This window comes from Pseudoalteromonas sp. APC 3355, from assembly GCF_030407615.1.
GTDB lineage: Bacteria > Pseudomonadota > Gammaproteobacteria > Enterobacterales > Alteromonadaceae > Pseudoalteromonas > Pseudoalteromonas distincta.
Genome location: NZ_JASDDB010000009.1, coordinates 182,062 through 239,732, shown reverse-complemented (window position 1 = coordinate 239,732; position 57,671 = coordinate 182,062). Strand labels below are relative to the sequence as shown.

Annotated in this window: 46 protein-coding genes (2 of these 46 only partly in view); 23 read left to right on the top strand and 23 right to left on the bottom strand. The window is 39.7% G+C overall.

Annotated elements, in window-relative coordinates:
• Nucleotides 1-391: the 3' portion of a carbonate dehydratase gene (gene can / locus QMA08_RS13615; RefSeq protein WP_039485938.1), read on the top strand. 272 nt of this gene lie to the left of the window's left edge; only the last 391 of its 663 coding nucleotides appear in the window; its start codon lies off the left edge, out of view; its stop codon occupies nt 389-391.
• Nucleotides 392-395: 4 nt separating this feature from the next.
• Complete coding sequence (locus QMA08_RS13610) at nt 396-1,040, top strand: NAD(P)H-binding protein (RefSeq protein ID WP_290174727.1); 645 nt, start codon at nt 396-398, stop codon at nt 1,038-1,040.
• Nucleotides 1,041-1,257: 217 nt separating this feature from the next.
• Here the strand turns inward: QMA08_RS13610 and QMA08_RS13605 are convergent, their stop codons facing one another.
• On the bottom strand, nt 1,258-1,521 hold the full coding sequence (locus tag QMA08_RS13605; protein WP_002959905.1) for an accessory factor UbiK family protein: 264 nt from the start codon (nt 1,519-1,521) through the stop codon (nt 1,258-1,260).
• Nucleotides 1,522-1,682: 161 nt separating this feature from the next.
• Between QMA08_RS13605 and rep the strand changes: the two genes are divergently transcribed.
• Nucleotides 1,683-3,701 (top strand): DNA helicase Rep, encoded by a 2,019-nt coding sequence (rep, locus tag QMA08_RS13600; protein ID WP_165742838.1) that lies wholly within the window; start codon nt 1,683-1,685, stop codon nt 3,699-3,701.
• 15 nt (nt 3,702-3,716) lie between these two features.
• Here the strand turns inward: rep and QMA08_RS13595 are convergent, their stop codons facing one another.
• The 3 genes from QMA08_RS13595 to elbB form a co-directional block, all read right to left on the bottom strand.
• Nucleotides 3,717-6,281, bottom strand: a complete 2,565-nt coding sequence (locus QMA08_RS13595; RefSeq protein ID WP_290174726.1) for a diguanylate cyclase — start codon at nt 6,279-6,281, stop codon at nt 3,717-3,719.
• Nucleotides 6,282-6,445: 164 nt separating this feature from the next.
• Entirely contained in the window at nt 6,446-6,841 is a 396-nt protein-coding gene (locus tag QMA08_RS13590; protein ID WP_002959908.1) for a cytochrome c5 family protein, read from the bottom strand.
• Between the two features lie 233 nt (nt 6,842-7,074).
• Entirely contained in the window at nt 7,075-7,722 is a 648-nt protein-coding gene (gene elbB / locus QMA08_RS13585) for an isoprenoid biosynthesis glyoxalase ElbB (protein WP_182696384.1), read from the bottom strand.
• Between the two features lie 524 nt (nt 7,723-8,246).
• On the opposite strand from elbB, the gene polA reads away from it, so the two are divergent.
• The 3 genes from polA (at nt 8,247) to QMA08_RS13570 (ending at nt 12,576) form a co-directional block, all read left to right on the top strand.
• Nucleotides 8,247-10,982 carry a DNA polymerase I gene (gene polA / locus QMA08_RS13580; protein ID WP_138488411.1) on the top strand — a complete coding sequence of 912 codons (2,736 nt, stop codon included), beginning with the start codon at nt 8,247-8,249 and terminating at the stop codon, nt 10,980-10,982.
• Between the two features lie 491 nt (nt 10,983-11,473).
• Nucleotides 11,474-12,061: a YceI family protein gene (locus QMA08_RS13575; protein ID WP_024605301.1), complete on the top strand. Its 588-nt coding sequence runs from the start codon at nt 11,474-11,476 to the stop codon at nt 12,059-12,061.
• A complete protein-coding gene (locus QMA08_RS13570; protein WP_290174725.1) occupies nt 12,058-12,576 on the top strand; it encodes a DUF1285 domain-containing protein in 519 nt (172 codons plus the stop codon). The genes QMA08_RS13575 and QMA08_RS13570 overlap by 4 nt, the downstream gene beginning before the upstream one ends.
• A 9-nt stretch (nt 12,577-12,585) precedes the next feature.
• Here QMA08_RS13570 and yihA read toward each other — a convergent pair whose 3' ends face one another.
• Nucleotides 12,586-13,254 carry a ribosome biogenesis GTP-binding protein YihA/YsxC gene (yihA, locus tag QMA08_RS13565; protein ID WP_002959920.1) on the bottom strand — a complete coding sequence of 223 codons (669 nt, stop codon included), beginning with the start codon at nt 13,252-13,254 and terminating at the stop codon, nt 12,586-12,588.
• 281 nt (nt 13,255-13,535) lie between these two features.
• Here yihA and QMA08_RS13560 point away from each other — a divergent pair, with 281 nt between their 5' ends.
• The 3 genes from QMA08_RS13560 (at nt 13,536) to QMA08_RS13550 (ending at nt 16,034) form a co-directional block, all read left to right on the top strand.
• Nucleotides 13,536-14,168: a c-type cytochrome gene (locus QMA08_RS13560; protein ID WP_024596955.1), complete on the top strand. Its 633-nt coding sequence runs from the start codon at nt 13,536-13,538 to the stop codon at nt 14,166-14,168.
• A gap of 753 nt (nt 14,169-14,921) precedes the next feature.
• Nucleotides 14,922-15,506: a Der GTPase-activating protein YihI gene (yihI, locus tag QMA08_RS13555; RefSeq protein ID WP_002959924.1), complete on the top strand. Its 585-nt coding sequence runs from the start codon at nt 14,922-14,924 to the stop codon at nt 15,504-15,506.
• 12 nt (nt 15,507-15,518) lie between these two features.
• Nucleotides 15,519-16,034, top strand: a complete 516-nt coding sequence (locus QMA08_RS13550) for a DUF2489 domain-containing protein (protein ID WP_290174724.1) — start codon at nt 15,519-15,521, stop codon at nt 16,032-16,034.
• A gap of 76 nt (nt 16,035-16,110) precedes the next feature.
• Here QMA08_RS13550 and hemN read toward each other — a convergent pair whose 3' ends face one another.
• Both hemN and yjgA read right to left on the bottom strand, forming a co-directional pair.
• Nucleotides 16,111-17,484: an oxygen-independent coproporphyrinogen III oxidase gene (gene hemN / locus QMA08_RS13545; RefSeq protein WP_290174723.1), complete on the bottom strand. Its 1,374-nt coding sequence runs from the start codon at nt 17,482-17,484 to the stop codon at nt 16,111-16,113.
• Between the two features lie 124 nt (nt 17,485-17,608).
• On the bottom strand, nt 17,609-18,142 hold the full coding sequence (yjgA, locus tag QMA08_RS13540) for a ribosome biogenesis factor YjgA (protein ID WP_002959930.1): 534 nt from the start codon (nt 18,140-18,142) through the stop codon (nt 17,609-17,611).
• A gap of 144 nt (nt 18,143-18,286) precedes the next feature.
• On the opposite strand from yjgA, the gene pmbA reads away from it, so the two are divergent.
• From pmbA to QMA08_RS13525, 3 genes are all read left to right on the top strand, one after another.
• Nucleotides 18,287-19,636 carry a metalloprotease PmbA gene (pmbA, locus tag QMA08_RS13535; RefSeq protein WP_165742846.1) on the top strand — a complete coding sequence of 450 codons (1,350 nt, stop codon included), beginning with the start codon at nt 18,287-18,289 and terminating at the stop codon, nt 19,634-19,636.
• Nucleotides 19,637-19,708: 72 nt separating this feature from the next.
• Complete coding sequence (locus tag QMA08_RS13530; protein WP_290174722.1) at nt 19,709-20,188, top strand: DUF721 domain-containing protein; 480 nt, start codon at nt 19,709-19,711, stop codon at nt 20,186-20,188.
• A gap of 422 nt (nt 20,189-20,610) precedes the next feature.
• Nucleotides 20,611-22,686: a M13 family metallopeptidase gene (locus QMA08_RS13525; protein WP_290174721.1), complete on the top strand. Its 2,076-nt coding sequence runs from the start codon at nt 20,611-20,613 to the stop codon at nt 22,684-22,686.
• Nucleotides 22,687-22,722: 36 nt separating this feature from the next.
• Here the strand turns inward: QMA08_RS13525 and QMA08_RS13520 are convergent, their stop codons facing one another.
• The 4 genes from QMA08_RS13520 to QMA08_RS13505 all read right to left on the bottom strand — a co-directional run bounded on the left by QMA08_RS13520 (nt 22,723) and on the right by QMA08_RS13505 (nt 29,419).
• On the bottom strand, nt 22,723-23,823 hold the full coding sequence (locus QMA08_RS13520) for an aminoglycoside phosphotransferase family protein (RefSeq protein ID WP_290174720.1): 1,101 nt from the start codon (nt 23,821-23,823) through the stop codon (nt 22,723-22,725).
• Nucleotides 23,824-23,844: 21 nt separating this feature from the next.
• Nucleotides 23,845-24,243 carry an 8-oxo-dGTP diphosphatase MutT gene (gene mutT / locus QMA08_RS13515; protein ID WP_007377262.1) on the bottom strand — a complete coding sequence of 133 codons (399 nt, stop codon included), beginning with the start codon at nt 24,241-24,243 and terminating at the stop codon, nt 23,845-23,847.
• A 68-nt stretch (nt 24,244-24,311) separates the two neighbouring features.
• Nucleotides 24,312-27,020 carry a preprotein translocase subunit SecA gene (secA, locus tag QMA08_RS13510; protein ID WP_039485905.1) on the bottom strand — a complete coding sequence of 903 codons (2,709 nt, stop codon included), beginning with the start codon at nt 27,018-27,020 and terminating at the stop codon, nt 24,312-24,314.
• Nucleotides 27,021-27,391: 371 nt separating this feature from the next.
• Nucleotides 27,392-29,419: a methyl-accepting chemotaxis protein gene (locus QMA08_RS13505; RefSeq protein ID WP_024596300.1), complete on the bottom strand. Its 2,028-nt coding sequence runs from the start codon at nt 29,417-29,419 to the stop codon at nt 27,392-27,394.
• 106 nt (nt 29,420-29,525) lie between these two features.
• Here QMA08_RS13505 and QMA08_RS13500 point away from each other — a divergent pair, with 106 nt between their 5' ends.
• The gene (locus QMA08_RS13500) at nt 29,526-30,296 is read left to right on the top strand and encodes an NADP-binding protein (protein WP_039485902.1); all 771 of its coding nucleotides are present in this window, start codon (nt 29,526-29,528) and stop codon (nt 30,294-30,296) included.
• Here the strand turns inward: QMA08_RS13500 and hutH are convergent.
• From hutH to hutC, 3 genes are all read right to left on the bottom strand, one after another.
• The gene (gene hutH, locus QMA08_RS13495; protein ID WP_278382633.1) at nt 30,293-31,828 is read right to left on the bottom strand and encodes a histidine ammonia-lyase; all 1,536 of its coding nucleotides are present in this window, start codon (nt 31,826-31,828) and stop codon (nt 30,293-30,295) included. The two genes, QMA08_RS13500 and hutH, sit on opposite strands and share 4 nt — an antisense overlap.
• A 2-nt stretch (nt 31,829-31,830) precedes the next feature.
• The gene (gene hutU, locus QMA08_RS13490) at nt 31,831-33,504 is read right to left on the bottom strand and encodes a urocanate hydratase (protein WP_290174719.1); all 1,674 of its coding nucleotides are present in this window, start codon (nt 33,502-33,504) and stop codon (nt 31,831-31,833) included.
• Nucleotides 33,505-33,570: 66 nt separating this feature from the next.
• Nucleotides 33,571-34,278 (bottom strand): histidine utilization repressor, encoded by a 708-nt coding sequence (gene hutC, locus QMA08_RS13485; RefSeq protein ID WP_024596303.1) that lies wholly within the window; start codon nt 34,276-34,278, stop codon nt 33,571-33,573.
• A 119-nt stretch (nt 34,279-34,397) separates the two neighbouring features.
• On the opposite strand from hutC, the gene hutI reads away from it, so the two are divergent.
• Entirely contained in the window at nt 34,398-35,645 is a 1,248-nt protein-coding gene (gene hutI / locus QMA08_RS13480; protein ID WP_290174718.1) for an imidazolonepropionase, read from the top strand.
• Between the two features lie 120 nt (nt 35,646-35,765).
• Complete coding sequence (locus tag QMA08_RS13475; protein WP_039485886.1) at nt 35,766-37,430, top strand: GGDEF domain-containing phosphodiesterase; 1,665 nt, start codon at nt 35,766-35,768, stop codon at nt 37,428-37,430.
• On the opposite strand, the gene QMA08_RS13470 is transcribed toward QMA08_RS13475, so the two are convergent.
• Nucleotides 37,427-38,476, bottom strand: a complete 1,050-nt coding sequence (locus QMA08_RS13470) for a formimidoylglutamase (RefSeq protein WP_149602029.1) — start codon at nt 38,474-38,476, stop codon at nt 37,427-37,429. The genes QMA08_RS13475 and QMA08_RS13470 overlap by 4 nt on opposite strands.
• A gap of 1 nt (nt 38,477) precedes the next feature.
• Nucleotides 38,478-38,975, bottom strand: a complete 498-nt coding sequence (gene rraA, locus QMA08_RS13465) for a ribonuclease E activity regulator RraA (protein WP_002959955.1) — start codon at nt 38,973-38,975, stop codon at nt 38,478-38,480.
• 201 nt (nt 38,976-39,176) lie between these two features.
• On the opposite strand from rraA, the gene QMA08_RS13460 reads away from it, so the two are divergent.
• The 3 genes from QMA08_RS13460 to QMA08_RS13450 all read left to right on the top strand — a co-directional run bounded on the left by QMA08_RS13460 (nt 39,177) and on the right by QMA08_RS13450 (nt 42,734).
• Entirely contained in the window at nt 39,177-39,716 is a 540-nt protein-coding gene (locus tag QMA08_RS13460) for a phosphatase PAP2 family protein (RefSeq protein WP_138489989.1), read from the top strand.
• Nucleotides 39,713-40,744, top strand: a complete 1,032-nt coding sequence (locus tag QMA08_RS13455; protein WP_138488422.1) for an MJ1255/VC2487 family glycosyltransferase — start codon at nt 39,713-39,715, stop codon at nt 40,742-40,744. Before QMA08_RS13460 ends, QMA08_RS13455 begins: the two co-directional genes overlap by 4 nt.
• 109 nt (nt 40,745-40,853) lie before the next feature.
• Nucleotides 40,854-42,734: a methyl-accepting chemotaxis protein gene (locus tag QMA08_RS13450; RefSeq protein WP_138488423.1), complete on the top strand. Its 1,881-nt coding sequence runs from the start codon at nt 40,854-40,856 to the stop codon at nt 42,732-42,734.
• Between the two features lie 29 nt (nt 42,735-42,763).
• Here QMA08_RS13450 and QMA08_RS13445 read toward each other — a convergent pair whose 3' ends face one another.
• From QMA08_RS13445 to priA, 5 genes are all read right to left on the bottom strand, one after another.
• Nucleotides 42,764-43,138: a gamma-butyrobetaine hydroxylase-like domain-containing protein gene (locus QMA08_RS13445; RefSeq protein WP_002958364.1), complete on the bottom strand. Its 375-nt coding sequence runs from the start codon at nt 43,136-43,138 to the stop codon at nt 42,764-42,766.
• 62 nt (nt 43,139-43,200) lie between these two features.
• Nucleotides 43,201-44,529, bottom strand: a complete 1,329-nt coding sequence (hslU, locus tag QMA08_RS13440; RefSeq protein ID WP_002958365.1) for an HslU--HslV peptidase ATPase subunit — start codon at nt 44,527-44,529, stop codon at nt 43,201-43,203.
• A gap of 11 nt (nt 44,530-44,540) precedes the next feature.
• Nucleotides 44,541-45,059, bottom strand: a complete 519-nt coding sequence (gene hslV, locus QMA08_RS13435) for an ATP-dependent protease subunit HslV (protein ID WP_002958366.1) — start codon at nt 45,057-45,059, stop codon at nt 44,541-44,543.
• 79 nt (nt 45,060-45,138) lie between these two features.
• A complete protein-coding gene (locus QMA08_RS13430) occupies nt 45,139-45,666 on the bottom strand; it encodes an SPOR domain-containing protein (protein WP_024596311.1) in 528 nt (175 codons plus the stop codon).
• 20 nt (nt 45,667-45,686) lie between these two features.
• Nucleotides 45,687-47,873 carry a primosomal protein N' gene (gene priA, locus QMA08_RS13425; protein ID WP_182682818.1) on the bottom strand — a complete coding sequence of 729 codons (2,187 nt, stop codon included), beginning with the start codon at nt 47,871-47,873 and terminating at the stop codon, nt 45,687-45,689.
• 230 nt (nt 47,874-48,103) lie between these two features.
• On the opposite strand from priA, the gene rpmE reads away from it, so the two are divergent.
• The gene (gene rpmE, locus QMA08_RS13420; protein WP_002958369.1) at nt 48,104-48,319 is read left to right on the top strand and encodes a 50S ribosomal protein L31; all 216 of its coding nucleotides are present in this window, start codon (nt 48,104-48,106) and stop codon (nt 48,317-48,319) included.
• 526 nt (nt 48,320-48,845) lie between these two features.
• A complete protein-coding gene (locus QMA08_RS13415) occupies nt 48,846-50,087 on the top strand; it encodes a malic enzyme-like NAD(P)-binding protein (protein WP_002958370.1) in 1,242 nt (413 codons plus the stop codon).
• A gap of 66 nt (nt 50,088-50,153) precedes the next feature.
• Here QMA08_RS13415 and metJ read toward each other — a convergent pair whose 3' ends face one another.
• A complete protein-coding gene (metJ, locus tag QMA08_RS13410) occupies nt 50,154-50,474 on the bottom strand; it encodes a met regulon transcriptional regulator MetJ (protein WP_002958371.1) in 321 nt (106 codons plus the stop codon).
• A 289-nt stretch (nt 50,475-50,763) separates the two neighbouring features.
• Here metJ and metB point away from each other — a divergent pair, with 289 nt between their 5' ends.
• Both metB and metL read left to right on the top strand, forming a co-directional pair.
• Nucleotides 50,764-52,011, top strand: a complete 1,248-nt coding sequence (metB, locus tag QMA08_RS13405; RefSeq protein WP_290174717.1) for a cystathionine gamma-synthase — start codon at nt 50,764-50,766, stop codon at nt 52,009-52,011.
• Nucleotides 52,012-52,446: 435 nt separating this feature from the next.
• Nucleotides 52,447-54,792, top strand: coding sequence for a bifunctional aspartate kinase/homoserine dehydrogenase II (gene metL / locus QMA08_RS13400; protein WP_290174715.1), 2,346 nt, complete (start codon nt 52,447-52,449; stop codon nt 54,790-54,792).
• 63 nt (nt 54,793-54,855) lie between these two features.
• Here the strand turns inward: metL and QMA08_RS13395 are convergent, their stop codons facing one another.
• On the bottom strand, nt 54,856-57,348 hold the full coding sequence (locus QMA08_RS13395) for a PBP1A family penicillin-binding protein (protein ID WP_182696191.1): 2,493 nt from the start codon (nt 57,346-57,348) through the stop codon (nt 54,856-54,858).
• A gap of 130 nt (nt 57,349-57,478) precedes the next feature.
• Between QMA08_RS13395 and QMA08_RS13390 the strand changes: the two genes are divergently transcribed.
• On the top strand, nt 57,479-57,671 hold the 5' portion of the coding sequence (locus QMA08_RS13390) for a pilus assembly protein PilM (RefSeq protein ID WP_024596029.1). It continues 887 nt past the right edge of the window; the window shows 193 of its 1,080 coding nt (coding positions 1-193); its start codon is at nt 57,479-57,481; its stop codon lies off the right edge, out of view.

The window sequence follows — 57,671 nt, the reverse complement described above, 5'->3', positions numbered from 1 at the left end:
ACATATAATGGTAGTAGGTCACTATGGTTGTGGTGGCGTACAAGCCGTTTTAAACAATGCTAAATTTGGCTTTATTGATAATTGGCTACGCCATGTAGGAGATGTAAAAGAAAAGCATCTTGAACAACTTGACGCAATGCCAGAAAGCGAACGTTTAAGCCGCCTTATTGAGCTAAATGTAATTGAGCAAGTACGTAATGTGTGTCGTACTAACATTGTGCAAGATGCCTGGGAGCGAGGCCAAGAACTAAGCGTTCATGGTTGGGTTTATGGTTTAGAAAACGGCCATCTTCATGATTTAGAATCTGTAGTAACGTGCGCGAGTGAAGAAACACAAAGCTACAAAAAAGCAGTACAGTACGTACTTAAAAAAGTGGGTGAAAATAAATAAATCCATGACTAAAACGGCGGTGTTAATAGGTGCTACAGGCTTGGTCGGTAATGAGTTGCTCCATAAGTTACTTAATAGCGATCGTTATACAAAAGTAGTTACGTTAAGCCGTCGAGCTCTGCCTGTCACACATGCAAAGCTAGTTAATCACGTTATTGATTTTGAAAAATTAACTCAATATGTTGAGCTTTTTAAAGGTGATGTATTGTTTTCGTGTTTGGGCACAACCCGTAAACGAGCGGGCTCGATACACGCTCAGCGTAAAGTAGATTTTGATTATCAGTTTATAGCGGCGCAGTTAGCGGCATGTAATGGCGTTACGCATTATTGCTTAGTGTCATCAAGCGGGGCAAATACACACAGTAATAGTGCTTATTTGAAAATGAAGGGAGAGCTTGAGCAACATATTAAAGCACTCCCTTTTGATAAAATAAGTATTTTACAACCATCTTTATTATTAGGTGATCGTGAGCAATTTAGAGTGGCAGAAAAGATAGGCAGTATTATTTTTCCTGTTATTACACGATTTGCGTTTTTAAAGCGTTACAAACCAATAACTGGCGAGCAAGTTGCGCAAAAAATGCTGAGTGTGAGTTTAGCTCAGCGGGCTAAGTTGTCTTATTATGTACTTGATGAGCTATTTGAATAAACTGAGTAAAACGCAAAAGGCAGCCTAAGCTGCCTTTTTTGTACATTAAATTAATACCAATTTTATTAAAAAAATGATCATTTTAGCGTATTAAATAACTCACTAACTACGTTAAAAATTATTTATATAGAACAACTATGTACCATAATTTTAGCCTTGTTATTGAGCTATTTTCTTATCGCTATAATAGAACACTAATTTAATGCAATTGGTATAATTATTCAGCGTCAGTTTTAGCGCTAAGTTGTTGCTCAAGCAATGAAACTTTAGCTTCAAGTTCGGTTAACTTTTCGCGAGTACGAATAAGTACTTGGCTTTGCACATCAAATTCTTCACGGCTCACAAAGTCCATCTCAGCAAGCTTGTTTTGTAGAACTTGCTTTGTTTTACCTTCGAGTGTGTCTGCTAGGTTTTTTACACCTTGCGGCATATTGCTAGTAATTTGCTTAGCAATTTCTTCAAGTTTTGCTGGGTTGATCATATTTGTCCCTTCGGCATTGCCTAAATGATAATAACTAATATTACCTTATACCCACGGTATTTAACACATGATCATCTTTACCTTAATTAATTAAGGCAATTGCTATGCTCGCTGTAATGGTTACGTTAAAATTGCGCGTCTTTTAAATTTCTTTGGTCGTTATGAAACTCAATCCTAAACAAGATGAAGCCGTAAAATATATTAGTGGTCCCTGCTTAGTACTCGCGGGCGCAGGCTCTGGTAAAACCCGTGTTATTACGAATAAAATCGCTTATTTAGTGAAAAAATGTGAGTACAAAGCGCGAAATATAGCCGCTGTTACTTTTACCAATAAAGCAGCCAAAGAAATGCGTGAGCGAGTACTGCAAACGCTCGGTAAGCAAGACGCTAAAGGTTTATGGGTATCAACGTTTCATACACTCGGTTTAGAAATAATAAAAAAAGAGTTGAGTACATTAGGGTTTAAACCCGGCTTTTCGTTATTTGATGATCAAGATACCAATCAGCTTCTTAGTGAGCTTACCGAAGATGAGCTCAAAAAAGACAAGGACTTACTCAAACTACTTAAAATGGAAATTGGTAGTTGGAAAAACGAATTAGTACTGCCAGAGCAAGCAATACGCGAAGCGCGTGATCCGCAAAAAGCATTGTTCGCGCAGTTATATGGGCGCTATCAAAACCAGCTGCGTGCTTATAATGCACTGGATTTTGATGATTTAATTATGATCCCTACTTTGTTACTTACTAATAACGCCACATCTCGTGAGCGCTGGCAGCAACGCTTTAAATACTTGCTGGTGGATGAGTATCAAGATACCAACACAAGCCAATATCAACTTGTTAAATTGCTAGTAGGCGAGCGTGCCCGTTTTACTGTGGTAGGTGATGACGATCAATCAATTTACTCATGGCGTGGTGCTCGCCCGCAAAACTTAGTGTTATTAGGTAAAGACTACCCAGGGCTTAGACTTATAAAGCTTGAACAAAACTATCGAAGTGCAGGGCGAATACTAAAAGCGGCTAACATTTTAATTGCGAATAACCCACATGACATAGAGAAAAAGTTATTTAGTGAGCTAGGTTATGGTGAGCCGATTAAAGTAATAGGGTGCCGCGATGAAGAGCATGAATCTGAGCGTGTGGTTGCTGAAATAATTTCACATAAGTTTATGAAGCGAACCAGCTATAAAGATTACGCGATTTTATATCGTGGTAATCATCAAGCACGTGGCTTTGAAAAATCACTAATGAGTAACCGTATCCCTTATAAAATTAGTGGCGGTATGTCGTTTTTCGCTCGCTCAGAAATTAAAGATATTATGGCATATTTACGTTTGCTAGTTAATCAAGATGATGACAATGCTTTTTTACGTATCGTAAATACACCGCGACGCGAAATAGGTACGGTTACCCTTGAAAAGCTTGGTACGCTTGCTAATGAAAAGCACGCGAGCTTATTTGCTACCTGTTTTGATAACGATTTAGGCTACAGACTAAAAGGGCGTGGCTTTAATGCGCTTGCTGGATTTGCACGCTGGGTTGTTGAGCTATCTGATAACGCAGTACGCGGTGATACGCTCGAAGCTGTTAAAGACTTAGTGCGTAATATTAATTACGAGGCATATTTGTACGAGTCGTCACCGAGTGCAAAAGCGGCTGAAATGCGTATGAAAAACGTATCAGAGCTGTATCGTTGGATAACAGATATGTTGACCGGTGATGCCGACAACGAACCAATGACATTAGCCGAGGTTGTTAGCAAGCTAACCCTTCGCGATATGCTTGAGCGTAACGAAGAAGAAGATGAAACCGATGCAGTGCACTTATCAACACTACATGCATCAAAGGGCTTAGAGTACCCGTACGTATTTATGGTGGGTATGGAAGAGGGTTTACTTCCGCATCAGGTAAGTATTGATGAGGACAACGTAGATGAAGAACGTCGCTTAGCTTATGTTGGTATTACTCGCGCACAGCAGGAGTTAACACTTACTTATGCAAAGGTACGTCGTCAATTTGGTGAAACCTCGCAAACTGAATTAAGCCGATTTGTACAAGAGTTACCGCAGGACGATCTCGCGTTCGAAAACAAAAAGGCGCCAAATACCCAAGCAGAGCGCATGGAAAAAGGCCAAGCAAGAGTCGCTAACTTACGAGCGATGTTTAAAAAGCCTGAGTAATACCTCAGGCTAACTTTATAGAGACTGAGTTGCTTGCACTTCAGGTAACTCAGAGCATACTAAAGCGTGTTGTTTACCTACAAAAAATGCCAAACCGTGTTTATCTAATAAAGCTCTAAAATTAAGGATTGAAGGGCCTTTAGCAATGACCTTCATTGCTTTGAGCTTTGTAATTGCAAGCACGCCCTGTAGCTGAAAATCGTAACTTTCTTGTTGTAAAACACGTTTACTAAAGGTCGAGCTAAGTAGTAAATAATCAAAATTAATATCGGTTAGTAAATTAAGTTCGCACCTGTCTTTAGCAAAATTGTTTAAACCAATTGAATAACCAAGTTGTGATAGCATTTTGAGGTTTTTTATTTGCGTTGCACATGCGTGGCGAATTTCTTGTTCATCAAATAATAAACAGAGTTGGCTTTGTCCTTGTTGTTTATTTAGCGTATCTGTAAATAAAACAAATTCGTGTTCCTCAAGTAGCAAACCAGAGCAAGGAACCAATGCCATAGCTACATTTGCAGTAATTGCTTGTGCATAGGCGCGTTGTAATAGTTGTAACTCTACTTGCAGATGCTGCTCTTTATCTGATGCAAACTTTTTCAAAATATCAAAGCTAGTAAAGCCAAGTATTGGGTGTTCACCAAATGCTTCAAATAAAGATTCAGACTGTTGTTGCTCATCAAGCGTAATTATTTCTGAGCTTCTAAAACTCATAGGTAATATATCAAGGTGATGTTGTGCTTTTAGAGTCTGCGCAGGTATTGATTGCGTTAATAGCGGATGAAATAACTCGTAGCGATTTTTTCCTGAGTTTTTGGCGTGATACATGGCGGCATCGGCATCACGAATAATTTCATCTGTATGCGTATAGCTTTTCTTTGAGTAGGTTATCCCTATACTTGCGCCACTTTGTAAAGACTCACCTTTAAGATAAAAAGGTTTTTTCATTAAATCTATAATACGATTTGCAACATCTTCTGCTTGTTGAGGCTCAGTTAAATGGGTTAATAAAATAACAAATTCATCCCCGCCTAAGCGTGCTAGTAAATCATGCTCGCGTATACATTGGGCAAATAACTCACTTACGTTAATTAAAAACTGATCGCCTGCATGGTGGCCAAGCTGATCGTTAATATCTTTAAATTTATCTAAATCGATAAACAAAACAGCAAAGTGGTGCTCAGGAAAACGTTGATAATGTTGTAGCGTTTTTTCGAGCTGAGTTAAAAATAGACTACGATTAGGCAAGCTCGTAAGTGAATCGTGATGTGCATCATGATAAAGCTGCTGCTCTATTTTTTTTCGCTCATCTATTTGCATTTGTAAGTGCAGATTAGTTTGACGCAATTCTTTGGTTTTTTCGTTTACTCTAAATTCGAGTTCTTGATGGCTTTTTGCAATTGCTTGATTGACGAGCTTTGTTTGTAAAACAGCTGCAATTTGATGCGATACAAAGGTAATTAACTCGCAATCATCTCGGCTGAATATATGTTTGTTATCGTAGGCTTGGCAAACAATAAGGCCGATAACACCTTGAGCTGTTTTAAGTGGAGCGCCTAACCAGCTAGTGGCCATTTGCTCTTTTGGTACAGGTGCTGAACGTTGTACCACACCGCTTTCTATTAATTCTTTTGCTCTACATGGGTGTATTAGTTGTGTTTCTTCGGTGCTTATTACCAGTTCGCTATAACCTTTAGCAAAGCGCCTTGGCTGTGTATTTTCTTTAAATTCATCTACGCAATAAGGAAAACTAATCCACCCTGTTTCTTTATCATAAAGTGCAATATATAAGTTTTCTGCGTAGGTAATTGTTTTTATTATTTCGTGTATTTTAAAATAAGCGTCATCAAGGTTTTTAGCTTGTGTTGCTATCTCAGATATTTTAAATAGAATTTGTTGGCGTTGAAGTGCGCGTTTACGCTGCTCTATTTCAAGGTTTAGTGCATCGTTACTTTGAGTGAGTGCGCGGGTGCGAATTTTAACTTCTGACTCAAGAAGCTCTCGTTTTTTTACACGCTCTATTGCTGTTGCCAAATAAAGCGACATAAACTCAAGTAATTGTATTTGCTGTGAGCTATAGCCTTGTTTTGTATCGTAACTTTGAGCTGCTAATACGCCGATAATATTGTGTTCTTGGTAAACCGGTACGCCTACCCAGTGTTCGGCAGGAGTGCCTAATGCTTTAAATAAACCTTCTGCTGCAGCATCTTGCATTTGCTGCTTGGTAAAACATGTAGTTTTACCCTGTTTAAATACATAACCCGTGGCGCCTTCATCAAAGCTATTTGATTGATTAAGAGCAACAGCAATACCATCTTTTTCATCTGAAAAGTAAGAAAGTTCCAGTGATTGACTGTACTGATTTAGCAGCACCACATAAAAACTTTTACTAGGTACGTACTTTTGTAAAATATCATGGATGGCGGGGTATAGCAGGGTTAGCTCGGCCACAGTACTTGCCTGCTCTGATAATTGGATCAGGGCATTTTGTAAGTGATGTGATTGTTTGTATTTCTCGAGAAGCGCTCTAAGGCGTTTATTTTGATACGCCAATTTACTCGATACTGATAGTTTATCTTCCAATGATCTAACCGGCTATTTTTATTGTATAGTTATTAGCCTTATACTTTCACTTTTAGTGCTTATCGTCAAGTTGATATTCCTACTAAAGCAGTAGCTAGATACACTATTTTAGGCATTAAAAAAGGCTTACAGAAGTAAACCTTTTTTGTATATTTCAATCGAGCTTATTTAGATGTCATAAAGTCGATAGCAGCACTAATCTCATCATCAGAACAATCCATACACGTGCCTTTTGGAGGCATAGCATTAAAGCCATTTAGCGCATGCTCAAGTAAAGTATCTTTACCTTTAGCAATACGTGGAGCCCAATCGTCAGCCGATTTAGGCGCGCCTAGTGCACCAGTGCCGTGACATGCAAAACATGCACCTTGATATACTTGCTCACCAGAACGAGGACCTGTAGGCGCCGCTGCAACTGCAGCTTTATCGCCTTCAAGGTATACAGCACCAACCGGCGCGAGACGTGCTTTAATTGCATCTTCAGTCATAGAGTTATCATATGGCTGTGCGTATGCAGTGGTTGCTAGCAATAATAATGCTGCAGCTGTTAATTTTTTCATTTTGCCTTGCTCACTTCGATTTGAACGTGATCAATCACGATTAAAGATGACGGAAATTAAACCGATTATAACTCTCTGAGCCAATTTATAAAATGCTAAGAGGCGTTTTTATTAATAAAACTGACTACTTTTTGCGTTAACGCAATAAAATTTAATTATTTACTGTTTTTTGTTAAGCAATTTAATAAGCGCAATCAGTCATACAATTAACTTTTTAGATCCTAAGATCAAAATCAATTTATTGATAATACGCTACTAACTAGTTTTGCGATCCCTGCGTCGGCTTCAAGAATCGATTCTGCCAACATGTAAGCAGGGGTGGTAACTAGCTTATTTGGTTCATCGATAACTACACCGTCAACCGCACAATCTATATGTTTAGCGCCTAATGTGCTTAGCGCTTGTGCTGTCTCTACATCGTTACCAATAGTAAGTGCGGCGTTATCGTAAATAAATGGGATCAATGCGGGTGCAATACACATATAACCTGCAGGCTTATTCGCTTTTGCAAATGATTTACAAGCATTAAGGACGTCCTGATTGATATTTGCTTTTGCGCCTTTAATTGCAAAATCGCATAAGTTTTTTGCAGCACCGAAACCGCCAGGTACAATTAATGCGTCAAACTGAGTCACGTCTAGTTCAATCAGCGATTTAATGTCACCTCGTGCAATGCGAGCAGCTTCTGTTAATACATTGCGTTTATCAGGCATTACTTCACCTGTTAAATGGTTAATGGTATGAAGTTGTTCAATATCTGGTGCAAAACACTGATACGTTGCGCCATTTTTGGCTATATGTAATAAAGTTAAAATTGCTTCATTAATTTCACTACCATCGTACACACCAGACCCTGCTAATATTACTGCTACGTTTTTCATGCTTTTGTGCCCCTAAAGTCTTTTTTATAAGTCGATCGGATGAAGTTTAACATGCTCAAAATTTCTCGCGAAAATAAATTTTTAGTACAAAAATCATTCGCAGTGCAAGTCGTTTTGCGGTTTATGCCATTTGCGATCACTTTGCCTTTAAAAAAATTATAAAGGATCGCTATGATCTTCGATCCATTGTGCTAGAATACTCCTCCGGTTATTTAAATGGACGCGAATAATCAAAGTGAATAACAACAGAAGCAGTCGTTAGAAAACCTTTTTCCACATTGGTTTAAAATAATAAAAAAAGAACCTCGTATTATCTTTTTTAAATTAAAACATACAGTTAAAGTATTTTCTAGGCATTTTATAATGCTTTGGAAGAATAGCTCGTGGCTGTTATCTACACACTTATCCACAGCTTGCTCTAGTTTTAATAACACGATAAACAGTAATTCACAGTCGTTTTATTTACTACCTTATGGCATGCTTATAATTACCTTAATTTTTTGCATTTAGGATCCAAATTCACCATGGCTCAGATCCCCGAAAACCCACTTATTTTAGTTGATGGCTCGTCATATTTATTTCGTGCTTATCATTCTCCGCCGCATTTAACTAATTCTAAAGGTGAGGCTACGGGCGCTATTTATGGCGTGATCAACATGCTTAAAAGCTTGATCAGACAATATGATCCCTCACACATGGTGGTTATATTTGATGCTAAAGGCAAAACGTTCCGTAACGATATGTATAGCGAATATAAGGCAAATCGCCCGCCGATGCCGGATGACTTACGTACGCAAATAGCACCAATACATAGCATTATCAAAGCGATGGGTTTTCCGCTAATTAGTATCGAAGGCGTTGAAGCTGATGATGTTATTGGCACATTTGCACGCATTGCAACTGAGCAAAAACGGCATGTCCTTGTCTCCACTGGTGATAAAGACATGGCGCAACTTGTAAATGAACACGTTACATTAATAAACACGATGACCGACAGTATTTCAGATCCTGTTACCGTAGTTGAAAAGTTTGGTGTAGGCCCCGAACTTATTATCGATTACTTGGCACTAATGGGCGATAAGGTCGATAATATCCCAGGTGTTGAAGGCTGTGGTCCAAAAACGGCCGTTAAGTGGTTAGAGAAATATGGCTCGTTGCAAGGTGTAATGGATCACGCAAGTGAGATTAAGGGTAAAATAGGTGAAAAGTTAGCTGCAGCTCTCGATCATCTGCCTTTAAGCTACGAGCTTGCAACAATTAAGTGCGATGTTGAAGTTGAATCTGATCTTGATACGTTCAAATTACAAGAGCCAAATAAAGACGAATTAATTGCACTATATGGTGAGTGCGAATTTCGTCGTTGGTTAGCTGAGTTACTAGATAACCCCAAAGATGCAGAAACACATTTAGCTGTACCTACCGAAGCCACTGAATTACCAAAAGTAGAAGATGCTCATTACGAAACTATTTTAACGCAAGCGCAATTTGATACGTTGATAGAGCAATTAAATAGTGCCGAGTTATTTGCATTTGATACAGAAACTACCAGCCTTGATTATATGAAAGCGCAATTAGTGGGTATGAGTTTTGCCGTAAAAGCGGGTGAAGCTGTGTATTTACCTCTAGCGCATGACTACCCGGGTGCGCCTGAGCAATTAAGTCTGGAATTTGTAATGCAAAAGCTAGGTCCAATTTTGGCCGATGAAAACAAAGCTAAAGTAGGGCAAAACCTTAAATATGACAAAAGTGTATTAGCGAATGCAGGTTTTGCGCTAAACGGTATTAAGTTTGACACCATGCTTGAGTCATACGTATTTAATAGTGTGGGTACACGCCACGATATGGACTCGCTAGCACTTAAATATCTAGGTCATAAAAATATTAGCTTTGAAGATATTGCTGGCAAAGGTAAAAAGCAACTTACCTTCAACCAAATTGAACTTGAAAAAGCTGCGCCTTACGCTGCAGAAGATGCCGATATTACTTTGCGCCTACATGAAGTGCTTTGGCCAAAAATAGCGGCTGATGAAAAGTTAAAATCTGTATTCGAAGATATAGAAATGCCACTTGTTAGTGTGATTTCTGATATTGAACGCACCGGTGTTGCAATAGATAGCAATATGCTTGCAGCACACAGCCAACGATTAGGCGAGCGTTTAATTGAGCTTGAAAAAGAAGCATTTGAAATAGCAGGCGAACCATTTAATTTAAGCTCTCCTAAGCAACTACAAGTATTGTTGTTTGAAAAGCTTGGCCTGCCTATTATCAAAAAAACACCTAAAGGTGCACCTTCTACCGCAGAAGAAGTATTGCAAGAGCTTGCTCATGATTATCCACTACCTAAAGTAATTATAGAGCATCGTGGTTTATCAAAGCTTAAATCGACTTATACCGATAAATTACCATTAATGGTGAATGAGAAAACCCAGCGTGTACATACGTCTTATCATCAGGCAATTACAGCAACGGGGCGCTTGAGTTCAACCGATCCTAATTTACAAAATATTCCTATTCGTTCAGAAGAAGGGCGTCGAATTCGTGAAGCGTTTATAGCTGCCGATGGTTACAAAATTGTCGCTGCCGATTACAGCCAAATTGAGCTGCGTATTATGGCGCACCTTTCACAAGACAAAGGTTTATTAAATGCATTCGCTAACGGCTTAGATGTACACAGTGCAACTGCCGCTGAAGTATTTGGTGTAGAGCTTGATGATGTAACTACCGATATGCGCCGCAAGGCGAAAGCAGTAAACTTTGGTTTAATTTATGGTATGTCGGCATTTGGTTTAGCACGTCAACTAGATGTGCCACGCCATGAAGCGCAGCATTACATAGATAAATACTTTGAGCGTTTTCCTGGTGTATTAGAGTACATGGAAACAACACGTGAAAAAGCGGCTGAAAATGGCTACGTTGAAACAATATTTGGTCGCCGCCTACATTTGCCAGAAATAAACGCACGTAATGGCGCGCGCAGAAAAGGAGCCGAACGTGCTGCTATAAACGCACCAATGCAAGGTACTGCTGCTGATATTATCAAAAAGGCAATGCTGAGCGTTAACCGCTGGGTACACGAACAAGCGCCAAATACGATTAAGTTACTTATGCAAGTACACGATGAATTGGTATTTGAAATTAAAACAGACTGCGCACCAGAATACACAAAACATATTTGTGAGCTGATGTCGCAAGCTGCAGCGCTTGATGTGCCGCTTATTGTTGAAGCCGACGAAGGTGACAACTGGGAACAAGCCCATTAATGCAATTTGAGCATTTTAATTAAAGCGCCTTTTGGCGCTTTTTTTATGTTTAATAAAAATGACGAATAACAGCTATTTAATTAGCTATATGCAAGCTTTAGTTAAAATAAGGTTAATTTAAGCAACTATTTGTATTAAATAGTTATATGTTCGTCAATTCGAGCTGTTTTACAGGAATATGATTGTATTTTAATGCGTGCTTTTGTTAAAGTCCCGCCTGTCCTATCCTGTAGGACATCCTGTTGATGATGCATCTGAAAGGGTGCAACAAATTGATAGCTTCTCCCCAGTTTGCTATACCGGCCTACCAACTTGTTTGGTGGGCCGTTTTTTGTTTTACGCCTAAAAATCCTATCTAATTAATTCTTTTTTGCGCTATACCAATTGTATTATTCATTCGTCACTTCGAGGTGGTTTGGGTACATCGCAGGTGATACCATCGAAGTGCTATCATTTTTTATTCTTTTCATTTTATTACTAAGGAGTGCGTTATGTTTAAAGCATTAGCTATTGCAGGTTTTTCTTTATCAAGTTTAGTTATTTCTAATGTTGCTCAGGCCAATTGGCAGCTAGTGAATGATAAAAGCCAACTAAGCTTTGTTTCAATTAAAAAAGATTCGATTGCTGAAGCTCACCATTTTACTAACCTTGAAGGTATGCTTTCTGATAAAGGTGAGTTTAGCGTTAATGTTGATTTAACATCAGCCGAAACTCTAATCCCTATTCGTAATGAGCGTTTAGCTACATTTTTATTTGAAGCGGCTAAATTCCCTAATGCTGTTTTAACTGCAAATTTAACTAAAGAGCTAAGTAATATCAAAAAGCCTGGTCAATATGTATTGAAGGGTATTAAAGCTGAGCTTGATTTTCATGGTAATAAAAAACCATTGGCAATTGATGTACTCGTTAACAGCACGCAAAGTGGTGATTTAACGGTATCATCATTAACACCTATTATTATTAATAGTGATGATTTTGGTGTAACCGAAGGCGTTAAAAAGCTGCAAGAGCTAGCGGGTTTACCTTCAATTGCAACAGCAGTACCTGTTACATTTGCAATAACACTTAAAAAACAGTGATTTCTTTACGTGAGCTTAGCAAGCGATTAAGCGAGCCAAGCAAACCTTTTGATAGTTGGCAGCCTAACCATTGTGGGGAGCTGCCAATTGTTATTAATAATGAAGGGAAATGGTTTTACGATGGCAGCGAAATAACACGCCCAGCCATGGTGAAGCTGTTTGCTTCTGTATTATGTAAAGAAGATGAGCAATTTTATTTAAAAACCCCTGTCGAAAAAATAACAATAACGGTTGAAGATGCGCCGTTTATTATTGTTGATTGGCGTTTTGAAAATACAGCGCAAGGGCAAGTGTTGTGTTGTATTGATAATTTAGCTAGGCAGTGGCTAGTGAGCGCTCAGCAGCCCTTGCATATAAAAGACTACAATGGTTCAAAGGTGCCTTATTTAAAGCTACCGTATGGTTGTAGTGCGCGAGTTTCACGCAGTGTATTTTATCAGTGGGCTGAAAAAGCCGAGTTTGATAAGCTCGGCTATTTTATTAAATCTGCAGGAAAGCAGTTTTATTTATCGTAACGCCAGCGTTTAAGCCTCTGGGTTTGTTTCGTCTGTGATTGTTTCATCGCTAGGTGGTACAGCAATAACAGGACCTAAAAACCATTCATCTAGCTTTTTAGCTACTTCTGGTAAACCGGTGCCCTTTAATGATGAAAACGCATGAACTGTGATATCGCCATCAAGCGTGCTTAATTCACGACGAACTTGCAGTACTTGTGATTTACGAGGGCCTTGCTTTAGTTTGTCGGCTTTAGTTAATAGTGCCAATACTGGAATTTCACTACCAATTGCCCAGTTAATTAAATCACGGTCTAAATCTTTTAATGGATGACGAATATCCATTAAAATAACAATACCTTTTAAGCTTTGACGCTTTTGCAGATATTCACCTAACGACTTTTGCCATTTCTTTTTCATTTCGATTGGTACTTTAGCAAAGCCATAGCCTGGTAAATCGATAAGGCGCATATCGTCAACATCAGCTAAATCGAATGTATTGATTAGCTGAGTACGTCCAGGTGTTTTACTTGTACGTGCTAGCTTCTGATCGGTTAATGCATTTAATGCACTCGACTTACCTGCATTGGAGCGACCGGCAAACGCAACTTCAATTCCCGTATCAGCAGGTAATTTAGTAATGTCGGGAGCGCTTGTTACGAAAGACGCAGTATTATATTTGATACGAGATTTGAGCACAGGCTCTCCTAAAACTTAAAAAAATAACATTGAGTAAACCAAATTCACTCAGGGCGCGTATTTTATACTATAAAGGATGTATTAAAAAGCGTATTTAACCACCTAAAAACAGCACCTATGGTACATTTAAAACATGTTAAAGCTTAATCTAAGTCAAAACCCTGTAAATTATAAGCTTAATATGTGTAGAAAACGTGCCAGAGAATTTATTATCGTGTAGAATATATGTATTACAACATCACGATTGTAGATGATACAGGGTCGGAAACAGAGAATTCACCATGAAAAAAATAGCACTATCTTTAACAATATTGCTTGGTGCGTTGTCAGCAAGCAACGCAACAGCATTTGATGGCGATGTAAACGCAGGTAAAGAAAAATCAGCAACGTGTGCGGCTTGTCACGGCCCAGACGGTAATGCGCCGGTTAATATTTACCCTAAAATTGCAGGTCAACATCCAGATTATATCCTTAAGCAACTTCAGGATTTAAAATTAGGTATGACGTCAGGCGGCAAAGAAGGGCGTATGGATCCAGTAATGAGCGCTATGGCTATGCCACTTAGCGAGCAAGACATGAAAGATCTAGCTGCTTATTTTTCTTCAATGAACATGACTGAAGGTGCTACACCTAAAGATGTTGTTGAAGTTGGCGAAATGCTCTTTAAAGCAGGCGATGCGGAGCGTGGAATTCCATCATGTGCAGCATGTCATGGTCCACGTGGTAACGGTTCATCACTTGCTAAGTTTCCAAAAATTTCTTTTCAGCATCCTGGATATATCAAGTCTCAACTTGAAAAATTCCGTGATGGAACTCGTCACAATGACTTAAATGGCATGATGGGCGATATAGCGAAGAAATTAACAGATAAAGATATTGAAGTACTTTCTCAGTACTTAGGTGGTTTACACTAAAGTCGTATTTATTTAGCAATTAATAATAAATACACTACAATGTTTTACAAAAAGCAGCCCAGGCTGCTTTTTTTGTGTGCAAAATTAACGATATCACCCGTTTAAATGTAAGACATTGACCATGCTTGAGTGTGAGAAAAGTCTTCTTTTTAATTTTTATCCATCATTAACCTATTGTATTTTATTGTTTATTTGATTTTAAAATGTAATAAGTATAATAAAAGTTATATAAACCAGTTGTAACAAAATCATTAACGAGTAAATTAACCACTGTCGCAAAAGAACAATAACAAAACGGAAACAAGCTATAAGGAAAGTGGCGCGGCATGACTACATAGCACAAGATTGGTGCTACTAAAGGAAATAATAAAAAAGTGTCAGGATGACCGAAAATAATAAAAAACTCATGGAAGTTTAATAACAAAAACAAAATGGAATGTAACAAGGAACGTAAAAATAATAACAATACGGACTGATAATAATAAAAATAATAAAGACTAAAAAAAGTCGAAGGGAGAAGTGTCCAGATAATGGCGCTCAGATTAGCAGGCGGTAGAGATGTTTTCTCTACCGCCTTTTTATTTGTCCTGTTACAATACCCACCGTTTAAAATTAGCGATTAATTAGCTAAGGCGCTTTTAAATGAGAAACCCAACCTCTATAGCGCAAACTGAATTCTTCTGGCTAGGCCAGCACTGCGATGCCCATTAATTTGCGCTTCGCTCAAAACCTCTTAAGTGAGATGATCAAGATATGAGTAGAACTAAAAAGTCACGCAAAAGCCCAGCAAACGGACCTGTTCGTTTAAGCCAAGATAAGCTTAAAGAAATGCGCGCATTAAAAGAGCAGCGAGTTAAAAAAACCAAAGGCGCAAAGCCCGGTTCTCGTAATGCGCCAGATTTACTAGATAGCGAAAGCCAAAATAGTAATCACGCGCCTAAAGATAAGCGTGTAGGTAGTAAAAAGCCTGTGCCGTTAATCGCAACCGCGCCGGAGCCTAAAGTTGAAATGAAACGCAACTTAAAGCCAACTATTGAGCTGAAAAAAGTAATCGAGCCTGAATTTACACCTGAACAAGAGCTAGAAGCACTTGAGAATGATGAACGTTTACTTAAATTAGTAGAGCGTCATGAAAAAGGTGAAATGCTAACAGGTAAAGATGCTAAGTACTTTAATAGTCGCATTGCCCGTCATCAGGCGTTATGTGAAATTCTTGGTATTGAAGATGAGGACGAAGACGAGTTTGAAGATGACCTTGAAAGCCAAGGCAATTCTGATTTCGATCAATACTTATCTGATGATTTAGCCAACGAATGGTTAGATGAAGACGACAAATAGTAAGGATAAATAATGAGTACCTCGGTAATTTTAGCCTTACTTTTAGGCGCTGCTATCATAACTGGTTTGGCATTTTATGCGGGTCAGTTGCTGTATAAGTTAAATGCGCAAAAAAAGTTAATTGCTAAAACGCAGGCTGAACAAAAGCAAAAGCTTGAAAAGTCGCGTTTAAAGCGAAACGCAAAACTAGCCGATAGTATTCATTTAATCGCACGTGCAATGAATGAAGAGCAGTGTGAGTTTTCTGAAGGCTGTTTACGCATTTGGGTACTTATGTCTCAGTATGCCTTTGAAAGCGAGCGTGATTTAACGACGCAGTATCCTGGTATTTATAAAATGTATCAGGTAGTTAAAGAAATGCCGACGCACGATGCACGTAAAAAATACTCTAAAAAAGAGATTTTTAAGCTAGATAAGGCTCGCTGGCAAGGTGAAAAAACACTTAAAGATGAAGTTAAAGCCGATTGCGCTAAAATTATCATCGAGTTTAAAGCCGCTCCAGGTAGCGATAAAGTCGTTTTTAATTAAAGCTATAACTTAAATACAAAAAGCAGACCTAGGTCTGCTTTTTTTGTGTCGATGTATTTATTATCCAGAGTTCAGGCTAAATCACTCTTGAAAAGCGCGTTGCGTTAATTTGTTTTTGTAAGTGAGCATCGAAGCACATACAAATAATACGAATGAATAAGTTACCGCGTGGTGTTACGCTAATTTTATTATCAATTATAGTTACTAGTTCATCTTTTATAAGTGGCGCCAGCGCTACTAATGCATCCTCAAAGTAGTCATTAAATATAAGCGCGTGTTTTTCACTAAAGTCTTGTATATCTAATTCAAATTGGCAAATGAGCTGTTTAATTGCATCAGCACGAATTACATCATCATGTGTTAAGTGCATTCCTTTATTAAGAGCACTGCCGCTTTGTGTTTCTACGCTGTGGTAATAATGTTTTAATTCTTTTTGATTTTGTAAAATGGCGGTGCCAATCTGCGAAATCGATGACACGCCTAAACCTAATAAATCACAATTTCCATGGGTTGTATAACCTTGAAAGTTACGATGTAACTTGCCTTCATTTTGCGCAACAGCTAGTTCATTATCAGTTTTTGCAAAATGGTCCATACCAATAAATTGATAGCCTGCTTGCGTCATCTGCTCCAGCGTATTTTTAAACATGGTGAGCTTATTATGTGCACTGGGTAAATCTGCACCTTTAATCTTACGCTGTGCGGCAAAGCGCTCAGGTAAATGCGCATAGTTAAACACTGATACTCTGTCAGGGCTTAGCTCAATAAGTTGCTCTATAGTTTGTTTAAAGCTTTGTGGTGTTTGCAGAGGAAGCCCGTAAATCATATCTGCATTAATAGATTGAAACCCCAACTCTCGAGCCTGTGTAATTAATTGCTTAACGGTATCTGCATTTTGCGGGCGATTAACAGCAAGTTGCACGTCGTCGTTAAAGTCTTGAATCCCAAACGAGACACGGTTAAAGCCAAGCATCCTTAAATCAACAAGCATATTATCGGCAAGTGAGCGTGGGTCTATTTCAATGCCGCGCTCTGTGGTGCTTGTAAAATTAAAGTGCTGCTCTAAAAGCTTAATTAAACGGGTTATTTGTTTTGCGGTTAAAAAGGTGGGAGTACCGCCACCTAAATGTAATTGCTCAACCGTGTAGCTTTTAAATAAAGGCGCTTGGGCAGTAATTTCTTTTGCTAAAAAGTCGAGATAGGTATCTGCCTTAGATTGATGACGGGTAATTATTTTATTACAGCCACAGTAGTAGCAAAGCTGACTACAAAACGGAATATGAATATATAAAGAAAGAGAGCGACTTTTTGACGATTCTATAGCGCTTAGTAGGTCTTGTTGCTGGTACCCGTCACGCAGTGATAAAGCCGTGGGATAAGAGGTATAACGCGGACCAGACACATTATATTTGTTTATTAGGGTTTCATCCCATTGTGGAAGTTTAATCATCACGCGCACCTAAGTATTTATTTAGGGGGTGATTATAAAAAAGTACGCAGTGAGGCGGTTTGATCTATAACAAAAAAGGTGCCGAAGCACCTTTTTTAATAAAATATAACTTAAGACGACCTAATTAATACGTAATAGTATGAGCATCTTTAAGGTATTGAAATAATTCTTTATAACCTTTACCTGGCTTTTCAGCTTTCGCTTCTTTTGCCGCATTTCGAACTAATTGGCGCATTTGTTGACGATCAAGAGATGGAAACTGCTCAATAGTCTCATTGATAAGGTCATCACCTTGTTCAATTAAATCTGAACGTAATTGCTCAATTTTTTTGACCAATACTTCAGCTTGGTTATTTTTATTAAGCATCACATCGATAATCGCTTTAATATCATCAATGTTTTCTACAGTACGCAGTGTTTTAGCGATGTAGTTTAAGTGGCGGCGGTACGCGTCGCTTTTGTTACTTATTTTATCAGCAACAACCATCGCTTCTTTTAAATCGTCATTTAATGGCAGGCGTTCGCGCTGTTTTTTACCCATTTTGGCAATTTCAGTACCTAACTGATGAAACTCTTGCGCTTCGCGTTTAAGCTCCGTTCTTGATACATATTCAATTTCTTCTTCAATTTCAGCAGGCTTGCCTTTTTTCTTTGCCATGGGGTGCTCTTAAATAAAAATAACTTTTGCCATTATACATGAATATGATACTTAGGAATATTAGCTGATGTGATGCATTGAGTGTGTTAGCATTTAAATATAAGAAATGCGTGCATTATGCCTCTAAGGCTCAGGACTTAATTTATGAAAAGCCAACAAAACGATCCAATTTATTCTCAAATATCGCAAGTTAAAGATGCGGTAGCAGAAGTACTCGAACATGCTAAAAAATTAGGCGCTACAGCTGCAGAAGCTGCGATGTCTAGCACGTCTGGTTTATCGGTTAGTACACGAATGGGTGAAGTAGAAACCATTGAGTTCAACCAAGACGGCGGCTTAGGCATTAGTGTATATGTTGGTAATAATAAAGGCTCGGCGTCAACGGCTGATTTAAATCCAAAAACATTGCGCACGGTAGTCGAAAAAGCGATTGATATAGCCAAATTTACATCTGATGACCCATTTAACGGCGTTGCTGATAAAGAGTTACTTGAATTTAATCCTAAAGATTTAGATTTATATCATCCTTGGGATGTAAGTCCTGAGGAAGGCATTGAGCTTTGTCATGCTGCTGAGCAAGCTGCATTAAATGCGGACGAGCGTATTGTTAACTCTGATGGTGCGAGTTTTTCATCGCATCAGGGATTACGTGTTTATGGTAACAGCCACGGTTTAATTGCAGGCTTTCCGCGCACTCGTCATAGTATTAGTACTATGGTAATAGGTAAAGATGGCGAACACATGCAGCGCGACTCTGCTTATACAGTTGCTCGCGATCAGGCTGGTTTAAATGATGCGGCGGCAGTGGGTCTTGAAGCGGCAGCTGAAACCTTAGCTAAATTAAACAGCCAAAAGTTAGGCACAATGAAAGTGCCTGTTATTTTTAGAGCAGATATTGCAAATTCATTGTTTGGTCACTTGGTGTCGGCAATTGGTGGTGGCGCGCTTTATCGTAAATCAAGCTTTTTACTTGATAGCTTAGGTACTCAGGTATTTAGTCATTGTGTGAATATTGCTGAGCGCCCACATATTTTAAAAGGGTTGGCATCGTCACCGTTTGATAGCGAAGGTGTTAAAACATTCGATAGAGAAATAATTCAAGGTGGCGAGTTACAAACCTATTTATTAGCAAGTTATGCCGCACGCAAAATGAATATGACGCCAACAGGGCATGCAGGCGGTATACATAACTGGCTCGTTGAGCAAACTCATAACGATTTAACAGCACTATTAAAAACCATGGGTACTGGCTTATTAGTTACAGAGCTAATGGGGCAGGGCGTAAATACCGTAACGGGTGACTACTCTCGTGGTGCTGCAGGTTTTTGGGTTGAAAATGGTGAAATTCAATATCCGGTAAGTGAAATTACTATTGCTGGTAATTTAAAAGACATGTTTAAAGGTATTTCTGCCATTGGTGGTGATATAGAACGCCGTGGTGGTATTCAAACAGGCTCAGTACTAATAGAGCAAATGCAAATAGCCGGCGCGTAGTATTAATACGCAGTGTATACTTAGACCCAGAGTATTATCTCTGGGTCTAAGTGAGTTTTTACGAGGTGTAAAATGGCTAAAGATAGATATGCACCAAAACCGCTAACCGATATTATGGCGGGGTTAAATAATCGTTTATCGGCTTATGCAGGCAAAAGCCAAGCACTTGATACACAGCAAACCTTATTAAAAGATTTTTTAGGCCCTAAATTGGGTGATAAATGCCGAGTTAGTAATTACCGAGACGGCACGCTAATGATAGAGGCTGTGTCTGCGCCTATCGCGCTTAGGCTTAATTATTTAAAAATGGATATGCTTTCACACTTTAGAGCAGCTGGAATGGTAGAGCTCGGGCAAATAAAAATAACTGCAAATCCTCAAGCAACTCAGCGATTAAGTACCGCTAATAAATCGGGCAGCCCTACAGTTACCAACTCACGGAAAATGAGTGAGCAAACCGCTAATTACTTAAATGCGATAGCGGCTTCTGCCCCCCCTTCATTAAAAGAAAAACTAGAGCGTTTAGCGCTCCACGGGAAGAATAAAAGTTAGCCTTAGCCACCCACTATATTGTTATTGGTAGGGCTATTTTTGCAGCTCACCGCATTCAAAATACTTTGTTACATATTCCATTTTATTGTTGGTCTAATGAGGTTTATTATACTGCGTGGTGTGCTTTATTATTTAAAGCTCCCTTGATACCCATTCCATTAAGTAAAAGCGTACAGGCAGTGCTATTTTTACTCCTGCTATATTCAAGAATTTAATGGAGTTGGTATGTAATACCAACCTGCATAAATCTTTGAACAATTTAACGAATTAAATTGCACTATAACGTCGTTAAAATTTTTTTATTTAGAACAACTAGATACAAAAACTTTTGCCTAGTTCTAGCGTAATTTTCTTAACGTTAAATAGACCCCATACATAAGCAGATTGGTATGATTTAATTCTAACTAACAAACGGAACCATTATGAATAAAGTAACAATGGCCGCTGCGAGCATAGCGCTTGCACTTGGTCTAGTAGGTTGTGGTGAAAAACAACAAGAAGCTAAAGTAACCGATACTCCTGTAGTAACAGCACCCGCTGAAAAGCCACTAGAGCTTGGTATTGAACTAGCGAATATGGATAGTTCAGTACGCGCACAAGACGATTTTTATTACCATGTAAATGGACAGTGGTTAGCAAAAACTGAAATACCAGGTGATAAGTCTAACTACGGTTCTTTTTCGCAGCTATATGATGAGTCACAAAAAGCGATGAAAATTGCCCTTGAAAACGCAGCCGCGAATAAGGCCGCTAAAAAAGGCAGTGATGAGTATAAAATTGGCGCATTTTATAAAAGCTACATGAATCAATCTGCGCGTAATGAGCTAGGTATTACGCCATTACAACCGTCATTAGATACGATTGATAGCGTTAAATCTAAAGCTGATTTAGTGGGTTTAATGGCTAAAATTCAAAAACAAGGCGGTACTTTACCGTTTGGTTGGTTTGTAAATAACGATGCTAAAAACTCGAGCGAGTATGCATTGTATTTATCTCAGTCGGGTCTTGGTTTACCAGATCGTGATTATTACTTAAATGATGACGAAAAATTCACTAAAATTCGTGCTTCTTACGAGCAATACATCACAGATGTTTTAGCAAAATCAGGCGTTAAAAATGCAGCAGAAGCTGCCAAGAGCGTACTTGCATTTGAAAAAACACTAGCTGATGCTCAGTGGAGCCGTGTGCAAAGCCGTGATGCAACTAAATCTTATAACAAGATGACAGTAGCAGATGCTAGCAAGTTGATGGGGGAGCTTGATTTAGCTGCATTCTTTAAAGATGCAGGTGTGAGTGCAAGTGACATTATTGTACGTCAACCAAGCTACTTAGAAGCACTTGCTACTATTTACAAAGATACTGATTTAGCGACGTGGAAAAACTACTTAAAATTTCATTTTGTAAGTGGTTATGCAGAGCTACTTAGCGAAGATTTAGTTAACCTTAACTTTGACTTTTACAGCACAACACTTCGTGGCGTAGAAGAACAAGCACCTCTTTGGAAGCAAGCGGTTGATGCATCTAACAGTGTACTTGGTGAGATTTTAGGTAAGGTATACGTTAAAGATAACTTCCCGCCAGAAGCTAAAGCACGCATGGAAGAGTTAGTTGATAACGTAATTAAAGGTTATGGCGTTGCTATCGAAAATCTTGAGTGGATGAGCCCTGAAACAAAGCTTGCAGCGAAAGAAAAATTAGACAAATTTACGCCTAAGATTGGTTACCCAGACACGTGGAAAGATTACTCAGAGCTAGAGATTAACTCAGACGAGCTAGTAGGTAATTACATCCGTTATAGCGAATGGGCATACGCAGATATGATTGCTAAATTGGGTAAACCAGTTGATCGCTCTGAATGGCACATGACTCCGCAAACAGTCAATGCGTATTACAACCCAGTAAACAATGAAATTGTATTTCCAGCCGCTATATTACAACCACCATTCTTTAATTTAGAAGCGGATGATGCTGTAAACTACGGCGCAATTGGCGCGGTAATTGGGCATGAGCTGGGTCACGGTTTTGACGACCAAGGTGCTAAATACGACGGTGACGGTAACTTACGTAACTGGTGGAGTGAGACTGACCTTAAGCAATTTGAAGAGCGTACAACGGCTTTAGTTGCACAGTATAACGAATATAAACCGTTTGAAGATGCAAGTGTTAATGGTGAGCTAACGCTTGGCGAAAACATTGGTGACTTAGGTGGTTTAACCGTTGCGCATAAAGCGTATATGCTATCTTTAGGTGATAAAAAAGCACCCGTGATAGATGGTTACACAGGCGATCAACGTTTCTTTATGGGTTGGTCACAAATCTGGCGTCGTAACTACCGCGATGAAGAGTTACGTAATCGTTTATTAACAGACCCTCATTCACCAAGCCACTACCGTGTAATCGGTATCTTGTCGAACATGCCTGAGTTTTACGAAGCGTTTGACGTAAAAGAAGGTGATAAAATGTATATCAAACCAGAAGATCGCGTAAAAATCTGGTAATTGCATTGCTATAAATAACAAAAAACCAGTAAGTTTTTAGCTTACTGGTTTTTTTGTATCTTGAATTTTTTCATCGACTAAGCACGCGTGCATCCATTCTTCGTTACTCAGTATGTTTTTATAAAGCGCGAGTTGGTTTTGTGCTCGCTCTAAATTATGCTCTGCATGAGATACTTTAAAGTACACATCGTTATTTAAGTAATCAGTTAAAAAGCGCACACTTAACATGAGTGGCATTATTTTAGCGCCTAATAATAAGCTTTCTTGCTCTAGTATACTCATGCTGCTTTTTAATGGCGTTACATAGCCTTTAACAATGGCTGAAAATATATCTTTTCGAATAACAACGTTGTGTAAGTTTGTTGAATCCTCGGCTTCGGGGGAGCAAAATGTACGTACCATGTCGCCAAAGTCATAAAGCCAAAATCCTGCCATGCAGGTGTCTAAATCAATAACTGCTTTTGCTTTGTGAGTTGTATTACAAAATAGCATATTATTTATTTTTGTATCGTTATGACACACTCTAAGCGGTATGTGTTTAGCTACCTGACTAAGCTCAGTAATTAAATGCTGCTGCGTTAAGCAATACTCTATTTCACCATTGCAGTGCTTTACTCTATTAACTACGTTGTTAGTGATTGCGGTATTTAATTGCTCAAAGCGCATCGCTAAGTTATGAAAATCAGGAATTACAGTGTGTAACTGTTGCGCATCAAAATCTTGTAATGCATGAGCAAATACGCCAAAGGCGTAAGCCGCTTGCTCGCTCTGCTGGGTATTTTTAACAACGTCTTCGCTGTAGCTACCGCTAATATAGTTAAGGACGCGATAATACGCATTATCAATTTTTATTAAGTGTTCGTCGTTTTGTGTAGCTATATGTTTGATTATTTCAAGCGGGTAATTATTTTGCAGTTGTTTAGCATTTAAATGCTGCTCAATTAGTTTTGCATTACTCACTAACTGAGCAGGGTTTTTAAATACCTCAGTATTTAGTTTTTGCACAATAAACTGTTTATCAATACTTGTAAGTAGCCATGTACTATTTATATGGCCGCTACCAATCGCACTAACTTGAGTTAACTCAGGAGGCAGTGCTAACAGTTCGCTTAGCTTATTTTGTATTGAGATATTCATTGTGCTCACTTATGCTCTTTTTTATGCGTATCGGGCAACTATTTTTTCGATAATTTCAGCATTCGCTTCAGGAAAATCATAATTTTCTAATTCAGTAATTGCTACCCATTCGCTAGGTTGCCCTTCAGCGCCATGTGCTTCACCGCTAAAGTTACTTACTACGTGTACATCTAATTTAACGCATTTATCGCCGTAGTCATGTTCAATCACCATCAATTGGCTAGAGCTGTGAATGGTTAGTCCAACTTCTTCAATAAGCTCGCGTTTAAGTGCAACAAACACACTTTCTCCAGCTTCGACTTTACCACCAGGAAATTCCCATAAACCGCCTTGATGTTGTTCATCTGCACGTTTACAAATGAATATAGCGTTATTTTTCTTAATAACACCAACAGCTACATGTACAATTTCTATAGTCATTACTTTAAAACTCCATAAAAAAAAGCGACGCTAGCGCCGCTTTTTAATAAGCTACTGACAATATTGGGTTATTTTAATTTACCGCAACACTGTTTGAATTTTTGACCTGATTTACAAGGACAAGGGTCATTACGACCTACTTTTGGTTCTGTACGAGCCATTACTGTCGCTGTTTCTGGCGCTTCGCCACCTACGTGCTCAGCTTCTTCATGTTGGTATTCGCGAGGAGCATTTTCACTTTTACGGTGTTGCTCTTCTACTTTTTCAACATCTTCTTCTGCGCGTACTTGTACTTTACTTAGAATGCTTACAACATCTACTTTCAAGTTTTCAAGCATTTCGGAGAACAGCTCAAACGATTCACGCTTGTACTCTTGCTTAGGATTCTTTTGCGCGTAACCACGTAAATGAATACCTTGGCGTAAATGATCCATTGCAGCAAGGTGATCTTTCCAATGCTGATCAAGGCTCTGTAACATAATCGCTTTTTCGAATTGACGTAAAACAGAATCGCCAACTTGCTCTTCTTTTTGCTTGTATGACTGCTCAACCGCCTGCTCAATACGCTCACGAAGCTTTTCTTCGTATAGTTTATTGTCATCTGCTAACCACTGAGTAATAGGTAACTCAATTAAGAAGTCTTGTTTTAAACGCTCTTCAAGGCCAGGAATATCCCACATTTCAGCAAGGCTTTGCGGTGCAATGTACTGATCAATTGTATTGCTAAGTACGTCACCACGAATTGCAGTAATAGTTTCTGAAATATCACCTTCTTCAAGTAGTTCGTTACGCTGAGAGTAAACAACACGACGTTGATCGTTTGCTACATCATCGTACTCAAGTAGTTGCTTACGAACGTCGAAGTTACGTGCTTCTACTTTACGCTGTGCATTTTCAATCGCACGGTTAACCCATGGATGTTCAATTGCTTCACCGCGTTGCATACCGAGTTTACGCATCATGTTAGTCATGCGCTCACCGGCAAATATACGCATTAACGCATCGTCCATCGATAAGTAAAAACGGCTTGAACCAGCATCACCTTGACGACCAGAGCGACCACGTAATTGGTTATCTATACGACGAGATTCGTGACGTTCAGTACCTATGATATGTAAACCGCCGGCATCAATTACTGCATCATGGCGAATTTTCCAAGCTGCTTTAATTTCAGCAATTTGCTCATCAGTTGGGTTTTCAAGTTTTTCAACTTCACTGTTCCAGTTACCACCAAGCACGATATCGGTACCACGACCGGCCATGTTTGTTGCAATTGTTACTGTCCCTGGTAGGCCAGCATCTGAAACGATGTCAGCTTCTTGCGCATGAAATTTAGCATTAAGTACGTTGTGCTTAATTTTTTCCTTGCGTAAAAACTGCGATAAATACTCAGAGCTTTCAATTGAAATAGTACCAACAAGCACTGGTTGTCCGCGGTCTTGGCAGTCTTTAATATCAATTAAAATAGCTTCGTATTTTTCTTCTTGCGTTAGGTAAACTAAATCGGCGCGATCATCACGAATCATCGGCTTATTAGTTGGCATAACAACAGTATCAAGGCCATAAATAGACTGAAATTCAAATGCTTCAGTATCGGCTGTACCTGTCATACCTGCTAACGTTTCGTATAAACGGAAGTAGTTTTGGAACGTAATAGAGGCAAGTGTTTGGTTCTCGTTTTGAATTTTTACACCTTCTTTTGCTTCAACAGCTTGGTGTAAACCTTCTGACCAACGACGACCTTCCATTGAACGACCAGTATGCTCATCGATAATAATTACTTCGTTTTCTTTTACAACGTAATCAACATCTTTTTGGTATAGCTTATGAGCACGAAGGGCGGCATAAACATGGCTTAGTAGCGTAATGCTTGCTGCTGAATAAAGCGAATCGCCTTCTTCAATTAAGCCGCGCTCAGTAAGTAGCTCTTCTACTTTAATTTGACCACGTTCTGTTAAATGAACTTGCTTAGATTTTTCATCGATAGTGTAATCGCCGTCACCTTCAATGCCTTCTTCGTCTTCTTTTTCTTGAAGCTCAAGTAAAGGAACGATGGTGTTTATTTCAGTGTATAGCTCAGAGCTATCCTCAGCTGGGCCTGAAATAATAAGCGGGGTACGTGCTTCATCAATTAAGATTGAATCCACTTCATCGACTACAGCATAAAATAATGGACGTTGAACTCGTTCATCAATGCTAAAAGCCATGTTGTCACGAAGGTAGTCAAAACCAAATTCGTTATTAGTACCGTATGTAATGTCGGCAGTATAAGCGAGCTTCTTTTGCTGCGGCATCATACCTGGTACGTTACAGCCTACTGTAAGGCCTAAAAATTCAAATAACGCACGGTTGGTTTCAGCATCACGTTTAGCAAGGTAGTCATTCACGGTAATTACGTGAACACCTTTGCCTGTTAAGCCGTTTAGATAAGCTGGTAGAGTAGCTGTAAGTGTTTTACCTTCACCGGTACGCATTTCTGCAATGCGACCTTGATGTAAAACCATACCACCTAATAACTGCACGTCGAAATGACGCATGCCATTTACACGCTTTGACGCTTCACGTACCACAGCAAAAGCCTCTGGTAGAATGTCGTCAAGGCTTTGTCCGTTATCGTAACGTTCTCTAAACTCAGCTGTTTTAGCTCTTAAATCTTCATCAGAAAGCGCTTCAAGTTGCGTTTCTAGCGCATTGATTAGCGCGACCGTCTTTCTTAAGTTTTTAATAGTGCGGTCATTGCGACTACCAAAAAGCTTGGTAAATAAATTAGATATCATGATAAAACCGTTACAATGTATTCTTTGTCAGCCGAGTATCGGCTAACCCATTTTTAACAATTGGTAATTAATATGTGCTTTTAAGTAACACTTAGAACATATTAATTAGCAATTTTGTATTAAACCGTTCAAAAAGCACTGTTTATTACGTGCGCTACTATACCAGACTCTGCCAAACAACAAACTATCTCAATAAAAAGATCGGTGTATAAAATCGAAAAATTTGATCTGGTTCGTAAAAATCACTTTGTATTACTCAATTACAGTAAAAATAGCAGCGAACTGTAAAGATATGGTGCTAAATAAATTAAAAACAAGGGTTATAGTTGCGCTTAAGTTTTACGCTTAAACACAACTATAAAATGAATGTTTTATAATTTAAATTGATTAACCGTTTTGTTAAGCGCCGCAGCTAAATCACTTAAGTCACGAGCTTCGTCAGCGAGGGTGTGCGCATGGTCAGCGGTACTGTTCACTAAGTTATTAATTGCCGAAAGGCTCGTATTAATATCTTCAGCAACAACAGTTTGCTCCTCGGTAGATGTGGCTATTTGATGACTTTGGTCTTGTACTTTAGTAACCGACTGCGCAATATTGTGAAGTGAGCTAAGCACTTCTTTAGTTTGAAGCACTGAGCCCTCGGTTTGATCTTGTCCTTGTTGCATCATTACTGAGGCTTGTTGAGCTATTTGCTGCAAGCGCGAAATCATATTTCGAATATCGTCTGTTGATTCTTGTGTGCGACTTGCTAGTGAACGTACTTCATCAGCTACAACGGCAAAGCCTCTACCGTGTTCACCTGCACGAGCAGCCTCTATAGCCGCATTAAGTGCAAGTAAGTTGGTTTGATCTGCAATGGAATTAATTACATCGACTAACGCACCAATGTTATTACTTTCTTGCTCAAGACCTGCAACCACTTTAGATGCTTCGCCAATATGTAATGCCAGTTCAGTCATTACTGTTTGCGCCTGTGTAGAACGGCTAGCTCCTTCAGCTGTAATTGCTTGTACTTCTTCAGCTGCGTTATTTGTGTGTTGTGCGTTACGTGATATTTCAAGCACAGTAGTCGCCATTTCAGTTACCGCTGCGCTCACGCTATCAACTTGCTGCTTCTCTTGCTGAATTTCAGAATTTGTTTTCTCAGAAACACTTCTTAGCTGGGCCGCTGCATTACTTAGTTGTTCTGCTTGCGCTGCGGTATCAAGCATCATGGCGTGCAACTTATCAATAAAAGTGTTCATGTGGTTGGCCAGCTGTCCCACTTCATCTTGACTATTAATATCAATTTTTTGAGTAAGATCGCCTTCGCCCGATGCTATATCACGCATAATGTGTGTAAGCGTTGTAATGGGTTTTGAAATCATGTGGGTAGCCCATAAAATCATGGCTAATATAATGATTAAGATAATAATTACCGCCGTTGTTGTAGCGGTTACTGCGGCATTTACGGGCTCTTCAATCATAGTAGTTGGGATAAGTAGACCTACATACCAATCTATATAAGGCTGCTCTAGCTGCAAACGATGGTAAACCACATAAAACTGCTCACCTTTAAAAGTAACCATTTGGCTGCCTTCAAGGTTATTTCGCATTTGTGTATTTAACTCTTTAAAGCCTGCTGTATTTGTAAATTGTTGCTCAAGCGCATCGAGCCCTTCTTTACCGTTTGCACCTTCATCTGTAATTGAAAGTTTATGCCCAGTGGCCTTTGAAAAATGTACTACTTTTTGATTGCCATCGAGTAAAAATCCATAACCTTGGCCGTTAAAGCGAATATTTTCGACCATGTCGTTAATTTTGTTTAATTGTAAATCAACACCGCCCATACCAATGAGTTTTCGCTGAGCGTTATAAACAGGTTGTTGTACTACTGCGGATGCTACGCCTGTGGTTAAATCAACAGAGATTGGACCTACGTAAAGCTTGTTAACTTGCATGGCTTCTTGCCACCACCCACGCTTGTAGGCGTAATAAGGCTGGCCGTTGTAGTGACTTGTACGCTCGTTTTCTTTAAAGTATTCACCGGTGGTTGCTGAGGCAAAAAAGGCCGATAAAATGTTTTCGTCATTTGAGCTTAAACGCACAAAGTCTTGGTTTACTTCGTTGTAACCTGGCGCGCTTTCGAGTGCTTGATCGCGCGTATCCCAATTTTCAAAAAAGTTGATTAAATGTGGGTTATTAACAAAGGTTGATACCATTTTACCGTACATCGCGAAGTAACTTTGCATTGAAAGTTGCTCGGTCTGTAGATAACTTTGTGCTTCGTTTTCTATGTTTTCTCTAGAGAGATTGGCAATGTGTTTAACAAAAAATGTTGAGGCGATAATTAGTAAAACGGTAATTGTTCCACCAATCAATAATAATATTTTCTTCCGTAATGATAAATTATTTAGCATGAGTACACATATTTTTATTATTTATGAAATCATATCTTACTTAAAATCTCTATAAAGTTAGATAGAAAGAACTAATTATGCGTTTAAAATAAAGGCTTATACAAAAATGACAAATAAAAGTAATAAATTAGTAGTATTAGGTGCAGGCTGGTTAGGACATGCTTTATGCGTAAGTGCACAAAAAGCTGACTGGCAAGTACAAGGAACGCATAGAACAGATATACACGAGTTTGACTTTGAGCGTCAGTTTACACTTGAAGATGGACAATTAAGGCATCAAGTTGATTTACAAGATGCTTATTGGGTATGTGCTATTCCACCCCGTAGCAGACACAGTGAAAGTAATTATCCTGAAACACTCACCGCAGCGCTTAAGCTTTCAAAGGAGCTAAACGCAAAGGGCTTTTTATTGTGCTCATCAACCGGGGTGTACGATCAAGAGCCTGGTGTATATAGTGAAAGTAGCGATATTTCATGCACAAACGAGCGCCAAATAAAGCTTTACGAAGCTGAAGAGCAAGTGCTTGAACAAGATGGCAAAATACTTCGTTTAGCTGGCTTACTAGGGCCTAATAGAGAACCGGGGCGTTTTGTGGCAGGTAAAGAGCTCAATACATCAAGTGAGCAAGTGGTAAATATGGTGCATCAACAAGATGTAATTAATGCTATTTTTGCGGTGATAGAGCACTGGCAAGTAGGGCAAAATATTTATAATGTGGTTAATCCTGCGCACCCCAAAAAAGCTGAATACTACGCTATGAAGTGTCAGCAACATGGTGGTGAAATGCCAACGTTTACAGGAACTGATTCGGCTGAGCGAAAAATATTAGGCTCAGCCATTGAAGCCTTAGGGTTTAGCTATCAGCACGGTATTTAATATCCTGAAGGCAGGGGACTGCTCTCTATAAAGTCGCATAGCTTACCTTCACTTAGTAATGTATTAGCAGCTTCGATATCGGGAGCAAAGTAGCGGTCTTTATCATAATAACTTACATGCTCGCGTAACAATGCTTTAGCGCTTTGCACTTTATTTGATGGTTCAAGCGGCTTTCTAAATTCTAGCCCTTGAACCGATGCTAACCATTCTATTGCCAAAACACCTTGGGTATTATTGGCCATTTCATCTAAGCGCCTTGCTGCAAAGGTTGCCATAGAAACATGATCTTCTTGATTTGCAGATGTAGGCAAGCTATCGACCGAAGCCGGATGCGCTAATGATTTGTTTTCTGATGCAAGCGCTGCTGCGGTAACTTGGGCAATCATAAATCCTGAATTTACCCCCCCGTTTTCAACTAAAAATGGCGGTAATTTGGATAGGTTTGAATCGATAAGTAATGCAATTCGCCTTTCTGCTAATGCACCAATTTCGGCAATTGCGATAGCTAAGTTATCGGCGGCCATTGCAACGGGTTCTGCATGAAAGTTTCCGCCCGATATTATGTCGCCTACATCGGCAAAAACTAGCGGATTGTCGGTTACACCGTTTGACTCGCATAGCAACACTTCTGCGGCTTGGCGTATCTGAGTTAGACAAGCACCTAGCACTTGAGGTTGGCAGCGAAGGCAGTATGGATCTTGTACTTTTTCACAATTGACGTGGGAGCTACTAATCTGAGAGTGCGTATCGAGTAGCTCTCTAAATACTTGAGCGGTGTCTATTTGACCACGTTGGCCGCGAATTTCATGAATACGTGCATCAAATGGCGCGCGACTGCCCATTGCAGCTTCTATGCTTATTGATCCGATAACGCAGCTTTGTGCATATAAGTTCTCGCTTCTAAATAGGCCTTGTAGTGCAAACGCAGTCGACGCTTGTGTGCCATTTAATAATGCTAAGCCTTCTTTGGCTGCAAGGGTAAGGGGTTCAAGTCCCGCTATTTTTAACCCTTGTGCTGCGCTAATTATTTCTCCTTTATGTCGCATTTGACCTTCAGCTAATAAAGGTAGACACATATGCGCAAGAGGAGCTAAATCTCCCGATGCCCCCACGGAGCCTTTTTTAGGCACGCATGGATATACTTCGCTACTAAGCAGCTGCATAAAAAATTGGATTACTTGCAGGCGAATGCCCGAATAGCCACGTGAAAGCGAGTTTACTTTTAAGGTGATCATTAACCTTACTGTGCTGTCATCCATGTATTCGCCAATACCTGCAGCGTGTGAAAGAACAATGGAGCGCTGTAACAATTCAAGTTCGTCGTCGGCAATTTTGGTATTGGCTAATAATCCAAAGCCGGTGTTAATTCCGTACACAGTGCGGTGTTCATTAATAACGTTTTGAACGGTTTGCGCGCTGGCTGCTATTTGCGACTCGGCATGCTTTGCAAGGCTTAACTTTACCGGTGAATTATTAATTTTTCTTAGTGTGTTTAAATCAAGTGATCCGGGTGTGAGAGTAAGTTCGAACATGATCATTCCTCGTTTAACATAGGTAGGTCTAAATTTTGTTCTTTAGCGCAGTTTTTTGCTATGTCGTATCCGGCATCAGAATGGCGCATTACACCCGTTGCAGGGTCGTTCCACAGTACGCGAGCAATACGCTCTTTAGCTTCATCAGTACCATCGGCAACAATAACTACACCAGAGTGCTGACTAAATCCCATGCCTACACCGCCACCATGGTGAAGCGACACCCAAGTAGCGCCACTTGCGGTATTAAGCAGTGCGTTGAGTAATGGCCAATCTGATACTGCATCTGAGCCATCTTTCATGCTCTCTGTTTCGCGGTTAGGGCTGGCAACTGAGCCAGAGTCGAGGTGATCGCGACCAATAACTATAGGGGCTTTAAGTTCGCCATTTTTAACCATTTCATTAAAGGCCAGTGCAAGGCGCGCTCTATCTTTAAGTCCAACCCAGCAAATACGTGCAGGTAAACCTTGAAATTGTATGCGTTCCCGCGCCATATCAAGCCAGTTATGCAAATGTGCATCATCAGGAATAAGCTCTTTTACTTTAGCGTCGGTTTTATATATATCTTCAGGGTCGCCTGATAATGCTACCCATCTAAATGGTCCAATCCCTTCACAAAATAAAGGGCGAATATATGCAGGCACAAATCCAGGAAAATCAAACGCGTTGGTAACACCCTCATCAAACGCCATTTGACGAATATTATTACCGTAATCAGTAGTGGCGGCACCGGCTTTTTGTAGTGCCAGCATAGCTTTAACTTGGACTGCCATTGATTGTTTAGCGGCTTTTACTACAGCTTTTGGATCTTGCTCACGCATTTTTGCTGCGTACTCCATTGTCCAGCCTTGTGGTAAGTAACCATTTAATGGATCGTGAGCTGATGTTTGATCTGTTACTACATCAGGGGTAATGCCTGTTTTAACCAGTGTACTAAAAATATCGGCAGCGTTACCTAGTAAACCCACTGAGAGGGCTTTACCTTTAACACATGCATCGGTTATTAATTGCAGTGCGTGTTCAAGACTTGTTGCTTTTACATCAACGTAGCCTGTTTTTATACGAAAATCGATACGGCTTTCATCACATTCAACAACCAGTGCACTAAACCCAGCCATTGTAGCTGCAAGTGGTTGCGCACCGCCCATACCACCAAGACCACCTGTTAATACCCACTTACCACTAGCGCTACCTGCAAAATGTTGCTTTGCCATAGCTACAAAGGTCTCGTAAGTTCCTTGTACTATGCCTTGCGAGCCAATATAAATCCAAGAACCCGCCGTCATTTGCCCGTACATCATCAAGCCTTTTTTATCGAGCTCGTTAAAGTGCTCCCAATTTGCCCAGTGTGGAACAAGATTTGAGTTAGCAATAAGCACGCGAGGGGCATTGCTGTGGGTTTTAAATACACCAACGGGTTTTCCTGATTGTACAAGCAGGGTTTCGTCGCTTTCGAGCCTATCGAGGGTTTCTATAATTTTGTCATAACTTGGCCAATCACGAGCTGCTCGGCCAATACCACCATATACAACAAGTGCATGAGGATGCTCTGCAACTTCAGGGTCTAAGTTATTCATTAGCATGCGCTTAGCAGCTTCTGTTTGCCAGCTTTTAGCACTTATTTTATCTCCATGAGGTGCACGTATTACGCGACTTGTGTCGAGTCGGTTGTTCATGTTTTGCTCCTGTTGTATATACAAGATGATTTGTTATAAAAAAAGCGCAGTAAGCGCTATTGTTTGTTATTTTTTAAATGTTAAGTGGCCACCTAAGCGATATTTACTGCCAGGTGATACAAGGCGCGCAAAGCTTACAATGCCTTTAACAGACCAGGTGCGTCGGATCACTTGTAAGCATGGCTCTTCATTATATAAGTTTAACCATTGGCACATTTCGCTGTTTGGCATAATGGCCTCTACTGTATGCCTTGCTTGGGTAAGTGGGGCAACACTAGATAGATATTCATGTGGTGTAAGCGTGCTGAAGTCTTGTTGTAAGTAGCCAGTCGCAAGGGCAGGATTTACAAAACGCTCTTCTAGCTGCAAAGGGCTGTCATTTTCGTTATGCACAAGTACACTTCGATATACAACACTGTCAACCTCAACACCAAGTGCAATGGCAATAGGTGCGACTGCATTTATTGATTCGAGTATGAGTACACTACAGGTGTAGTTGCCGTTACGCTCTTTTACTTCATCAGCAATATTTTTTATTTCAAGTAACGATGACTGCGATTTAAATGTAGCTACAAATGTACCTAACCCTTGGCTGCGGGTTAAAATACCTGCCTCGGTTAATTCGCTTAGTGCTCTGCGGGCTGTCATCCTGCTTACACTAAATTGACTACTTAGTTCGTTTTCAGAGGGAACACGTTGGTTTTCTTGCCACGTACCGCTGCGAATTTTATCAACAATGAATTGTTTTATTTGCGCAAATTTAGGTGTCGTCATTAAATTTATGGTTACATTAAAAATAAACTATATAAATAAGATGACACAATTACCTTGTATATACAAGACGGGTTGTTAGACTATATTTTCATCACTCTGGGCGTAAAAAGGGCTGTAAAATGCAAAGCACAACACAAAATTATGAGTTAGAAGAAATCGACTTACTTTTAACTGATGCCAATATTGCCACTATGGATAGCAATATAAATGCCCCTTATGGCGCAATTGAAAATGCTGCTATAGCCATTAAAAATGGTAAAATTGCGTGGATTGGAGAGCAATCAACATTGCCTAGTTTTGATGTGTTTGCAACGCCGACATTGAGTGTAAAAGGGCAATGGTTAACGCCGGGCTTAATAGATTGCCATACTCACTTAGTATTTGCAGGTTCAAGATCGCAAGAGTTTGAACAGCGTTTGCAAGGCGTAAGTTATGAGCAAATCGCAGCACAAGGTGGTGGCATAGCAAGTACGGTTAAAGCCACAAGAGCAGCCGACCGTGAACAATTGTTTGTAGATGCAAAAGATCGCTTAAATACGTTGTTAAAAGAAGGTGTAACCACCGTTGAAATAAAGTCTGGTTATGGGCTAGATACTGAAAACGAGATAAAAATATTAGACGTCGCTCGTTTATTAGGTGAACATCACCCTATTGATATTAAAACTACTTTTTTAGGGGCGCATGCTCTACCGCCTGAATACAAAGGCCGTGCTGATGAATATATTGATTTAGTGTGTACTGACATGCTTGATCAGGTAGTGGCTAATAATCTTGCTGATGCAGTCGATGTATTTTGTGAAAATGTAGGGTTTAGTTATTCGCAAACCAAACGTGTTTTCCAGGCGGCTAAAAAGCACAACCTCCCAGTAAAATGCCATGCTGAGCAGCTATCTAATCAACAGGGTTCTCAGCTGGTGGCGCAGTTTAATGGCCTTTCGGCGGATCATATTGAGCATCTAGATGAAGAGGGTGTAAAAGCCATGGCAGACGCTGGGACGGTAGCGGTGTTATTGCCAGGTGCATTTTATTTTTTAAGAGAGACTAAATTCCCACCTATTGAATTACTTAATCAATATAAAGTACCGATAGCTATTGCGAGTGATTTTAACCCAGGTACTTCACCGCTGTGCTCAGTGCACTTGATGATGAACATGGCATGCACATTGTTTAGATTAACACCTGAGCAAGCATTAGCTGGTGTTACTCGCAATGCTGCTAAAGCACTAGGGTTAGACGACCGTGGTATTTTAAAGGTTGGCGCAAGAGCTGATATTGCGCATTGGCAAATAAGTCATCCATCACAATTAAGTTACCAATTTGGCGTAAATAAACTGTTAAATTTATGGATTTTGGGTAGAATTAATTAGTTTGTATTATTTTTACCCACATATAACTTGGTTTAAACTTTCTTAGCGAATACGGATGCCGTTAATTTGAACATACTAACCGACAGTAATTTCCCAATATTTTTTAGTGGTGCACTATTAATGGCGATGATCGCCACTTTATTTGCTGTTAAAAATACCAGTATTAAATTTAGTTATTTATGCACAGCTGCTGTTGGTTTAGCTATCTTAAGCAGCGGTGCGGCTTGGCTTGCTATTTTACTAGCCTTTGGGTTTTGTTTTCACTTATGGCAAGCATTTGAGCGAAATAATTGGAGCATGATAATTACCAGCTCAATGGCTGGTCTTTTATTTGTTGTTCTATTTTCAGCTCATTTATTATTGGAAGTTCCGCTATTTTGGGTTGTGTTAGCAATATTATTATTAGCTATTGTTGGCTTTTTAAATGATGAAAGTGCTGAAATAGAAGTCGTTATAGAGCCAGAACCTGAAGGTGATGCATTTATTGAAGAGTCTCCGCTTTCAGTTTTTGCAGATAGAAAACAGTTACGCCAAGGTTACTATACATGGTGCGACAACAAACAAATAAGCGCAGCGTTAATCGTTATTCGCCTTGAAGGCTTTGAGCAAGTTAACCAGCATATTGGACGCGACTTTGGCGATATACTGTTAGCGCAATCGGCTAATCGAATAAAAGAGCTACTTTCAAGTGACGAAATAGTGACTTTAACTGGGCAAGAAAAGCTAGCCCACTTAGGGGGTCTTAACTTTGCATTTATTTGTAGTTTCGCGAATCAAAAGCACTTACATGAATTAGTTATTGACCAAATACTGGGTGCAACGCTTAAGCCATTTAATGTTGCTAACTGCACTGTAGAAGTAAAAGCGAGAGCGAGTTATGTTGATTGTAATGAGCAAGATAACAACTTTGATAATTTAATATCGTACGCATATCTGGCACTCGATAGCCACCCAGATCGCAAGGTTGTGCCTTATCATCAACAAATGATGATTGAATTGCGAGAGCAACAAGCGCGACTAAAAGAATTAGCAAATATTGATTTTTCGAGTGAGTTAGAGCTTTATTTTCAGCCTATTATTTGTAACGAAAACGGTCAAATTGAGTTTTTAGAATTACTACTGCGTTGGCAGCACCCTAAGCAAGGAATTTTATCCGCTAACAGGTTTATCGACGACATAAGAATTGCAGGGCTTGGTTATCCACTCGCTAAATTTGTAATAGAGAGAGCCGCTGAGCTTGCAATGGCGCTTAGAATAGAAGGTATTTCTATACCGCTTAGCATTAACGTATTTGGTCCTGAAATGCTTAACGAAGAGTTTATTGAATTTGTTGATGTTGTTTTAAGTGAGCATCACTTGGAAGCTGGCGATTTAATTGTTGAATGCCCTTTGCATATTTTTGCGGGACTAGATGATAAAGGCAGAGGCATGATCGCAAGGCTTAATAACATAGGCTTAAAAGTATGTGTTGATGGACTTGGTGATAACCCGGTACTGCTTTCTAAGTTACCAAGTTTAGCGGTAGAGTATATTAAGGTTTCACCTTCACTTACTGCTGACTTTAGTAATCAAAACAATATACGCAGTTTAGTTAGCGGAATGGTTGAAATGCATAGCCAACAAAAAACAAAAGTGATTTTTGAAGGGGTAGAAACACTTGAGCAACTTAAGTTTGTAAAAAGCTTAAAAGGTTATGCTGCCCAAGGTTATTACTTTGGTCACCCGCTAAGTAGTATCGGTTTAATGAGCTGGCTAAAAGAGTGGCGATTAGTTCAGCAGCGCTAAGTGTTTTCTTTGGCTTGTAGGTAGCTATTCACAAGTGCACTGATCACTTGTCCTACATGGGCAGCACCGGCCTCAACTCCGTTAGGGTGCTGGCTAGGCGCCGCTTCACATAAATGTAAGTACTTAGAGTGGCGATGGTTTGCTGCTAAATGCACAAAGTGCTCAGTGTCATTCACACTAAATCCGCAACATGTGTACGCACTAACCGGCATGTAAGTAATACTATCTAAATCAACTTCAATACCCAGTGGTAAATCGTTAAAATTACTTAATGCGTTTTCAATTGCCTGCGTGAGTGTAATTTTTCGCTTAACTTGTATTGATTGATAGCTATCAAACGTAAAGTTAGCTTCACTCATTGCATCTATAATTGCTTGATTGTTTTTTATCTCATGTAAGCCAATAACGTGGTAATTACTTAGATGTTGCTCGTTATAAGCGTAGCGAAAGCCATTGCCGCTATGGCGACCTTCACATTCTCTAAAGTCGGCATGAGGGTCAAAGTTGATAGCATTAATAGGTGTATTTTTTGACTTACTCAGGGCACGGATAATTCCCAAGCAATTGTTATGACCTCCGCCAATAACGATTGGCTCAAGCCCCGCTTTAAAAATAAGGCTCAATAACGACTCTACGCGTTCATCAAGCTGTTGGCATAAATCTCGTAATTGAGTTAATTGCTGGCCTTGCTGATTATTAAGCTGGTTGCTTTGCGCCATTAAATCATCAGTATTAACTTCACCCAATAAAAGCACTTTTTGAGTGGCAATAAATTGATTGTGAGGTTGGTTTAAAAAGCGTTTTAAAAAAGCCGGCCATGCTTCGTTTGCACCGCCATTTCCTAAGTTTGCTTTTGGGCCGATATCTTCGCAAATACCCAGAAGTACATAGCGGATACCAAATTGAGCAGCGTCAACAAGTGCTTGTTGCAGGTTTACTTGGGTGTCGAGCAAGGCCATTGATTGCCATGCCTTTTTCTCATTTGCGCGGGTAGAGCAAAGTGTTCTAACCGCGCTTTCATCATATACTTTTAAATGGGAGGTCACGTTATACTTCTACAACTTCCAACTCTAATTCTTCTGCAGATAAAACAATGCCTGTGCTATCAGCATAAATAAAGTCGTCATCAAAAAATGATACCCCAGCAAAGTTAACGCCTATAGCATCTTCACCAGCACCTTCGCTGTCGGCTGCAACAGGGATTGAAGCAATTGCTTGAATGCCTAAATCAAGCTCTTCAAGCTCATCAACGTGGCGTACTGCGCCGTAAACAACAATACCATTCCAGTTGTTTTCAAGTGCTAGCTCAGCCAGTTCAATGTCGATTAGTGCGCGACGAGTTGAGCCGCCACCATCAATAAGAAGTACTAGGTCTGTACCATCTTGAGAAAGTAATTCGCGGATGAGTTCATTATTTTCAAAACATTTAACCGTTTTAATGCGGCCACCAAAGCTGTGTCGACCACCAAAGTTGATGAACATAGGCTCTAGCACGTCAACCACGTCAGCAAAGTGGTCGCATAAATCAGAAGTGCTGTAATCCATTATTTTATCCTCAAAAGGTACATTAATTTATATCTCAGTATACCCTCCTTATAAGCAATAACAACGACTTAATCGCAGTAAATTTAGGCAAAACAAGCGCTAAATCATTAATCGCAATAATAGTGTATTAAAAGCGTCACTCAATTGTTATTTACAACACATAAGCTAAATCGGTGTTCATATGTTATGCAATGAGGGATGGTGATGAATAATAATATGCTTAAAAAGGTAACTCAGATAGATGAGCAATTATTTTTAACTTTGTTTAATTGCAATTCACCGAGGTGGTTTAAAATAATGGCCTTTGGTTTGTCTAAAAGCGGTGATGGTGGGCTTTATATATTAATATGCTTAGCAGTGTGGTGGCTTAGTAATAATGAACAGCACCAATTATTGCCTGTCACTATATTAATTGGTTTTGCTATAGAAAGACCTATTTACCTACTAGCTAAAAATAGATTTGCTCGGATCCGTCCATGCGACTGCTTAGTAACAAATGCCTATATAGTACCAAGCGATAAATTTAGTTTACCATCGGGTCACAGTGCTGCTGCCTTTTTAGTGGCAATTATATTAAGCCATTTTTTTCCAGAATATGCATTACTACTATTTAGTTGGGCTACCGGCGTTGCTATGTCTCGTGTGGTATTAGGTGTGCACTTTCCTGCTGATATTATAATAGGCGCAACGATTGGTAGTTTTTGTGGTTTATTTGCGTTAGCACTTGTGGTGCCTGCATGAAAATATTGTATGGAGTGCAAGGTACCGGTAATGGTCATATAACGCGCGCTCGGGTTATGGCAAGCTGCTTTAATAAGCTCGGTATTGATGTTGATTATGTGTTTTCAGGGCGCGCAAATAAAGATTACTTTGATATGCACGAATTCTCAGATTATAAAGCGTATCGCGGTTTATCGTTTAGCACTGAAAATGGGCAAGTTAAAAATTTAAAAACACTTAAAAACATGCGAATTTGTAAGTTGGTGAGTGATATAAAATCGCTTGAGATAAAACAGTACGATTTTGTACTTAACGACTTCGAGCCTGTGACAGCATGGGCTGCAAAACGGGCAGGTATACCCGTTATTGGCATTAGTCACCAAGCAGCATTTTTGTCAGATAACGTACCTATGTTTGGTCGTGGCGTACTGAGAAAATCACTTATCAAGCATTATGCACCAGCGACTACCTATTTAGGCGTGCACTGGCAACCATTTGCAAATAATATAATACCGCCTTTTATTGCTCATCATAATCACGACAACCCTGTAGCCGTAATGAACAAGGTATTGGTATATTTACCTTTCGAAAACTTAGATAGCGTTGTTGATTATTTAAAAGACTTTCCCGAAAAAGAATTTTATTGCTATCACCCAAATGCCTGCAATCAGTCTTTTGGACATATACATTTACGTGCCCCTTCACGCTCTGGTTTTTTAAACGACTTAGCAAACACAAGTGGCGTTATTGGTAATGCGGGATTTGAGCTTGCCAGTGAAGCGCTTAAGTTAGGTAAAAAGTTACTATTAAAGCCTTTAGATGGTCAGTTTGAGCAAGCAGCAAATGCACAAACTTTATTTGCCATGGGCATGGCGCATGTTATGAACTATTTAAACCCACAAGCCCTTGATGATTGGAATAGCGCGCCGCAAAACAAGCAAATAAATTACCCCAGCGACCCCGCGCCTTTAATTGATTGGTTGGTTAAACAACAATGGAATAACACACAATCGTTACATAAAGGTTTGTGGGATAGTGTCGCCTTATAGCCATCACATTTAAACTGTTTAAAATTACCAATAATAAAAAGTTAAATTAATTAGTCGCTTTTGATCTATTAGCTATAATAAAAATGCATATTTAAAAAAGGCGTTAGCGATGAATTTTTTACAAAACTTAACAATCAAACGACGTTTACAATTAAACGCAGTCGTTGTTGGTTTAGCAATGGTGGTCCTTTTATGCGTGATTATTTTTGAATCACGTACAACCCTGAGCTTAAACAAGACTATTCAATTAGCAGAAGAGCTCAACGTACATGCATTAGCATTGCGTAAACATGAAAAAAACTTTTTGTTTTATAAACAAGAAGACGCGTTAACTGCATTTGAAACGGATTTTGAGCAGTTAAGTGATAAAGTAAAAAAGTTACAACAGTTAATGGCTAACCAAGGTATTGCACAGGAGCAAGTTCAGCGCTTTGAGCAACTAATAAATAGCTATAATAATGATTTTAATACTGTTGTTAAGCTTCAAAAAGAAATTGGTTTAACCCCGACCGACGGGTTATATGGCAAGCTTAGAAGCTCGGTTCATGAAGTTGAGCAACTATTAAAAGAGCAGCAAAATTACCAACTGGTGTCGTCAATGCTGCAACTAAGACGCTCAGAAAAAGATTTCATGCTGAGATTTGATATTAAGTACCTAGGGCGTTTTAATGAGGGAATTAATACATTTAAGCAGCAGATAGCTGCAGCACAGCTGCCAAGCGACTATAAAGCACAAATTAATCCTTTGATTGATATATACCAAAGCGAATTTCAAACACTTGTGCAGGCGCAAACTAAGCTAGGGCTAGATCTTGAGTCAGGCGCACTTGGAGTAATGCGTGACAGTGTAGATAAAAGCGACGCCATTGTTTCTAAAATCGTTAAAGACACTAAGTTACAAGTAGAACAAAGTGTAGAGCAGGCTCAATTTTTAGCTATTTTGGTATTTGTGATTGCAGGTGTGATTGTATTAGCACTCGTTTATTTTACAAGCCACTCCATTATTGTACCTATTGAGCGGGTTTATCACACTATTAACGATATTCGTCGTAATAATGATTTGAGCGTGATGATAGAGCAAACTGGTAAAGACGAAATTACCACCATGACGGTCGACTTTAATAGCTTAATAGGCGATTTTAAGAACTTAATTAACGAAGTTAATGGTGCTTTAAACACGCTTAATGTAGCAACAGAGCATTTATCAGAAAGTACCGCAGCAACAAGCTCTGGTATGCAAGAGCAACTACATGAAGCCGACATGGTTGCAACTGCAGCCACCGAAATGCAGGCGACGATTCAGGATATTTCACATAATACTGAGGCGGCTGCGAAAAAAGCAGAGTCAACAAATTTAAGTGCACAACAAGGGCGTAGTGAAGTAGATTCTACCGTTAAGCACATTAGGGCCCTATCTGATTCGCTGGGGAATGCATCAAATGTAGTGTCGCAACTTGAAAAAGATGGTGAAACAATTGGTTCAGTGCTTGATGTAATTCGAGCGATTGCAGATCAAACAAATTTACTTGCACTTAATGCGGCAATAGAAGCGGCCCGTGCTGGTGAGTATGGTCGTGGTTTTGCTGTTGTTGCAGATGAGGTTCGTTCATTAGCAAAGCGTACTCAAGAGTCTACAAGTGAGATTGAAGGTATTATAAGTACCTTACAGCAGCGTACTCAAGAAGTGGTGAGTATTATGCACAAATGTCGCTCTCAAGGTGATGAAAGTGCCTCACAAGCAATTAAAGCAGGTGAGCTATTGGGCGCAATTACTGAGGATGTACAAACAATAATGGAAATGAGCTCTCAAATAGCAGTTGCTATTGATGAGCAAAGCCAAGTGGCATCAGAGGTTAATAAAAATGTAGTAAGAATTCGCGATATTGCACAAGACGCAACTGAACATGCTGCTAACAATGCGCAAACAAGTGAAGAGGTCTCTGAGCAGGCTCGCGTTCTGTTCACTGCAATTGATAAATTTAAGGTTTAATAACGCTTAATAGAACGGGCCTATAAAGTTTAAGGAACAAATTTTATAGGCACGCTATCTTTACTTTTTTCGTGTTCAGTTACCCGCGCTAAATATTCACTCCACAATGTATCTTGTTGCTGTTGTAGTTTTTCAAAGTAGCGCCAGCTAAATAGTCCGCTGTTATGGCCATCGTCAAAATCTAAACGAAGTGCGTAATGCCCAACAGGTACAATACTTTTTATTCCTACAGCTTGCTTATTAAGTACTAGCTTCATTGGGCCAGAGCCATGGCCCTGCACTTCAGCTGAAGGGGAGTGTACACGTAAAAACTCACAGCTAAATACAGCTTTACTGTCATCATCAAAGTAAACATCTAGATTTTTACTTACACTGTGGTAATGCACTTTTGTTACGTGTTTCATTTAATATATCCCATTAAAAAGCCCCCAATCTGGAGGCTTTTAGTATAACGTTTATATTCGTTTTATAGAATAAAGCGGCTTAAGTCTTCATCTTCAACAAGTGCACCTAAGTGTTTTTCAACATAAGCGGCGTCGATTACTAATGACGAGCCTGCTTTTTCAGAAGCATCGTATGAAATTTCTTCCATCAATCTTTCCATTACAGTGTGTAGACGACGAGCACCGATGTTTTCGGTTTTCTCGTTAACTTGCCAAGCTGCTTTGGCAATACGCTCAATTGCATCGTCGCTAAACTCAATCGATACCTGCTCAGTTTTAAGCAGCTCTCGTTGTTGCTCGGTAAGCGATGCATGAGGCTCTGTAAGGATGCGTTTAAAGTCATCTGCAGTAAGTGCTTCAAGTTCTACTCGAATAGGTAAGCGGCCCTGTAGCTCTGGGATCATATCTGATGGCTTTGCCATCTGAAACGCACCAGAGGCAATAAACAGCATATGGTCAGTTTTAACCATTCCGTGCTTAGTATTTACAGTTGAACCTTCAATTAGCGGTAGTAAGTCGCGCTGAACACCTTCTCGGCTCACATCTGGGCCTGACGAATCGCCGCGCTTACAAATTTTGTCTATTTCATCAATAAACACAATACCGTTTTGCTCTACTGCAAAAATAGCTTGTTCTTTTAGCTCTTCAGGATTTACTAATTTAGCGGCTTCTTCTTCCGTTAATAGTTTGAAGGCTTCTTTGATTTTTAGTTTACGCTTAGTGCGCTTATCGCCGCCCATGTTTTGAAACATGCTTTGTAGCTGGTTGGTCATATCTTCCATACCAGGAGGCGCCATAATTTCTACGTTTGGTTGTGCTTGTGCTAAATCGATTTCAATTTCTTTATCGTCTAGCTGACCTTCACGTAGCTTTTTACGGAACGCTTGGCGAGTTGATGAGTTATCATCACGCTGCGTTTCGCCGTATTGATCTTTCGCTGGTGGTAAAAGGGCATCTAAAATGCGCTCTTCTGCTGCTTCTTCGGCGCGATGTTTAAATTTCTTAGTCTGCTGTTCGCGAGTCATTTTAATTGATACATCGACTAAATCGCGGATGATAGTCTCAACTTCTTTACCAACATAGCCAACTTCAGTGAACTTAGTCGCTTCTACTTTAATAAAGGGTGCGTTAGCAAGTTTTGCTAATCGGCGGGCAATTTCTGTTTTACCTACACCGGTTGGACCAATCATTAAAATGTTTTTTGGTGTAACTTCGCTGCGTAAATCTTCTTTTAGTTGCATGCGACGCCAGCGGTTACGAAGTGCGATAGCCACTGCTTTTTTTGCTTTAGCCTGACCTATAATGTGCTGATCTAGCTCGTGAACAATTTCTCTTGGGGTCATATCAGACATGATAGTTCCTATTATAATTCTTCGATTGTTTGGAAGTTATTAGTAAATACGCAGATGTTGCCTGCAATAGTTAAGCTTTTCTCTACTATTTCACGAGCGCTTAAATCTGTATTTTCTAAAAGGGCGGTTGCCGCTGATTGTGCAAAGTTACCACCACTGCCAATTGCAATTAGGTCGTTTTCAGGTTGAACCACATCGCCATTACCGGTAATAATTAAAGAGGCTGTTTCGTCTGCTACAGCGAGCAGAGCTTCGAGTTTTCGAAGTGCACGGTCGCTGCGCCAATCTTTAGCCATTTCTACTGCGGCTTTAGTTAGGTTTCCTTGGTGCATTTCTAATTTGCTTTCGAAGCGTTCGAAAAGAGTGAAGGCATCAGCAGTACCACCGGCAAAACCAGCGATTACTTTGCCATTATAAAGACGTCGAACTTTACGGGCGTTGCCCTTCATTACGGTATTACCAAGAGACACTTGGCCATCGCCGCCAATTACAACCTTGTCGCCACGGCGTACACTTACGATAGTAGTCATGTTATTCCTCATCATCGAGCTGCAGAGGCAACTCGTAAAAAACGATTATGAAGAGGTTATATGGGTGAATGGTTTATTTTCAAGTCCAGCCCCAAATTCCGCAGCCGACTATTTTTACACGTTTAAGTTTGTTTTTATCACTTTCGGCTTGGCGTTTGGTTTTATAAGGGCCTAAGCGCACTTTATACCAAGTACCATTGCTGCCTTCTGCCTGTTTTATTTCAGAAATGAGGCCTGCAAATGCTATTTTAGCTTTTAGCGATTCCGCTTGTGCGTGGGTTTTAAACGAACCACACTGCATAACGTAAGGGCCTTTTTGCTCAAGTTCCTTCACTTCAACTTGAATCTCGTGGTTTCTAATTTCTTTAATAAACTCTGGTGTGCGTGGAATAACCACTTCTACTTTTGCGGGCGCAGTGGGGTTTGCTTGTTTTTCGACAAGTTTTGGATCTGCATTACTTTTAATAAACCATAATGTATAAGCAAAACCACCGACGAGTAAGATGGCTATGACAGCTAAAAGAATAGGAAATGGTTTTTTAGCGGGTGCGTTTTTTTTACTGTTTCTGCCTGCAGGCTTTTTGTTAATATAATCGTGCTGTGCCATGGTGTTATTTTGGCCTTAACCTAAATCATGTCTATAGGGTCTACGTCTAAGCTCCAGCGTACTTTTTGTGCAAGTTTACTTGAACTTAAATAATCAACCATTTGCGCAAGGTACTGATGTAATATGCGGCGATCTTGCGCTTGAATATGTAATTGAAAACGATACATACCTGCGACTTTTTCAAGTGGAGCAGGGATCGGACCGAGCAATTGTATACCAGATACCCCATTCACAGGAACCAAATCCGTCAAAAAATCGACGACTAGCTTAATGCTGTGTCCTTGTGCACGGACAATAGCCATATTTGTAATGGGTGGTAAGTCTGCATCATCGCGTTCACTCAGTGCAAAACGAGCAAAGTCTTGGTAACCATTATTAACTAAGTCTTGTAAAAGTGGGTGTTCTGGAAAGTGTGTTTGTAATAACACTTGACCAGGCTCTCCTGAACGTCCAGCACGCCCCGCTACTTGGGTGACTAATTGCGCTAAATGTTCTGTTGCTCTAAAGTCGCATGAGTATAAGCCGCTATCTACGTCTAAAATTATAACAAGGCTTACATCTGCAAAGTGATGGCCTTTGGCAAGCATTTGTGTGCCAACTAAAATGCGTGCACCGCCTAGGTTTATTTCATCTAGTGCTTTTTCAAGGCTGCCTTTACGGCGAGTTGAATCGCGGTCTATGCGAGTAACGGGTGTATCTGGAAACTCGGTCGATAAAAACTCTTCAATTTGCTCTGTACCTTTGCCATTTGGAAATATTTGCGTACTTCCACAATCAGGACATTGGTGAGGAACAGGGTATTGATCGCCACAGTGATGACAAATCATTTGGCCAATCGCTTTATGAAATGTGGCGCTGGTACTGCAGCGTTTACATTCACTTAGCCAGCCACATTCATGGCAAATAAGAGTGGGTGAAAAACCTCGACGATTTAAAAAAACCATAACCTGTTTACCGCGATTTAAGTGTTGGCGCATAGTTGCAAGGCTTGCATGTGCAATACCTGCTTGGTCGGGTTGGCCTTTCATATCGAGTAACTTAAATTGGTTATCTGTCGCAGTTTGCGCGCGCTCGGTTAAACTTAGTAGCTGATATTTGTTATTAATTGCTTTGTGAAGTGTTTCAAGTGCGGGTGTAGCACTGCCTAATATAAGTGGTATTTTATGCTGAAAAGCTCTGTATGCAGCTAAATCACGAGCATGGTAACGAAGGGTATCTTGTTGCTTAAATGATGAATCGTGCTCTTCATCGACAACTATCATACCGAGTTTTAAAAATGGCAGAAAAATACTCGAACGTGTGCCTATAACTATTGCACAACTGCCTTTTTCGCAAAAACGCCATGTTTGTAATCGCTCGTTGTCGGTAAGGGCTGAATGCCAAAGCATAATGGGTGTATCAGGAAAGCGGCGACGAAAACGGTTTACAGTTTGTGGCGTTAAGCCTATTTCTGGCACTAATACTAATGCTTGCTCGCCACGTTTTAATACTTCTTCTAGGCACTGTAAATACACTTCTGTTTTACCACTGCCAGTTACGCCTTCTAATAAAAAGCTGCTAAATCCACTACTTTGATTTATTGCTGTACAAGCAACCGCTTGTTCTTTATTAAGTACAGGTTTACTACCGACAGTTGGTGCAACGCTTTGCCATTGGTTATCGTGTTCAATAGTTTGCGTAATGAGTTCTTTATCTATTAGGCTATCTATTGTTTTTTTGCTAAAGCCAAGAGCTTTTAATTCGGTTAACGATGATTTCCCCGATTGCGATAACTGCTTTAATAAATTGAGTTGTGTTTTGGCTTTTAATGACGGTACTTTTGCGCCTTTTTCTGTCAGAGCAACCATGTTAATACTGGTTTTATCTGGCGATTCACCTTGGCGAAGTGCACTCGGTAGCGCTATGTGAATAGTTTCGCCTAAGGGATAGCAATAATAGCGGGCAGTAAAGCTAAGGAGTTCTAAATGTTGGGCGCTTAAAATAGGGGTGTCGTCTATTACCTCTATAATATTCTTAATTTTATCTAAAGGGACGTCGGTACTGTTTTTAATACCCAGAACAACAGCTACTTTTTTTTGATTACCAAAAGGTACTAAAACCCGCATGCCCGGTAGTATGGGTGTTGATAAGCCACTGAGCTGCTCTTCTATTTTATAATCAAAGGTGCGTGGAAGCGGGACTTTAATAGCAACTTCAACAAAACTCATAACAACTCAACCCGTAAAATTAATGCTGTAATGTACTAAAAATACCGCTAAAAACCTACTAGCAATAGTACTAGAGAAAGAGATTGTTCACTTTTTTAGCGAAAAGATAAATAAATACTTGTGCAGGGGAAGGTTGTTGGATAAAATCCGCCACCAACAAATTTGTTTTAACGACGTATGGTGCCAGACTTCGGGTTTGGAGAGCGATGCGGCCTTAACTAGAGGTTCCTATGAAAGAAGGTATTCACCCTAAGTACGAAGTAATTTCTGCAACATGTTCATGCGGAAACAAATTCGAAACTAGCTCAACTCTTTGTAAAGACATTCACTTAGACGTATGTTCTGCGTGTCACCCGTTTTACACTGGTAAGCAAAAGATTTTAGACACTGGCGGCCGTGTTGATCGCTTCAACAAGCGCTTCGGTGCACTTAGCAGCAAGAAGTAATCATTGCTGTTTAGTTAAAAAAAGCACCTTAGGGTGCTTTTTTTGTGTCTAAAATTTACTACTTCTTATCTTATTTAGCTTGCTCGAGCTACATCACACCTTGCATAACTATTTCCTATTCTTATTCTGAGTATGCATAAACCTTTACAGACAAATCGATAGATATTCTCTATATTTTAAATAGTACAAATTTTAACTAGGTTGATAAAAGTAGCTAACGTGGGCTTATCTGTTTTTAAAGTAGTGTAGTAGGCTGTTATTTTAAGTTTATGATGATGCATTAAACATACATTTTTTTAATATTGTAGTAGACATAAACGCACCTCAAAACTTACTTTTTTGGTGAATTTTTATTTATCAAATGTTTATATAATCCTGCAAAGTTACTGAAAAACCTCTTAAAATTAAAGGATATAGCATATAACAGGATAGACCTGATATTGCTTGGAATTTAAAAATAATAAGGGTATCGTACCCCAAGACTCCACCTCTCACTTTAACTTAAATTGCAGGATACCATCGCGTTATGTCTGACTTTCGTGAACAAGCACTACATTATCACTCACATCCCGTACCTGGTAAAATTAGCATTGAGCTAACAAAACCAGCTGAAACAGTTCAAGACTTAGCCCTAGCTTATAGCCCAGGTGTCGCTGAACCTGTACGTGAAATTGCCGCAGATCCTGCAAATGCATATAAATATACCGGTAAAGGTAACATGGTTGCGGTTATCACTAATGGTACTGCAATTTTGGGCTTGGGTAATTTAGGTCCTTTAGCGTCTAAGCCCGTAATGGAAGGCAAGGCGTTATTGTTTAAACGTTTTGCAGGGCTTGATTCTATTGATATTGAAGTAAAGCACAAAACAACAGAAGACTTTATTAACACGGTTGCCAATATTGCTGACACATTCGGTGGTATTAACCTTGAAGATATTAAAGCACCAGAGTGTTTTGAAATTGAAAAAGCATTAATAGAGCGTTGTAGCATTCCTGTTTTTCATGATGACCAACACGGTACCGCCATTGTTACGGCTGCCGGCATGTTAAATGCGCTAGAAGTACAAGGTAAATCAATTGAAGATGCAATAATTGTATGTTTAGGTGCAGGCGCTGCTGCAGTTGCGTGTATGGAACTGTTAATTAAGTGTGGTGCACTGCGTGAACACATTTATATGCTTGACCGCAAAGGTGTTATTCATACTCGTCGCGATGATTTAAATGAATATAAACAGCTTTTTGCTAACAATACCGATAAACGCACATTGCAAGATGTAATTGCAGATGCTGATGTGTTTGTTGGTGTTTCGGGTCCTAACTTGTTAGCTGCCGAAGATTTAAAACTAATGGCAGAAAAACCGGTCGTGTTTGCATGTTCAAACCCAGATCCAGAGATCGATCCTGCACTTGCTCACGGCGCACGCAACGATTTAATTATGGCAACAGGGCGCTCTGATTACCCTAACCAAGTAAATAATGTTTTATGTTTTCCGTTTATTTTCCGTGGTGCGCTTGATGTACGTGCAAGCGCGATTAATGATGAAATGAAAATTGCTGCAGTTGAGGCTATTCGTAGTATTGCCAAAGAGCCTGTACCTGCAGAGGTTTTAAAAGCCGCAGGCGTAGATAAGCTAGAATTTGGTGCGCAGTACATTATTCCAAAACCAATGGATCCGCGTTTACTACCGCGTATAGCTAAAGCTGTAGCACTTGCTGCGGTAGAGTCGGGTGTTGCGCAAATTGACTTGCCTGAAAATTATATGGCGTAATATATATAACGCTTAAACAAAAAAACCTCAGCAATGCTGAGGTTTTTTGATTAAAAAGGTAACGATTTATTCTTCGTTTAAAATAGGCACTTCTAAACCCATTTCTTGCATTATCTTTTTAACTTCTTCTGGTACTTTTTCTGCGTTGTCTTTACGTAAGTCATCGTCATTTGGTAAAGGTTGACCAGTAAATGCATGCAAAAACGCCTCACACAGCAATTCACTATTTGTTGCATGGCGAAGGTTGTTGATTTGACGACGCGTACGCTCATCCGTTAAAACTTTTAATACATTTAGCGGGATCGAAACGGTGATCTTTTTAACTTGCTCTGATTTTTTCCCGTGTTCTGCGTATGGGTGAATATACTCACCATTCCATTTAGCCATAAGATGTATCGTTGCCTCAGATTATTAATTTCTCACACGGTATAAAAAGCGTGTAAATATGCGTGAAATTCTATCGATTTAAAAAAGATAGTCAAATAATAGATACCGATCTATCTTAATAAGCCTATTTGGGATGTAAAAATAAGCTCACTTTTGTGAGCTAAAATGTGATACTAGCAAACGCCTTTCCTAACTTTAGCCATCTAGAGCTTTAAAATACTTTGACTTATTAAAACGGATAACTTACTCTTTTAGACGTCTAAACATCCAAATTAATCAGGTGACGAATATGAGCGAAAAAAACAAAGCGACCATTGCTGTACGTAACGGCGTTGATGCTGATAAACATCATGGTGCAGTGGTGCCGCCAATTTATTTATCAACGACTTATTCGTTTGCCGACTTTGATACCAAGCGTGAGTATGATTATGGCCGCAGTGGTAACCCTAATCGTGATATTTTAGCAGAGACGCTTGCTAAGCTTGAAGGCGGCGCTAGCGGCATAATTACGGCCACTGGTATGGCAGCCGTGCATTTAGCTACTCAGCTACTTAACAGTGACGACACGTTAGTAATTCCACATGATTGTTATGGTGGTAGCTATCGTTTATTTACATCGTTACAAAAACGCGGACTATTGAAGCTTGAAGTATTAGATTTAACAAAAGAAGAAAGCCTTCAACAAATTTTAGCAATTAAACCTAAGCTTATTTGGATAGAGACTCCAAGTAACCCAGTACTTCGTTTAACCGATATTAAAGCGGTTACCGATGTTGCTAAGCAATGCGGTGCATTGGTTGCCGCAGATAACACGTTTTTGTCTCCTGCCTTACAAAACCCTATTAAGTTTGGTGTAGATATTGTGGTGCATTCAACTACTAAATACATTAACGGGCACTCAGATGTAGTGGGCGGCGCTGTTATTGCTGCAACACAAGAGCTTGGTGATGAGCTTGCTTGGTGGGCAAATAATATTGGTATTACGGGCGCCCCTTTTGATAGTTATTTAACGCTTCGTGGTCTACGTACTTTAAATGTGCGCTTAAGGCAGCACCAAGAAAATGCGCTAGCAATAGCTAAGTACCTTGAAAGCTCCAATTTTGTAAGCCAAGTTTACTATCCAGGACTTGAGTCACATCCTCAGCATGAGCTTGCTAAAGCACAACAACTTGGCTTTGGTGGCATGGTTAGTTTTGATATTAAAGGCGATATAAACGACGCTGCAGCATTTTTAACTAGTCTTAAAACGTTTAGTTTAGCTGAGTCACTAGGTGGCGTAGAGAGTTTAATTTGTCACCCCGCAACTATGACGCACGCAGGCATGGAGGCAAAGGCACGTTTAGAAGCGGGTGTGGGCGATACGCTTATTCGTATTTCGGTTGGGATTGAAGATATACACGATTTAATAGCTGACTTTGAACGAGTATTTGAACTTGTAAAACCAGGGCAAAATAAAAATGTTGGCCGTATAGGCAAAGGTGCTGGCACTTCTGGTGGAAACGTTAAATTAAGTGCAGCCCGTCCAGCGCTTTGGTAAGTAATACCAATCCGCAATAATACCTAGGGCGTGTTGATCTTTGGTGGGTGAATTTGCAGCAGTATGTTTGGTTTTTAGGCAAGGCGGAGCCTATGTAGTGTGGTTATTCCCCATGAATAGGCGATAACGCAGCGTAAATACCAAACATGCGCTGCCCTTTGGGTTCTTTCTAGGGACGATTAACTCTTTGTTGCTCGGTTTTTACTTAGCCCACTAGGTTACAAACCTCGCGCCACGATTTAATCTTCCTTGGATTGAACAAATTTCAATCCACAAAGATCAACACGCCCTAATCAATTTGAGGGATTAAACCGCACGATAACATCGTTAAAAATTCCTAATATAGAACAACTAAATAACGAAATTTTTGCCTTATTATCGATACGGTTTTCTTACCTCAAAATAGACAACTTAATTAAGCTAATTGGTATAAATATGGTCAATTGTGTACATAAATTTGGTGGTTCAAGCTTAAGCTCTAGTGAGCGCTATCAAAGCGTAGCTAAAATAATTATTGGGCATACTCAGCCGGGCGACTGTGTTGTGGTATCTGCTGCAGGTAAGACTACAGATACACTTGTGTCGTTGTGGCAAAGTTATCAGCTGCAAGACACGCAAGCTGTCGCTGATATTTTACTGCAGTTAAATAACCATCAAAGCGATTTAATTGAGCAGTTGTTACAAGCTGATTTAAAGCGCAGCGCACTTAAAACACTAAATACCGAGCTTAGTAATATTGCAGAACTTGCTCAAGCTGAGCAGCTAAAAGAGGCTGCGTTACTTGCGCATGGTGAACTGTGGTCAGCACGTTTACTCGCTACTTATTTACAGCAGCTAAATATTGAGGCGTGTGCTCAAGATGCCCGTAGTCTTTTTACCTTAAACGATGGTGAATTAATGCATGCGCAAAATGCGCAGCAATGTCGACAGTCAATTTTGCCTAATAAAATAAATGTTGTTACTGGGTTTATTGCCGCTGATACGAAAGGTGAGACCGTAACACTTGGACGCAACGGTAGCGATTATAGTGCAACACTACTTGCAAATTACTGTAATGCTAAGCAAGTATGTATTTGGACCGATACACAGGGAGTGTTTAGCACTGATCCTCGAAAGGTAAAAAAAGCGATTAAATACGGCAAAATTTGTCGCGGGCAAGCTAATTTATTAGCTCGTTTGGGTAACCCTGTATTACATGCAAAAACACTATCGCCACTTAAAAACAGCGATATTAAGCTAGCTGTTCGTAGTAGTTTTGATGTGCAAGCAAGCCCAACAGATATAGTAAAAGAAGGTTCAGCAAAGAACAAGCGCTTTATAACCACGCTGCAAAATGTTGATCTGTTAATGGTTGAAGGATTAAGTGAAGGTGAGGTCGCAAGCGTTAGTCAGCTTATTCAGCATAGCCTTCATCATTTTAACCATAATGGTGAAGTGTATTTAGTAGTACCGGCTGCACAAACATATCAAGTTATTAATTACTTTGCTGGTAGAGCTAATATTAGTGAGTCAAATTTAAATGGCTGTGCAATTGTTGCCCCTGAGCAAGACATTAGTGTACTTAAACTGCAAGCTTTAGAAGTATTAGCTGAGCAGACTATAAAACCGCGTTTTGTGCATCAAGATAATGGTTATGTTTTATTACTAACAGACCAATTTATAGATAGCGATATACAAAGCGCCTTACACGATAAGCTAATCAATAAAGGCCAAGAAATAGCCGTTATAGTTGCGGGCCTTGGCAATGTAGGCGATGCTTTTATTGAGCAGTTATCGGCACAATTTGAGCGTTTATCAGACGACTTTAGTATTAAATTGGTAGCGCTGGTTCGCTCTAAACATATGTTATTTAATGCAAGTGGCATAAATATATCGCAATGGAAAACTCAATGGCAGCATGAGGCGAATAGCTATGAAACTGCGGATTTACTTAATGCGATAAGCGAGCTTGACTACGAACATAAAGTGTTAATTGATATTACCGCAAGTGAGCAGTTTAGCTTTTTATATACAGATTTTGTAGACAGAGATTGTCATTTAATTAGTGCTAACAAATATGCAGGTACAGCACCGACTTCTTGGTATAAAGCACTTCGTAGTAACCTTGGCGAACGTAATTTACATTGGCGATATAATACAAGTGTAGGCGCAGGCTTACCTATCAATTTTGCTTTGGCTGATTTGCAAAATAGTGGTGATAAAATTACGCGTATTGAAGGCGTATTCTCGGGTACGCTTTCGTGGTTATGTAGTAAGTATGATGGTACGACTGCTTTTTCTGAGTTGGTATTAGAAGCACAGAAAATGGGGTTCACAGAGCCTGACCCTCGCGAGGATTTATCTGGACGAGATATGCAGCGTAAGTTACTTATTTTAGCCCGAGAGTTAGGTATAGAGCTTGAGCTTGATGATATTAGCTTATCGGCATTAATGCCCGGTGCGCTTGCGCTAGGAAGCTGGGAAGACTTTCTAAACAATAAAGCCCAGCTAGATGCGTTCATTGAAGAGCATGCTGATACAGCAAAAGCTAATAACTCAGTACTGAGATACACAGGCCTATTAGATATAACAAAAACTGAAGTTATCGCTAAAGTAGGAATTACGTATGTGCCCAATGGGGATGCGTTAGCAAACCTTACACCTGGCGATAATATTTTTGTAATTAATAGCAAATGGTATAGTGATAACGCGCTTGTGATTCAGGGGCCTGGGGCTGGGAAAGAAGTAACCGCTGCGGGTGTACACTCTGACTTATATTGGCTTGTTCAAAACTTAAAATAAGCCATTATTTAAATTAAAACGGCAGCTTAAATAAGCTGCCGTTTTTGTATTACAGAGGTATTATTAAAATAGCTCTTCTTCGGTTTTTGTGTCTTCTTCAAATATATCGTTTGGCTGAGATAGCACATACTTTGTCGGTGCAGTGCCTTTTTCGAAGTATTCAAAGCGGCTGGTGTAGTCATTCTTGTGGCTTAGCAAACCAGTGGCTAAATCAATACGAATCGAAACAAGCCCCTCAGGTGGCTCAATTGGCGCTTCAGGTGTTCCCTCAAGTGCGGCTTTCATAAATTCAATCCATGCAGGCTGCGCTGTTTTAGCCCCCGATTCAGCACCAGATATTTGGCTGCTATCTAAGTTGTTATTGTACGTAGAACGACCAAGAGCGTTACCTGGGTTATCAAAGCCCACCCACACAGAAGTCATTACTTTACTGTTAAAGCCACTAAACCAGGTGTCTACAGAATCATTAGTTGTGCCTGTCTTACCCGAAAGATCACGACGTTCTAAAGCTTGTGCGCGCCAACCTGTGCCACTCCAACCCGTTTTATGGGCCCAACTACCGCCGCCCCAAATACCACTGTGCATTGCATCAGCAATTAAAAATGCATTCTGCTTAGAAATAATTCTCGGTGCACATTTTTTTGTTGGTTCCACTTCATCACTACTATTATGAAGTGAGAATTCATTATGTGTTGGTAAAGGCTCTTCATCACAGGCTAGGGCAGGGTTTGCTTTGAACAATACATTACCGTAAGCATCTTGAATTTCTGAAATAAAGTAAGGTTCAATTAAGTGGCCACCATTGGCAAATGCACTCATGCCACGAGCAAGTTCAAGTGGAGTAATGGAAGCACTACCCAGTGCTAGTGATTCACTGCGATTAATGTCTGAATCTTTAAAGCCAAACTTTAATAAATGATCAGCTGTACGTTGTAATCCAACGCCGCGTAGTAAGCGCACCGAAATAACGTTTTTAGATTGTGCTAAAGCACGGCGAATTCTTATCGGACCATTATATACAGCAGGGCTGTTTTTAGGGCGCCATGCTACGCCTTGGCTTTTATCCCATTGGTTTATAGGAGCATCGTTTAATATAGACGCAAGCGTGTAACCTTTTTCAAGTGCTGCTGAATATATAAAAGGTTTTATATTAGAACCTACTTGACGCTTTGCTTGTACCGCTCGGTTATATTGACTTTGCTCAAAGCTGTAACCACCTACAATAGCTTTAATTCTGCCATCTTGTGGGTCGAGTGACACAATAGCACTTGATGCTTCTGGTATTTGGCTTAGTAAGTAGCTGTCATCTTCATTTTTACGCACCCATATTTGCATTCCTGGCGTTAAAATATCTGTAGCTGCTTTTGGAGCAAAACTTTGGCGGTAACGAGTAATATATTTACGCGCCCATTTTAAGTTATCCCAAGTAAGAGTTGTGCGCTCGCCACTTTTAAGTAATACCGACGCTGTTTTGTCATTAACACTAAGCACGGCTGCTGCTTTCAAAGTACCCAACTCATTTACGCTTTGTAATTTATTGAGTATTTGTTGCTCAGTTAAAGCAGGTTGTGTTTCAGGGTCCCATAAAACATCTGTTGGTCCTCTAAAACCATGGCGCATATCATAATTATGTAAGTTGTTTACAAGTGCGTTTTGCGCTGCTTTTTGGACTTTTGACTCTACCGAGGTGAAAATTTTAAAACCTGAGTTGTAAGCTTTATCTATTCCATAACGCGAGACCATTTCAGCGCGCACCATTTCAGAAATATACGGGGCGTATAAATTTATTTCAGCACCATGAAAATAAGCGGTGATAGGTTGGCTCGTTGCTTCGTTATATTCTTCTTGAGTAATATAATTTTCAGTTAATAAACGCCCTAAAACAACATTTCGGCGTGCTTTTGCACGCGTTGGGTTACGAATTGGGTTTAAAGCTGAAGGGGCCTTCGGTAAACCTGCAATCATCGCCATTTGTGCAAGTGTTAAATCTTTTAACTCCTTACCGTAATAAACTTGTGCTGCAGCACCAATACCAAAAGCGCGATTACCTAATTCTATTTTATTAAGGTAAAGCTCTAAAATTTCGTCTTTTGTTAATACACCTTCGATATGTAGCGCTATAAATATTTCTTTAACTTTACGAATATATGCTTTTTCGCGAGTTAAAAAGAAATTACGAGCAAGCTGCATAGTAATAGTACTTGCGCCTTGTTTTTTCTCGCCGGTAGATATAAGAACAATAGCCGAACGTACAATACCTATAGGATCTATGCCTATATGATCGTAAAATCGATTATCTTCTGTCGCTAAAAATGCATTAATGAGGGTTTGAGGAATTTCATCAATAGTCACTGGAATACGACGCTTTTCACCAAATTGATTGATTAAAAGCCCATCTTTTGTGAATACTTGCATAGGAGTTTGTAATTGCACGTCTTTTAAAACTTGCACACTGGGGATATCAGGTTTAACGTAGTAATAAAGACTGACCAAAGTGATCAGACCAATTAATACACAAATGATAAAAAATTGTAAAGTTCGTTTTAATAAAATCACTTATATTTCCCTAAATGGACTCCCAATTGCGAGTTTTGACTGCTAGTATATATTGATTAAAAAATGAATAATATTTTTTCAGATAAAAATTATAACTTGTTTATTATTAAAACAAAGGCCAAGTTGAAACATGCTAAGTCAACTATTTCAAAAACCGTCCCCGATGATGGTAGGAATTGATATTGGATCGCACTCTATCAAAGCGGTGCTTTTACGTGAAATTGAAACTGGATTTCGACTAGAAGCACTTGCAATTGAGCCGATGCCAAAAGGTGCGATGAGTGAGCGCACAATCCAAGATATTGAAGCGATTGGTAACGTTA

Coding starts and splice junctions, on each gene's coding strand:
- QMA08_RS13575 (WP_024605301.1), top strand. CDS start 11,474: ATGTTTAAAGCATTAGCTATTGCAGGTTTTTCTTTATCAAGTTTAGTT.
- QMA08_RS13475 (WP_039485886.1), top strand. CDS start 35,766: ATGGCGATGATCGCCACTTTATTTGCTGTTAAAAATACCAGTATTAAA.
- QMA08_RS13605 (WP_002959905.1), bottom strand. CDS start 1,521: ATGATCAACCCAGCAAAACTTGAAGAAATTGCTAAGCAAATTACTAGC.
- metB (WP_290174717.1), top strand. CDS start 50,764: ATGAGCGAAAAAAACAAAGCGACCATTGCTGTACGTAACGGCGTTGAT.
- QMA08_RS13590 (WP_002959908.1), bottom strand. CDS start 6,841: ATGAAAAAATTAACAGCTGCAGCATTATTATTGCTAGCAACCACTGCA.
- QMA08_RS13450 (WP_138488423.1), top strand. CDS start 40,854: ATGAATTTTTTACAAAACTTAACAATCAAACGACGTTTACAATTAAAC.
- hslV (WP_002958366.1), bottom strand. CDS start 45,059: ATGACTACTATCGTAAGTGTACGCCGTGGCGACAAGGTTGTAATTGGC.
- QMA08_RS13520 (WP_290174720.1), bottom strand. CDS start 23,823: ATGAATATCTCAATACAAAATAAGCTAAGCGAACTGTTAGCACTGCCT.
- QMA08_RS13530 (WP_290174722.1), top strand. CDS start 19,709: ATGGCTAAAGATAGATATGCACCAAAACCGCTAACCGATATTATGGCG.
- elbB (WP_182696384.1), bottom strand. CDS start 7,722: ATGAAAAACGTAGCAGTAATATTAGCAGGGTCTGGTGTGTACGATGGT.
- mutT (WP_007377262.1), bottom strand. CDS start 24,243: ATGACTATAGAAATTGTACATGTAGCTGTTGGTGTTATTAAGAAAAAT.
- rpmE (WP_002958369.1), top strand. CDS start 48,104: ATGAAAGAAGGTATTCACCCTAAGTACGAAGTAATTTCTGCAACATGT.
- hemN (WP_290174723.1), bottom strand. CDS start 17,484: ATGATTAAACTTCCACAATGGGATGAAACCCTAATAAACAAATATAAT.
- yihI (WP_002959924.1), top strand. CDS start 14,922: ATGAGTAGAACTAAAAAGTCACGCAAAAGCCCAGCAAACGGACCTGTT.
- QMA08_RS13525 (WP_290174721.1), top strand. CDS start 20,611: ATGAATAAAGTAACAATGGCCGCTGCGAGCATAGCGCTTGCACTTGGT.
- metL (WP_290174715.1), top strand. CDS start 52,447: ATGGTCAATTGTGTACATAAATTTGGTGGTTCAAGCTTAAGCTCTAGT.
- QMA08_RS13560 (WP_024596955.1), top strand. CDS start 13,536: ATGAAAAAAATAGCACTATCTTTAACAATATTGCTTGGTGCGTTGTCA.
- priA (WP_182682818.1), bottom strand. CDS start 47,873: ATGAGTTTTGTTGAAGTTGCTATTAAAGTCCCGCTTCCACGCACCTTT.
- polA (WP_138488411.1), top strand. CDS start 8,247: ATGGCTCAGATCCCCGAAAACCCACTTATTTTAGTTGATGGCTCGTCA.
- secA (WP_039485905.1), bottom strand. CDS start 27,020: ATGATATCTAATTTATTTACCAAGCTTTTTGGTAGTCGCAATGACCGC.
- QMA08_RS13610 (WP_290174727.1), top strand. CDS start 396: ATGACTAAAACGGCGGTGTTAATAGGTGCTACAGGCTTGGTCGGTAAT.
- rep (WP_165742838.1), top strand. CDS start 1,683: ATGAAACTCAATCCTAAACAAGATGAAGCCGTAAAATATATTAGTGGT.
- hutU (WP_290174719.1), bottom strand. CDS start 33,504: ATGAACAACCGACTCGACACAAGTCGCGTAATACGTGCACCTCATGGA.
- metJ (WP_002958371.1), bottom strand. CDS start 50,474: ATGGCTAAATGGAATGGTGAGTATATTCACCCATACGCAGAACACGGG.
- QMA08_RS13500 (WP_039485902.1), top strand. CDS start 29,526: ATGACAAATAAAAGTAATAAATTAGTAGTATTAGGTGCAGGCTGGTTA.
- QMA08_RS13550 (WP_290174724.1), top strand. CDS start 15,519: ATGAGTACCTCGGTAATTTTAGCCTTACTTTTAGGCGCTGCTATCATA.
- QMA08_RS13430 (WP_024596311.1), bottom strand. CDS start 45,666: ATGGCACAGCACGATTATATTAACAAAAAGCCTGCAGGCAGAAACAGT.
- QMA08_RS13415 (WP_002958370.1), top strand. CDS start 48,846: ATGTCTGACTTTCGTGAACAAGCACTACATTATCACTCACATCCCGTA.
- hutI (WP_290174718.1), top strand. CDS start 34,398: ATGCAAAGCACAACACAAAATTATGAGTTAGAAGAAATCGACTTACTT.
- QMA08_RS13445 (WP_002958364.1), bottom strand. CDS start 43,138: ATGAAACACGTAACAAAAGTGCATTACCACAGTGTAAGTAAAAATCTA.
- QMA08_RS13455 (WP_138488422.1), top strand. CDS start 39,713: ATGAAAATATTGTATGGAGTGCAAGGTACCGGTAATGGTCATATAACG.
- hutC (WP_024596303.1), bottom strand. CDS start 34,278: ATGACGACACCTAAATTTGCGCAAATAAAACAATTCATTGTTGATAAA.
- rraA (WP_002959955.1), bottom strand. CDS start 38,975: ATGGATTACAGCACTTCTGATTTATGCGACCACTTTGCTGACGTGGTT.
- hslU (WP_002958365.1), bottom strand. CDS start 44,529: ATGTCTGATATGACCCCAAGAGAAATTGTTCACGAGCTAGATCAGCAC.
- hutH (WP_278382633.1), bottom strand. CDS start 31,828: ATGTTCGAACTTACTCTCACACCCGGATCACTTGATTTAAACACACTA.
- pmbA (WP_165742846.1), top strand. CDS start 18,287: ATGAAAAGCCAACAAAACGATCCAATTTATTCTCAAATATCGCAAGTT.
- yjgA (WP_002959930.1), bottom strand. CDS start 18,142: ATGGCAAAGAAAAAAGGCAAGCCTGCTGAAATTGAAGAAGAAATTGAA.
- QMA08_RS13505 (WP_024596300.1), bottom strand. CDS start 29,419: ATGCTAAATAATTTATCATTACGGAAGAAAATATTATTATTGATTGGT.